57 protein-coding genes and 1 tRNA gene (1 of these 58 running past the window's edge) are annotated in these 57,671 nt (G+C 33.7%); 27 read left to right on the top strand and 31 right to left on the bottom strand.

What is annotated here, in order from left to right; genetic code table 11:
- The first annotated feature begins 189 nt into the window (after nt 1–189).
- The gene (gene pafA / locus FF52_RS18510; RefSeq protein ID WP_008467946.1) at nt 190–1,809 is read left to right on the top strand and encodes an alkaline phosphatase PafA; all 1,620 of its coding nucleotides are present in this window, start codon (nt 190–192) and stop codon (nt 1,807–1,809) included.
- A 124-nt stretch (nt 1,810–1,933) separates the two neighbouring features.
- On the opposite strand, the gene ald is transcribed toward pafA, so the two are convergent.
- Entirely contained in the window at nt 1,934–3,052 is a 1,119-nt protein-coding gene (gene ald / locus FF52_RS18515) for an alanine dehydrogenase (RefSeq protein WP_008467947.1), read from the bottom strand.
- 201 nt (nt 3,053–3,253) lie between these two features.
- Between ald and FF52_RS18520 the strand changes: the two genes are divergently transcribed.
- The gene (locus tag FF52_RS18520) at nt 3,254–3,712 is read left to right on the top strand and encodes an Lrp/AsnC family transcriptional regulator (protein WP_008467950.1); all 459 of its coding nucleotides are present in this window, start codon (nt 3,254–3,256) and stop codon (nt 3,710–3,712) included.
- A 57-nt stretch (nt 3,713–3,769) separates the two neighbouring features.
- Here the strand turns inward: FF52_RS18520 and FF52_RS18525 are convergent, their stop codons facing one another.
- Together FF52_RS18525 and FF52_RS18530 are read right to left on the bottom strand one after the other, a co-directional pair.
- On the bottom strand, nt 3,770–5,218 hold the full coding sequence (locus tag FF52_RS18525; RefSeq protein WP_008467951.1) for a glyceraldehyde-3-phosphate dehydrogenase: 1,449 nt from the start codon (nt 5,216–5,218) through the stop codon (nt 3,770–3,772).
- 200 nt (nt 5,219–5,418) lie between these two features.
- A complete protein-coding gene (locus tag FF52_RS18530; RefSeq protein ID WP_008467953.1) occupies nt 5,419–6,819 on the bottom strand; it encodes a trypsin-like peptidase domain-containing protein in 1,401 nt (466 codons plus the stop codon).
- 161 nt (nt 6,820–6,980) lie between these two features.
- On the opposite strand from FF52_RS18530, the gene dapF reads away from it, so the two are divergent.
- From dapF to FF52_RS18550, 4 genes are all read left to right on the top strand, one after another.
- Nucleotides 6,981–7,763, top strand: coding sequence for a diaminopimelate epimerase (gene dapF, locus FF52_RS18535; protein ID WP_008467954.1), 783 nt, complete (start codon nt 6,981–6,983; stop codon nt 7,761–7,763).
- 68 nt (nt 7,764–7,831) lie between these two features.
- Nucleotides 7,832–8,365: a GNAT family N-acetyltransferase gene (locus tag FF52_RS18540; protein ID WP_008467956.1), complete on the top strand. Its 534-nt coding sequence runs from the start codon at nt 7,832–7,834 to the stop codon at nt 8,363–8,365.
- A gap of 10 nt (nt 8,366–8,375) precedes the next feature.
- On the top strand, nt 8,376–9,416 hold the full coding sequence (gene mltG / locus FF52_RS18545) for an endolytic transglycosylase MltG (RefSeq protein ID WP_008467958.1): 1,041 nt from the start codon (nt 8,376–8,378) through the stop codon (nt 9,414–9,416).
- 482 nt (nt 9,417–9,898) lie between these two features.
- Nucleotides 9,899–10,540: a hypothetical protein gene (locus FF52_RS18550; protein WP_008467959.1), complete on the top strand. Its 642-nt coding sequence runs from the start codon at nt 9,899–9,901 to the stop codon at nt 10,538–10,540.
- Between the two features lie 96 nt (nt 10,541–10,636).
- On the opposite strand, the gene scpA is transcribed toward FF52_RS18550, so the two are convergent.
- The 10 genes from scpA to dnaA all read right to left on the bottom strand — a co-directional run bounded on the left by scpA (nt 10,637) and on the right by dnaA (nt 20,732).
- Complete coding sequence (scpA, locus tag FF52_RS18555) at nt 10,637–12,766, bottom strand: methylmalonyl-CoA mutase (RefSeq protein ID WP_008467961.1); 2,130 nt, start codon at nt 12,764–12,766, stop codon at nt 10,637–10,639.
- A 41-nt stretch (nt 12,767–12,807) separates the two neighbouring features.
- Complete coding sequence (locus FF52_RS18560; protein ID WP_008467962.1) at nt 12,808–14,172, bottom strand: methylmalonyl-CoA mutase subunit beta; 1,365 nt, start codon at nt 14,170–14,172, stop codon at nt 12,808–12,810.
- 14 nt (nt 14,173–14,186) lie between these two features.
- Nucleotides 14,187–14,519, bottom strand: a complete 333-nt coding sequence (locus tag FF52_RS18565; RefSeq protein WP_008467965.1) for an FtsB family cell division protein — start codon at nt 14,517–14,519, stop codon at nt 14,187–14,189.
- Nucleotides 14,520–14,622: 103 nt separating this feature from the next.
- The gene (gene udk / locus FF52_RS18570) at nt 14,623–15,231 is read right to left on the bottom strand and encodes a uridine kinase (RefSeq protein WP_008467967.1); all 609 of its coding nucleotides are present in this window, start codon (nt 15,229–15,231) and stop codon (nt 14,623–14,625) included.
- 250 nt (nt 15,232–15,481) lie between these two features.
- Nucleotides 15,482–16,363, bottom strand: a complete 882-nt coding sequence (locus FF52_RS18575; RefSeq protein WP_008467969.1) for an SDR family oxidoreductase — start codon at nt 16,361–16,363, stop codon at nt 15,482–15,484.
- Nucleotides 16,364–16,440: 77 nt separating this feature from the next.
- Nucleotides 16,441–17,568 (bottom strand): methionine aminotransferase, encoded by a 1,128-nt coding sequence (locus tag FF52_RS18580; RefSeq protein WP_008467971.1) that lies wholly within the window; start codon nt 17,566–17,568, stop codon nt 16,441–16,443.
- 34 nt (nt 17,569–17,602) lie between these two features.
- Entirely contained in the window at nt 17,603–18,034 is a 432-nt protein-coding gene (locus tag FF52_RS18585) for an energy transducer TonB (protein ID WP_008467972.1), read from the bottom strand.
- Nucleotides 18,035–18,054: 20 nt separating this feature from the next.
- Nucleotides 18,055–18,768: an SAM-dependent methyltransferase gene (locus FF52_RS18590; RefSeq protein WP_008467974.1), complete on the bottom strand. Its 714-nt coding sequence runs from the start codon at nt 18,766–18,768 to the stop codon at nt 18,055–18,057.
- A 60-nt stretch (nt 18,769–18,828) separates the two neighbouring features.
- A complete protein-coding gene (locus FF52_RS18595; RefSeq protein WP_008467976.1) occupies nt 18,829–19,296 on the bottom strand; it encodes a low molecular weight protein-tyrosine-phosphatase in 468 nt (155 codons plus the stop codon).
- A gap of 8 nt (nt 19,297–19,304) precedes the next feature.
- Complete coding sequence (gene dnaA, locus FF52_RS18600; RefSeq protein WP_008467978.1) at nt 19,305–20,732, bottom strand: chromosomal replication initiator protein DnaA; 1,428 nt, start codon at nt 20,730–20,732, stop codon at nt 19,305–19,307.
- A gap of 187 nt (nt 20,733–20,919) precedes the next feature.
- On the opposite strand from dnaA, the gene FF52_RS18605 reads away from it, so the two are divergent.
- The gene (locus tag FF52_RS18605) at nt 20,920–21,333 is read left to right on the top strand and encodes an acyl-CoA thioesterase (RefSeq protein WP_008467980.1); all 414 of its coding nucleotides are present in this window, start codon (nt 20,920–20,922) and stop codon (nt 21,331–21,333) included.
- A gap of 24 nt (nt 21,334–21,357) precedes the next feature.
- Here FF52_RS18605 and FF52_RS18610 read toward each other — a convergent pair whose 3' ends face one another.
- Genes FF52_RS18610 through ribD form a run of 3 tightly spaced genes read right to left on the bottom strand, consistent with a single transcriptional unit; the run spans nt 21,358 to nt 23,646 of the window.
- Complete coding sequence (locus FF52_RS18610) at nt 21,358–21,990, bottom strand: IMPACT family protein (protein WP_008467982.1); 633 nt, start codon at nt 21,988–21,990, stop codon at nt 21,358–21,360.
- An 11-nt stretch (nt 21,991–22,001) separates the two neighbouring features.
- Entirely contained in the window at nt 22,002–22,604 is a 603-nt protein-coding gene (locus FF52_RS18615) for an HAD family hydrolase (RefSeq protein ID WP_008467985.1), read from the bottom strand.
- Complete coding sequence (ribD, locus tag FF52_RS18620) at nt 22,597–23,646, bottom strand: bifunctional diaminohydroxyphosphoribosylaminopyrimidine deaminase/5-amino-6-(5-phosphoribosylamino)uracil reductase RibD (RefSeq protein ID WP_008467986.1); 1,050 nt, start codon at nt 23,644–23,646, stop codon at nt 22,597–22,599. The genes FF52_RS18615 and ribD overlap by 8 nt, the downstream gene beginning before the upstream one ends.
- Before the next feature lie 96 nt (nt 23,647–23,742).
- On the opposite strand from ribD, the gene FF52_RS18625 reads away from it, so the two are divergent.
- Together FF52_RS18625 and prmC are read left to right on the top strand one after the other, a co-directional pair.
- Nucleotides 23,743–24,228, top strand: a complete 486-nt coding sequence (locus FF52_RS18625) for a GNAT family N-acetyltransferase (protein WP_008467988.1) — start codon at nt 23,743–23,745, stop codon at nt 24,226–24,228.
- Nucleotides 24,229–24,314: 86 nt separating this feature from the next.
- The gene (gene prmC / locus FF52_RS18630; RefSeq protein ID WP_008467990.1) at nt 24,315–25,169 is read left to right on the top strand and encodes a peptide chain release factor N(5)-glutamine methyltransferase; all 855 of its coding nucleotides are present in this window, start codon (nt 24,315–24,317) and stop codon (nt 25,167–25,169) included.
- A gap of 69 nt (nt 25,170–25,238) precedes the next feature.
- Here prmC and FF52_RS18635 read toward each other — a convergent pair whose 3' ends face one another.
- Nucleotides 25,239–26,483, bottom strand: coding sequence for an ABC transporter permease (locus FF52_RS18635; RefSeq protein ID WP_035691969.1), 1,245 nt, complete (start codon nt 26,481–26,483; stop codon nt 25,239–25,241).
- A gap of 183 nt (nt 26,484–26,666) precedes the next feature.
- On the opposite strand from FF52_RS18635, the gene hisS reads away from it, so the two are divergent.
- The 11 genes from hisS (at nt 26,667) to FF52_RS18690 (ending at nt 36,783) form a co-directional block, all read left to right on the top strand.
- Complete coding sequence (gene hisS / locus FF52_RS18640) at nt 26,667–28,094, top strand: histidine--tRNA ligase (protein WP_008467994.1); 1,428 nt, start codon at nt 26,667–26,669, stop codon at nt 28,092–28,094.
- Between the two features lie 251 nt (nt 28,095–28,345).
- Nucleotides 28,346–28,416, top strand: a tRNA-Trp gene (locus FF52_RS18645).
- A 322-nt stretch (nt 28,417–28,738) separates the two neighbouring features.
- Nucleotides 28,739–29,317, top strand: coding sequence for a nucleotide exchange factor GrpE (locus FF52_RS18650; protein ID WP_008467996.1), 579 nt, complete (start codon nt 28,739–28,741; stop codon nt 29,315–29,317).
- Between the two features lie 71 nt (nt 29,318–29,388).
- Nucleotides 29,389–30,495, top strand: coding sequence for a molecular chaperone DnaJ (gene dnaJ / locus FF52_RS18655; RefSeq protein ID WP_008467998.1), 1,107 nt, complete (start codon nt 29,389–29,391; stop codon nt 30,493–30,495).
- Nucleotides 30,496–30,656: 161 nt separating this feature from the next.
- Nucleotides 30,657–31,586: an ABC transporter ATP-binding protein gene (locus tag FF52_RS18660; protein ID WP_008468000.1), complete on the top strand. Its 930-nt coding sequence runs from the start codon at nt 30,657–30,659 to the stop codon at nt 31,584–31,586.
- A 76-nt stretch (nt 31,587–31,662) separates the two neighbouring features.
- A complete protein-coding gene (locus FF52_RS18665) occupies nt 31,663–32,979 on the top strand; it encodes an ABC transporter permease (protein ID WP_008468002.1) in 1,317 nt (438 codons plus the stop codon).
- 199 nt (nt 32,980–33,178) lie between these two features.
- A complete protein-coding gene (locus FF52_RS18670) occupies nt 33,179–34,342 on the top strand; it encodes a sigma-54-dependent transcriptional regulator (RefSeq protein WP_008468003.1) in 1,164 nt (387 codons plus the stop codon).
- A gap of 51 nt (nt 34,343–34,393) precedes the next feature.
- Nucleotides 34,394–35,056 (top strand): DEAD/DEAH box helicase, encoded by a 663-nt coding sequence (locus tag FF52_RS18675; RefSeq protein ID WP_008468005.1) that lies wholly within the window; start codon nt 34,394–34,396, stop codon nt 35,054–35,056.
- A gap of 92 nt (nt 35,057–35,148) precedes the next feature.
- On the top strand, nt 35,149–35,367 hold the full coding sequence (locus FF52_RS18680; RefSeq protein ID WP_008468006.1) for a putative signal transducing protein: 219 nt from the start codon (nt 35,149–35,151) through the stop codon (nt 35,365–35,367).
- 75 nt (nt 35,368–35,442) lie between these two features.
- Entirely contained in the window at nt 35,443–36,246 is an 804-nt protein-coding gene (locus FF52_RS18685) for a Cof-type HAD-IIB family hydrolase (RefSeq protein ID WP_008468009.1), read from the top strand.
- A gap of 6 nt (nt 36,247–36,252) precedes the next feature.
- Nucleotides 36,253–36,783, top strand: coding sequence for a GNAT family N-acetyltransferase (locus FF52_RS18690; protein WP_008468011.1), 531 nt, complete (start codon nt 36,253–36,255; stop codon nt 36,781–36,783).
- Nucleotides 36,784–36,850: 67 nt separating this feature from the next.
- On the opposite strand, the gene FF52_RS18695 is transcribed toward FF52_RS18690, so the two are convergent.
- Nucleotides 36,851–37,375 (bottom strand): hypothetical protein, encoded by a 525-nt coding sequence (locus FF52_RS18695; RefSeq protein WP_008468013.1) that lies wholly within the window; start codon nt 37,373–37,375, stop codon nt 36,851–36,853.
- 487 nt (nt 37,376–37,862) lie between these two features.
- On the opposite strand from FF52_RS18695, the gene mtaB reads away from it, so the two are divergent.
- Complete coding sequence (gene mtaB / locus FF52_RS18700; RefSeq protein ID WP_008468015.1) at nt 37,863–39,197, top strand: tRNA (N(6)-L-threonylcarbamoyladenosine(37)-C(2))-methylthiotransferase MtaB; 1,335 nt, start codon at nt 37,863–37,865, stop codon at nt 39,195–39,197.
- Between the two features lie 149 nt (nt 39,198–39,346).
- On the opposite strand, the gene FF52_RS18705 is transcribed toward mtaB, so the two are convergent.
- The 8 genes from FF52_RS18705 to FF52_RS18740 all read right to left on the bottom strand — a co-directional run bounded on the left by FF52_RS18705 (nt 39,347) and on the right by FF52_RS18740 (nt 46,602).
- On the bottom strand, nt 39,347–39,853 hold the full coding sequence (locus tag FF52_RS18705; protein WP_008468016.1) for a hypothetical protein: 507 nt from the start codon (nt 39,851–39,853) through the stop codon (nt 39,347–39,349).
- 123 nt (nt 39,854–39,976) lie between these two features.
- The gene (locus FF52_RS18710) at nt 39,977–40,693 is read right to left on the bottom strand and encodes a 3-ketoacyl-ACP reductase (RefSeq protein ID WP_008468019.1); all 717 of its coding nucleotides are present in this window, start codon (nt 40,691–40,693) and stop codon (nt 39,977–39,979) included.
- Between the two features lie 113 nt (nt 40,694–40,806).
- Complete coding sequence (locus FF52_RS18715; RefSeq protein WP_008468021.1) at nt 40,807–41,394, bottom strand: phospholipid scramblase-related protein; 588 nt, start codon at nt 41,392–41,394, stop codon at nt 40,807–40,809.
- 53 nt (nt 41,395–41,447) lie between these two features.
- Nucleotides 41,448–43,613 (bottom strand): vWA domain-containing protein, encoded by a 2,166-nt coding sequence (locus FF52_RS18720; RefSeq protein ID WP_008468022.1) that lies wholly within the window; start codon nt 43,611–43,613, stop codon nt 41,448–41,450.
- 79 nt (nt 43,614–43,692) lie between these two features.
- Complete coding sequence (locus tag FF52_RS18725; RefSeq protein WP_008468023.1) at nt 43,693–44,658, bottom strand: hypothetical protein; 966 nt, start codon at nt 44,656–44,658, stop codon at nt 43,693–43,695.
- Between the two features lie 2 nt (nt 44,659–44,660).
- Nucleotides 44,661–45,161, bottom strand: a complete 501-nt coding sequence (locus FF52_RS18730) for an RNA polymerase sigma factor (protein ID WP_008468024.1) — start codon at nt 45,159–45,161, stop codon at nt 44,661–44,663.
- A 102-nt stretch (nt 45,162–45,263) separates the two neighbouring features.
- Nucleotides 45,264–45,758 (bottom strand): DUF4304 domain-containing protein, encoded by a 495-nt coding sequence (locus FF52_RS18735; RefSeq protein ID WP_008468025.1) that lies wholly within the window; start codon nt 45,756–45,758, stop codon nt 45,264–45,266.
- Between the two features lie 7 nt (nt 45,759–45,765).
- The gene (locus tag FF52_RS18740; protein WP_008468026.1) at nt 45,766–46,602 is read right to left on the bottom strand and encodes a DUF6929 family protein; all 837 of its coding nucleotides are present in this window, start codon (nt 46,600–46,602) and stop codon (nt 45,766–45,768) included.
- 92 nt (nt 46,603–46,694) lie between these two features.
- On the opposite strand from FF52_RS18740, the gene FF52_RS18745 reads away from it, so the two are divergent.
- The 3 genes from FF52_RS18745 to FF52_RS18755 all read left to right on the top strand — a co-directional run bounded on the left by FF52_RS18745 (nt 46,695) and on the right by FF52_RS18755 (nt 49,753).
- Nucleotides 46,695–47,573: a PPK2 family polyphosphate kinase gene (locus tag FF52_RS18745; RefSeq protein ID WP_008468027.1), complete on the top strand. Its 879-nt coding sequence runs from the start codon at nt 46,695–46,697 to the stop codon at nt 47,571–47,573.
- Nucleotides 47,574–47,785: 212 nt separating this feature from the next.
- On the top strand, nt 47,786–48,835 hold the full coding sequence (locus tag FF52_RS18750; protein WP_008468028.1) for a sensor histidine kinase: 1,050 nt from the start codon (nt 47,786–47,788) through the stop codon (nt 48,833–48,835).
- Between the two features lie 204 nt (nt 48,836–49,039).
- Nucleotides 49,040–49,753, top strand: a complete 714-nt coding sequence (locus FF52_RS18755) for a LytR/AlgR family response regulator transcription factor (protein ID WP_008468029.1) — start codon at nt 49,040–49,042, stop codon at nt 49,751–49,753.
- A 2-nt stretch (nt 49,754–49,755) separates the two neighbouring features.
- Here FF52_RS18755 and FF52_RS18760 read toward each other — a convergent pair whose 3' ends face one another.
- Together FF52_RS18760 and FF52_RS18765 are read right to left on the bottom strand one after the other, a co-directional pair.
- Nucleotides 49,756–50,691 (bottom strand): DUF6268 family outer membrane beta-barrel protein, encoded by a 936-nt coding sequence (locus FF52_RS18760; protein ID WP_008468030.1) that lies wholly within the window; start codon nt 50,689–50,691, stop codon nt 49,756–49,758.
- A gap of 166 nt (nt 50,692–50,857) precedes the next feature.
- Nucleotides 50,858–51,376: an outer membrane beta-barrel protein gene (locus FF52_RS18765; RefSeq protein ID WP_008468032.1), complete on the bottom strand. Its 519-nt coding sequence runs from the start codon at nt 51,374–51,376 to the stop codon at nt 50,858–50,860.
- A 189-nt stretch (nt 51,377–51,565) separates the two neighbouring features.
- Here FF52_RS18765 and FF52_RS18770 point away from each other — a divergent pair, with 189 nt between their 5' ends.
- From FF52_RS18770 to FF52_RS18780, 3 genes are all read left to right on the top strand, one after another.
- Nucleotides 51,566–52,948: an MATE family efflux transporter gene (locus tag FF52_RS18770; protein ID WP_008468033.1), complete on the top strand. Its 1,383-nt coding sequence runs from the start codon at nt 51,566–51,568 to the stop codon at nt 52,946–52,948.
- Between the two features lie 80 nt (nt 52,949–53,028).
- Nucleotides 53,029–53,256, top strand: a complete 228-nt coding sequence (locus FF52_RS18775) for a hypothetical protein (RefSeq protein WP_008468034.1) — start codon at nt 53,029–53,031, stop codon at nt 53,254–53,256.
- Nucleotides 53,257–53,292: 36 nt separating this feature from the next.
- A complete protein-coding gene (locus FF52_RS18780) occupies nt 53,293–55,230 on the top strand; it encodes an LTA synthase family protein (RefSeq protein WP_008468035.1) in 1,938 nt (645 codons plus the stop codon).
- A gap of 50 nt (nt 55,231–55,280) precedes the next feature.
- Here FF52_RS18780 and meaB read toward each other — a convergent pair whose 3' ends face one another.
- From meaB to FF52_RS18795, 3 genes are all read right to left on the bottom strand, one after another.
- Nucleotides 55,281–56,378, bottom strand: a complete 1,098-nt coding sequence (gene meaB, locus FF52_RS18785; RefSeq protein ID WP_008468036.1) for a methylmalonyl Co-A mutase-associated GTPase MeaB — start codon at nt 56,376–56,378, stop codon at nt 55,281–55,283.
- Between the two features lie 305 nt (nt 56,379–56,683).
- Complete coding sequence (locus FF52_RS18790; RefSeq protein WP_008468037.1) at nt 56,684–57,325, bottom strand: NAD(P)-dependent oxidoreductase; 642 nt, start codon at nt 57,323–57,325, stop codon at nt 56,684–56,686.
- A gap of 57 nt (nt 57,326–57,382) precedes the next feature.
- A protein-coding gene (locus tag FF52_RS18795) for an RrF2 family transcriptional regulator (protein WP_008468038.1) crosses the window boundary here: on the bottom strand, nt 57,383–57,671 show its 3' portion. The gene runs 119 nt beyond the window's last position; the window shows 289 of its 408 coding nt (coding positions 120–408); the start codon falls outside the window, past its right edge — the gene reads right to left on this strand; the stop codon is at nt 57,383–57,385.

Genomic DNA, 57,671 nt, shown 5'->3' on the forward strand with positions numbered 1-57,671 from the left:
TGCCCTAGAACTTTTTCCTGACCAAGCGTTAGGGATGACGTACATGCTTGCTTGTCACGAAGGAATGTGGCATTTTAAACTATAACCCTATAACTGTTAAATTATAGTCAATTGTTGACGGTTAAATATTGATACTTTAGACTTTTTGGATTTGAATGAGTATTTTTGTGTTTAAATTACTTTTTAAATATGAAGAAAAATATTTTATTGTTAGCACTTCTAGCTGTAACAGGTTTAAGTGCGCAACAACGTCCAAAGTTAGTTGTGGGTATAGTTGTCGATCAAATGAAAATGGAATATTTATATCGCTTTTCAGATGATTTTTCTCCTAACGGCTTTAAAAGATTAATGAATGATGGATTTACTTTCCAGAATATGCATTACAATTATATGCCAACTTATACTGCTCCTGGACACGCTTCAATCTACACAGGTACAACTCCAGCTACACACGGAATTGTAGGTAACGAATGGTTTAGCAGAACTCTTGGAAAAGAAATGTATTGTACGGATGATGCAGGAGTTAAAACTGTAGGTGATGGCACTGCCGAAGAAGGCGCGATGTCTCCAAAGAATCTTCAAAGTACTACAATTACTGATGAAGTAAGAATGGCTACTAACTTTACTGGAAAAGTTATTGGAATGAGTCTAAAAGATCGTGGAGCCATATTGCCAGCAGGACATTTTGCGAACTGGGCATTTTGGTACAGTAAAACAGGTTCTTTTATTTCTAGTACTTTTTACGGTGAGAAACTGCCAGAATGGGTTGCTGAATTCAATAATGAAAAAAACTACTTAAAATATATTAATAAAGGATGGGATTTGTATAGACCTGCTTCGGCTTACAATGAAAGTCTTCCAGATAATAATCCATATGAAGGAAAGCTATATGGAAGTGCTGCACCTGTTTTTCCATATGATTTAAAATCTATGTATGAAAAAAATGATGCAGGTGTTATCAGAGCTACTCCTTTTGGAAATGATCTTTTAGCTGAGTTTGCAAAAAGAGCTATTGAGAAAGAAGAATTAGGTAAAGATAATATTACTGATTTTTTAACAGTTAGTTTTTCTTCTACAGATTATGTAGGTCACTTACTTGGACCGAGATCGATGGAACTTCAAGATACTTATCTAAGATTAGATCAGACAATTGCTGATTTCTTGGCTTATTTGGATAAAACAGTTGGAAAAGGGAATTACTTACTTTTCTTAACTGCTGATCATGCCGGAGCTGAAAATGTAATCTATTTGAAAGATCGTAAATATAATGTTGACAATTATCCTTCAAAAGAGGTTAAGAAAAGCTTACAGGATTTTTCAACTAAGACTTTCGGTGTAGATTTGATTCAAAATTATTCGAATTTTAATGTTTTCTTTAATAAGCAAATTGTTAAGGACAAGAAATTAGATCTTGATAAAGTTAAAGATGCTTTTAAAAAGTTTTTAATAACCCAACCGCAAGTTAAAAAGGTTTATACAGAAGAAGAAGTTTTAGCGAATGCTGGAAATGACTATGCTCTTAATTTTGTGGCAAAAGGTTATGATGTTACACAAAATGGTGATTTAGTTATTGTAGATAAGCCTGGTATGATTGAATATACTCCAACAGGTACATCTCACGGCACCATTTATAGCTATGATACACATGTTCCAGCTATTTTCTATGGTTGGCATATCAAAAAAGGTGAGTCGTATGATAAAAAAGCAATTACGGAAATTGCTCCAACAATTGCTCAAAAAATTAAAGTTACTTTCCCAAATGGAACCGAGGCAAAAGTTATGACTGAAGTTCTTGACAATAAAAAATAAAAAGATTATTATTTAGAAAAACCTGTCTTCATGACAGGTTTTTTTATGCCATAAAAAAAAGGCTTTTCAATTAAGAAAAGCCTTTTGGAATAGTGACTTAGTAAGCACTTGTTAAGTATTAACACTATGCGTTTGCTAATACTATTTCTTCGTTAAAAGGAAGATTCCAAGCTTCTGCAACTCCTTTGTAAAGAATTTTTCCATTAGCTACGTTTAATCCTTTTTTCAATTCTTCATTTTCTGCGCAAGCTTTTTCCCATCCTTTGTTTGCTAATTGTACAGCATATGGTAAAGTTGCATTTGTTAAAGCTAAAGTAGAAGTGTAAGGAACAGCTCCTGGCATATTAGCTACACAGTAGTGAACGATATCATCAATAATGAAAGTTGGGTTTTCGTGAGTTGTAGGAGTACAAGTTTCTATACATCCTCCTTGATCTACCGCTACGTCAACAACAACAGTTCCCGGACGCATTAATTTAAGCATATCACGAGTAATTAAGTGAGGTGCTTTTGCTCCTGGAATTAAAACAGCACCAACGATTAAGTCAGCATCTTTAATTGCTCTCGTAATATTGTAGTGGTTAGACATCTCTGTGTTTACGTTTGCAGGCATGATATCATCCAATTGGCGTAAACGAGGTAGGCTTAAGTCCATAATAGTAACTTGAGCACCTAAACCAGCAGCCATTTTTGCAGCTTGAGTTCCTACAATTCCTCCACCTAAAACTAATACTTTTGCAGGTGGTACACCTGGAACTCCTCCTAAAAGAATTCCTCTTCCTTTTAATGGTTTTTCAAGATATTTCGCTCCTTGTTGGATAGCCATACGACCAGCAACTTCAGACATTGGAACTAATAATGGTAAACTTCTGTCTGTCTTTTCTACAGTTTCGTAAGCTAAACAAACAGCTCCTTTTTCTAACATTGCATGTGTTAATTCTTCTGACGAAGCGAAGTGGAAGTAAGTGAATAATAATTGATCTTTTTTAATCAATGGGTATTCAGAAGCAATTGGTTCTTTTACTTTGATGATCATTTCTGCAATAGCATAAACTTCTTCAATTGTTGGTAAAATAACTGCACCAGCTTGTGCATATTCTTCATCGGCGAAACCACTTCCTAAACCAGCAGTAGATTGAACATAAACTGTATGTCCGTGTTTTTTCATTTCTGATACACCTGCAGGAGTTAAAGCAACTCTGTTTTCGTTATTTTTTATTTCTTTAGGAACACCTATTATCATTTTGTTATATTTTTTTGTTTTTATTGAAATTGTTTTACAAATCTACAGATAGAGAATAAATTATGGTTTAATGCTTAATAAATAAGAAAATATTATTTTATTTTTTACTTTTACAGTAAAATATTCTGTTTTGGGTCTGAATTTATTCTTCAAAAAGAAAAAAAGACTAAATCTAGCTAATTTTAATAAAACGTTTTCGTTATGGCTTTAGATGAAATTGACAAAAAAATCCTACGTCTTTTGCAGGAAGACGCGCACTATACTTTAAAAGACATCGCAAACAAAATAAACTTGTCTTTAACACCAGTTCATGATCGGGTGAAACGTCTTGAAAAAGATGGCATTATAGAAAAATATGTGACGCTTCTAGACAAGAAAAAACTCGGAAATAATTTGACCGTTTACTGCCAAGTTACGCTTACAAAACAGACTTACGATACATCGGAAGGATTTAACCAATCGATTTTGAATTTGCCTGAAGTAGTAGAATGTAATTACGTTTCAGGAAACTTCGATTATATGCTGAAAATTATAATTCCAGACATGGAAAGCTATCATCATTTTCACCAGAAAAAATTATCGGTTTTGCCCGAAGTCTCTTTGATTAATACTGTTTTTGTTATTTCAGAAGTGAAAAGTACGACTGTTCTTCCGATTTAATAAAAAAACCATCAGGAAATCCCGATGGTTTTTAGCAAAAAAGTTAGTTTGGTTGAATTAATAATAAGTATAACGTCTTACTTTGGCAATATATTTTGCTAAACGAATAACTTGATGGCTGTAACCATATTCGTTATCGTACCAAATGTAAAGTACGATGTTTTTTCCGTCTTTAGAAACAATAGTAGCATTGCTGTCATAAATAGATGGAGCAGAAGTACCTACTATGTCAGATGAAACCAATTCGTTATTTAAAGAATATTTTATCTGCTCTACTAATTCTCCTTCAAGAGCATATTTTTTCATGATTTTATTAATTCCTGCAATTGATGTTGCTTTTTTAACTTCTAGATTTAAAACAACAAGAGATCCATTAGGGACAGGAACACGAATCGCATTTGAGGTTAATTTGCCTTCCAATGATGGCAAAGCTTTTGCAACAGCACTTCCTGCGCCAGTTTCGGTAATTACCATATTCAAAGCAGCTGCTCTACCGCGACGATATTTTCTATGCATATTATCTACCAAATTTTGGTCGTTCGTGTATGCATGAATGGTTTCTAAATGTCCTTTTACAATTCCAAGAGATTCTTCAATCACTTTTAAAATTGGAGTGATGGCATTTGTTGTACATGATGCCGCCGAAAAAATATTTACTTCATCAGGGTTAAATTCATTATGATTTACACCATGTACAATATTCGGAACACCCTTTCCAGGAGCAGTCAGTAAAACTTTACTAGCTCCGTTTGATGTTAAATGTCTCTTTAATGCTTCTTCGGTAGTAAACGCTCCAGTGTTATCAATTACTAAAGCATCATTGATTCCATAGACAGTATAATCGATTTCTTCTGGGGAATTTGCTGTAATGATATGAACAGTTGTTCCGTTTATAATTAAGGCATTATTTTTAGAATCGGCTATTACAGATCCTTGAAAATCTCCGTGAATTGAGTCATATCGCAATAGAGAAGCTCGTTTCTCTAGGCTTGTAGCGTCATTTTTATCACGTGTTACAATTGCTCTTAATCGCAATTGATCTCCTTTTCCAGTTTTAGACATTAGCTCTCTCGCCAATAGACGTCCAATTCTTCCAAAGCCATACAAAACAATATCTTTAGGCTTAATTTCTTTTGAAGATTTTGCTTTTTTCAATTTTTCAATAACAAAATATCTTGCATCAGGATATTTCTCATCTTCTAAGCGATACTCGTAAGTTAGTTTTCCCAAATCTATTTTTGCTGGTGGAAGATCTAATGATAATACCACTTTTGCGATTTCAACCGAATCAAAAATACTGATTGGTTTACCTACGAATTCACCAGCATATTGATGAAGATTGATAATATCGCTAACGTTCTTATCCAATAACTGATTTTTGAATAAAACCATCTCGATTGATTTGTCATACCATAAATCGCTTATGACTTTGATTAATTCGACACCCGCTTTTCTTCGGTCGACTTGTAAGGATACCTCTTTTTGGTACAATGATTTGTTACTCATAATTGAAAAAATAAAATGCTCACTATTTTAAAATTTTGCGCAAAAGTATCTATTTCAATCGATTTCGTAAACTATTTTAGCATTTATTTTTGAAAATAAAAAAGCCACCTTAGATTTCTAAGATGGCATTTTTTGAAGTTTTCAGTAGCAGTCCCAGTTTGCAGTTTTAGTAACTGAAAACTGGGACCGAAAACTGTGACTTAAATTATAATTCTGAAAATTTCCCCGTTTCTGTTGATCATTTCAATTCGAACGCTTTGTCCTTCGTCTTTTTTACTTAAAAGTTTTGAAACCGTTTCAACGTTTGTTGCTTTTACATTATCAATGCTAAGAATAATATTTCCTACTAATTCATTTTGATATTGCATTAAATTCTCATTGCTGATGTTTTTAATTTTAACGCCATAATCGATTCTGAATTTTTTCTTGTCAGCAGCATCAATATTTTCTAATTCAATTCCTTTAAATTCAGCGCTGTAAAACTCATTTTTGCTTAAAGTAACAGGGACAGTTTTAGTTTTTCCGTCTTTAATGTAAGTTACTTTTACAACATCATTTGGACGTTTTGTATTGATGTAGCCAGATAAATCTGCATAAGTTGCAATATTTTGATCATCCAATTTTACAATGATATCACCTTTAGTTAGACCAGCTTTTTCTGCGCCAGAATTTTTAGAAACTCTATTAATGTAGAATCCTTGCGTTTCTGTTACTCCCAATTCTTTAGAAGCTGTTGCATTCAATTCGCCACCTTCAACACCAAGAATACCTCTTTGAACATTTCCATATTCCATAATATCCTCAATAATTTTACGAGCTATATTAGAAGGAACAGCAAAAGAATATCCAACATAAGAACCTGTCATTGAAGAAATCATGGTATTAATTCCAATTAATTCACCTCTTGCATTTACTAACGCTCCACCGCTATTACCTGGGTTTACTGCAGCATCAGTCTGAATGAAAGATTGGATTCCGCTTTGGTCTAAATTTCTAGCTTTAGCCGAAACAATTCCAGCAGTTACAGTAGAAGTCAAGTTATAAGGATTTCCAACTGCCAATACCCATTCTCCGACTTTTACGTTATCAGAATTTGCAAAAGCAGTATAAGGAAGTTTTTCATCAGCATTGATTTTCAAAAGGGCAATATCCATTTTTGAATCGGTACCTATTAACTTCGCTTTGTATGATTTTTTATTATTTAAAGTAATTTCAATTTCTGTGGCATCTTTAATTACGTGATTATTCGTAACAATGTATCCGTCTTCAGAAATAATAACACCAGAACCAGTTCCTACTTGTTCTTGTTGTTGCTGTCCGCCATATCCGTAGAAAAATTCAAGCATTGGGTTGCTAATAGTTCTTCTCGAAACATTTTTTACGTGAACAACGGTATGTACAGTTTTATCTGCGGCTTCGGTAAAATCTAGTATTTCAGCACCTAAACCAACATTTTTTCCATAAGAGTTAGGGGCAAGAGTTACAACAGAATTTCCTTTTCCAAAAAAAGAATTGTTGCTTTCAAATAATAACTTGTAAGCACCAAGAGTAATAGCACCACTTAATAATGACACTAAAAATAAGGCTGAAAATCTTTTCATATTAGAATTTGTAATTAAGTTATTAGAATTTAAGTTTCATGTTTTATTTAACGTAAAATTACTTCAAAAAATTATTTGTAAAAACGGTTTAACGCTCTTTAACAATGATTAACATTTCATTAATTAATAGTTCGTACTTTTGCATTTCTAACAACTAAAAAATGCAAATAGAATTTTATAAATATCAAGGTACTGGAAACGATTTTGTAATGATTGATAATCGTACAAATTTCTTTCCAAAAGACGATGTGAAGCTTATTGAGCGTCTGTGCGACAGACGTTTCGGAATTGGAGCAGACGGATTAATTTTACTCGAAAATGATTCTGAAACTGACTTCAGAATGGTGTATTATAACTCAGATGGAAATCAAAGTTCGATGTGTGGAAACGGCGGACGTTGCCTTGTTGCTTTTGCCAATCAATTAGGTGTAATTGATGACAAAACCACTTTTATCGCAACCGACGGATTGCATCATGCTTCTGTAAGTGCTGATTCAATTGTGTCTTTACAAATGATTGATGTAAACGAAATTCAGAAAAAAGATTCTTATACTTTCCTAAATACAGGTTCTCCGCACCATGTTCAGATTGTAGATGATTTGGAACATTATAATGTAAAAGAAAACGGAGCCGCAATTCGTTATGGTGAATTGTACGGAGAAAAAGGAAGCAATGTCAATTTTGTTAAAAAAGTAGATAGCGATACTTTTTCTTTAAGAACTTACGAAAGAGGTGTTGAAGATGAAACTCTTGCCTGCGGAACTGGAGCAACTGCAGTTGCAATTGCTATGAACGCGATCGGCGAAACTGATAAAACCTCAATAAACTTAAATGTTGAAGGAGGAGAACTAGTGGTTTCTTTTGATAAAAATAATGACGGTTACACAAACGTATTCTTAACAGGACCTGCAAAATTCGTATTCAAAGGAACAATTGAGATTTAATTTTATAAATCTCAAATTTTAAATTCCAAATTCCAATCAATCTAAAATCTACAATCTAAAATATCAAGATGATTACATTAAAAGGCGATTCGATTTATTTGCGTCCACTTGAGCCTCAAGATTTAGAGTTCATTTACTCTATAGAAAATGACGAAAATATTTGGGAAGTTAGTAATACGCAAACTCCTTACAGTCGTTTTTTGATTAAACAATATTTGGAAAATGCACATCAAGATATTTATGAAGCAAAACAGCTTCGTTTGGCTATCTGCCAAGATGAAGATTTTCCTGCTATCGGATTGATTGATTTATTTGATTTTGATCCTAGAAATAATAGGGCAGGGATTGGTATTGTTATTCAGAAAGAAGAAAATCAAAGGAAAAATATTGGTTCTGAGGCTTTAGGGCTTTTAATAAAATATTCTTTTTATAATTTAAATCTTCATCAATTGTATGCAAATATTGGTGTACAAAATGTAGCAAGTCTTGCACTTTTTACTAAATTTGGTTTTAAGAAAATCGGAATCAAAAAAGACTGGATCTTGTATCATAACCGCTATCACGATGAAGCAATTTATCAGTTAATTAATAAACAAATTTAAATTTTAAGCTTTGAGTCTAAAAAAAATAATCACGATAAGTGCCGTAGCCATCATTTCAGTTTTATTGATTTATGGTTTTATATTAATCAGTAAAATATTTAGTTCTAATACTAAATTTGAAGAAAAGGAAGTGTATGTCTATGTGCCGACAGATGCCAATTATGCTGATGTAAAAAAGATATTAGCACCTTACATAAAGAATTTTGACAACTTTGAATTGGTTGCCGAAAAAAGAGATTATCCGCAAAATGTAAAATCTGGACGTTTTTTACTGAAAAAAGATATGAATAATATAGACTTAGTAAGAGCAATGCGTTCTAATATTCCTGTTAAGTTGGTTTTCAATAATCAAGAAAGATTAGAGAATTTTGCAGGAAGAATCGGAGCAGAAATTGAAGCAGATAGTTTGTCACTTCTAAAAGCGATAAAAGATTCTACATTTTTAGCAGCAAACGGATTTAATGAAGAAAATGTTTTTGCAATGTTTATTCCAAATACTTACGAAGTTTATTGGAATACTTCAGCTGAAAAGTTCCGTGATAAAATGATAAAAGAATATCATAATTTCTGGACACCTGAAAGAATCGAGAAGGCAAAGAAACAAGGTTTAACTCCAGTACAAGCAACAATTTTAGCTTCAATTGTGCATAAAGAATCCGTTAAAAAAGACGAAAGACCACGTATTGCAGGAGTTTATTTGAATCGTTTGCGTTTAGAAATGCCTTTGCAGGCTGATCCAACCGTTATTTATGCTTTAAAATTAAGAGACAACAATTTTGATCAAGTTATTAAAAGAGTGTTTTATAACGATTTGGTAATGAGATCGCCATACAATACGTATGTGAACAAGGGACTTCCTCCTGGACCAATTGCAATGCCTGATATTACAGCATTAGAAGCAGTTTTAAATCCAGAGAAGAACGATTATATTTATTTCTGTGCAAGTGTAGATCGTTTCGGATATCACGAGTTTGCGGCGACATTGGCAGAACATAATGTAAATGCAAAAAAATATTCTGACTGGATTGCTAGTCAAGGAGTAACGAGATAATTTTTATTATCTTTTTAAATATTAAAGACCGAAGTAAAATTCTACTTCGGTTTTTTTTTTTTCAAATGCAAAAATTGGATTGAAATCGAAAATTTATGAATTTATTATTTTGAGTATTTTTTGTAATGAATTAATAAAAAAATAAACATTTTTTGATGTTCAATTTTATAAAATTCAAAAACTGGTTTTCAAGATTTGAATAAAAAATCAAATATTTTATATAAGAAAATTCCTTCTTTTTAATGAAATTTGCTTAAAATTTATATAAAATGGGATTTTTTTTTGCTTCGATTTTTGGTTTTTAAAGCTAAAAAAAGAGAACTGAAATCTCTCGGAATCCATTACTATAACTGGGATGAAAGCAGTTTACGATTTTATGTGTAAAATGCTAAATTGTTGATTTTAAGCATATTTTCAAAATAACTTATCTTTGCACCGTAGAAATTTCAAGAGGGTGACAGCGTCTTGAAGAAAAACAATTTATGATAAAGAAATGGTATTTTTATGCGAGTTTAGTCGTTATTATTACATTTTTAAGTTTGGGATTTATTCCCTCTAACCACGAAACCAAACCTTGGTTTTTAATTGAAAAAACGGATGGATCAGAATACATTTTTCCATCTAAAGAAAAAGATGATTATCCAAAAATCGCAAACGTCCCATTCACAGGAAATCGTCTAATAGGATTTAAAGAAGCAGTCGCTTTTAAAGAATCACAAGGGCAGTACAGACTTGTAAATACCCTTGGTTATATGGGTAAATATCAATTTGGTTCTAAAGCTTTGAGAGCAATCGGAATTAATGATACTAAAGCCTTTTTAAAAGATCCTGCTCTACAAGAAAAAGCTTTTATGGCTTTACTAGCCAAAAACAAATGGATTTTACGTAACGAAATCGAAAAGTACGAAGGCAAAATCGTCAGCGGTATTGAAATTACCGAATCAGGAATTTTAGCTGCAGCGCATTTAGGCGGGGCAGGTTCTGTAAAGAATTTTTTCAAAAACAAAGGAAGCAGGCATTTTAGAGATGCTTTTGGGACTTCTTTGAAAAGCTACATGAGAGATTTTGCAGGTTACGATCTTTCTTTTATAGAAGCTGATAGTAACGCAACAGTAAACGACTAAATTAAAAGAGGTTGTTTCGCAATAGGTGAAACAACCTCTTTTTCTATTTATTTTCCATATCGGTAATACTGAGTACTGAGACTGAGACTGCAAAACTCAATCTATCAAAGCTTCTAAGATTTTTATGGCCGCTTCACTTATTTTAGTTCCAGGTCCAAAAACGGCCGATGCGCCGGCATCAAACAAGAATTGATAGTCCTGAGACGGAATTACACCACCCACAATTACCATAATATCTTCTCGTCCGTGTTTTTTTAATTCTTCTATAACTTGCGGCACTAATGTTTTGTGACCAGCAGCTAGAGATGAAACTCCTAAGATATGAACGTCATTCTCAACAGCTTGTTTTGCAGCTTCTGCTGGAGTTTGAAATAATGGGCCTATATCAACATCAAAACCAACATCGGCATAACCTGTTGCGACTACTTTTGCACCACGGTCGTGACCGTCTTGTCCCATTTTAGCAATCATAATTCTAGGACGTCTTCCTTCTTGTTTGGCAAAAACATCTGCTAGTTGTTTTGCTTTTTCAAAATTCTCGTCATTTTTTATTGCTGCACTATACACTCCGCTAAAAGATTTAATTTGTGCTTTAAAACGGCCAAAAACAGTTTCCAATGCATTACTGATTTCGCCTAATGTTGCTCGGTTTCTAGCGGCTTCAATTGCATTTTCTAATAAGTTCCCTTGTCCTGTCTGCGCACAATGGATTAATTTTTCTAGTGACTTATTTACTTTTTCAGAATCTCGCGTTCGTTTTATTTCTTCAAGACGTTCAACCTGTTGTTTGCGAACCAATTGATTGTCTACATCCAAAATATCCAACGGATCTTCCTTCTCTAAACGATATTTATTCACACCGACAATAATATCTTGCCCGCTGTCAATTCTTGCTTGTTTTCTAGCTGCAGCTTCTTCAATTCGAAGTTTCGGAATTCCAGCTTCGATTGCTTTTGTCATTCCGCCGAGTTCTTCTACTTCTTCAATTAATTTCCAAGTCTTTTCTACGATGTCATTGGTTAAACTTTCAACATAGTAACTTCCAGCCCAAGGATCGACTGTTTTAGTGATTTTAGTTTCTTCTTGAAGAAATATTTGAGTATTTCTAGCAATTCTGGCAGAGAAATCTGTTGGAAGCGCGATTGCTTCGTCTAAAGCATTGGTATGAAGTGATTGTGTTCCGCCAAAAGCCGCTGCTGCCGCTTCTATACAAGTTCTAGCAACATTGTTAAACGGATCTTGCTCTGTCAAACTCCATCCGCTGGTTTGGCAATGCGTTCTTAATGCCAAAGATTTATCACTTTTTGGATTGAATTGCTGTAATAATTTTGCCCAAATCATACGCCCAGCTCTCATCTTGGCAATTTCCATAAAATGATTCATTCCGATTGCCCAAAAGAAAGATAATCTTGGAGCAAATTCATCAATCGTCATTCCTGTTGATAATCCGGTTCTGATATATTCTAAACCATCTGCCAAAGTATATGCTAGTTCAATATCAGCTGTTGCTCCAGCTTCCTGCATATGATAACCAGAAATGGAAATAGAATTGAATTTTGGCATTTTTTTGCTCGTAAATTCAAAAATATCAGCAATGATTTTCATCGAAGGAGTTGGAGGGTAGATATAAGTATTTCTAACCATAAACTCCTTTAAAATATCATTTTGGATTGTTCCCGATAATTTTTCTGGACTAACACCTTGTTCTTCAGCAGCAACTATATAAAAAGCCATAATAGGTAAAACAGCTCCATTCATAGTCATGGAAACTGACATTTCATCTAGCGGAATCTGATCGAAAAGCACTTTCATGTCTTCAACAGAATCTATTGCGACACCAGCTTTTCCGACATCGCCAACTACTCTTTCGTGATCTGAATCGTAACCGCGATGTGTTGGTAAGTCAAAAGCAATAGAAAGTCCTTTCTGTCCAGCCGCTAAATTTTTTCTGTAAAAAGCATTGCTTTCTTCTGCTGTAGAAAATCCTGCGTATTGACGAATAGTCCACGGACGTCTCACATACATCGTGGCATATGGTCCGCGTAAATTTGGTGCAAAACCGGCTCCGAAATCAAGAAAATCTAAATCTTCGATATCTTTCTCAGAATAGTTTTTTTTAATTTCAATTCCTTCAGCTGTCGTAAAGTTGTCTGCCAAGTTTCCTTGACTTTCAGCTTTCGGCTTTTGACTTTGAAGAGTAATATGTTTAAGGTCTTTTCTAATCATTGAGACACTTTTTTTGAATTTTTAATTAATTACGTTTGAGATTATTCTAATTCCAATCTTTCTTGCTCCATTTTCTCAGCCAATCTCTTTTCGATAATTGGGGTAATTAATGTTTTTCTTGGTTTGATTTTTACAAAAGGAAACAATTCTAAATCATGTTTCATTCGGTCTTCTTTGTTTGGATATTTATTTGTGCCTAAAAGGATTTCCTTTTTAGAATCGAATAATTCCTGTTCTTTATTAGCACTTTCCTGAATTTTCTTTTTGATTGTGCCATCATTTAAAAGTTTTAAGAAACCACCATTGGCTTCAATATCTTTAAATAATGCCAAACTTTTTTCTGCCAATTGCATTGTTAAACTTTCGATGTAATAACTTCCGTCAGCTGGATTGTCTACTTTGTCAAAATAACTTTCGTGTTTTAAAATTAAAAGCTGATTTCTAGCAATTCGGTCTCCAAATTCATTGTCTTTATGATATAATGCGTCGTAAGGCAAATTGGCAATCGCATTTGCACCGCCTAAAATTGCTGACATACATTCGGTTGTCGTACGCAACATATTGACATTATAATCGTAAATGGTTTTATTGCGTTTTGTTGGCGTTACCAATAAATGGCATTTTATTTTTGAATTATATTCTGAAGCAATTAAATCAAAAAGCATTCGAAGTGCACGAAGCTTTGCAATTTCGAAGAAATAATTTGTTCCAACAGAAACTTGAAAAACAATAGACTTTGCGGTTCCAGCAAAACGATTTAAATATTCGTTTGCATGCGCTAAACTATAAGCGATTTGCTGAGTGATGTTAGCGCCAGAATTTTGGTACAATCCCAAATCTACACTGAGAAGATTTAAATTGGTTGTATTTTTTAAAAGCAAATCTAAAGTTTCAAAATTATTTTTTTCAGAAGTCGTAAACCAATTTCCTTCTCGTGCCAATTGTCCGATTGGATCAAAATTGCAATAAAAATTAGCTTTTTTCTGAATTGAAATCGTATCTAATTTTTTAACGAAATCGATTGAGATGTAACTGAAATTAAAGTAGACGTTTTTGTTTTCTAAAGGAAGATTCTCTAGTAATTTTTGAACATCAATTTTATCATTTTCGATTGTAAAACGAAGGCTTTCTGCACCTCTTTCTAAGGTGTTTAAAGCGCGCTCGATAGATTTTTCAACATCGAAAACAAAGATATTTTGGCAGATTTTAAAATCCGAGGCTTGAGTGTTTACATTTGCGGCTTTTGTGAACTCATCGCTATGATAAAAAGGTTTTACCTGAATATCTTCTGGAGAATTCCAAATAACAGTTTGATTGTAATCGGCTCCATCCAATTCAAACTGAATTTTTTGTTTCCATTGTTTGGATGAAATCGGATTAAAATCGTCGAATAGGTTAGTGGCCATTGTAGTTTTTTTGATTATTCTTTTTCTTGAATCGTGTCTCCTTCAAATTGTATGATATAAATATCTTCGCTGTCCTTTTTCATAAAATACTTTTCGCGAGCGTATTTCTCAATTTGTTCTGGATTTTTGAGCAGCTTAATTTGCTCCTGATCTTTTTTGATTTCTTCCTGATAATACTTTTTATTATCCTCGAGCTCATGTATTTGTTCATCTAAGAAACGATGATCAAAATAGGAGTAGTTGTCTAAAAATAACATCCAAACTATAAAAAATAGTAAAACCCAAACATATTTGTTTCCAAGGTATTTGAACCATTTTTTGTCTTTATATGGATTCTTGAATTTCATATAAGATAATTTCTTTTGAATTGTTTTTTTTAGACCTGTTAGAGAGCAAACCCGACCTTCGCTGGGCTGCAGATAATTTTATGGTTTAAATTTACGATAAAAATTATGAAATTCTCTGATTAATTACGGCACGAACGACATCAATTGCTACCGTATTGTATTTGTCATTCGGGATGATAATGTCTGCAAAAGCCTTAGAAGGTTCGATAAATTGCTCATGCATAGGCTTTAAAGTCGTTTGATAACGGTTTAAAACTTCATCAATATCGCGTCCGCGTTCTGAAATATCTCTTTTTAAACGACGAATTAATCTTTCGTCAGAATCTGCGTGAACAAAGATTTTAATGTCGAACATGTCACGCAATTCCGGATTTGTCAAAATCAAAATTCCTTCAACAATCATCACTTTTCTTGGATGAGTCGAAACGGTATCGTCTGTTCTGTTGTGTTGAATAAAAGAATAAACCGGCTGATCGATTGTTTCTCCTGCTTTTAAAGCTTTTAGATGTTTTACCAATAATTCAAAATCGATCGCACGTGGGTGGTCAAAATTAATTAATGCTCTTTCGTCAAAGGATAAATTATCGGTTTGTTTGTAGTACGAATCCTGAGAAATCACCCCAACTTCTGTGTCTGGTAATTCATTCATAATTTGGTGTACTACTGTAGTTTTTCCACTTCCTGTTCCTCCTGCAAGTCCGATAATGAGCATAAAATTTTTGTTTGATATTTGTTTGGCAAAAATAATAATTTAACTGAATCGTTAAACATTTAAAATAATTTAACCATATAAGTAACATAAGTAAATTTAAGTAAACAGATATTTAAACAAAATGCTTCTTAGCTGAACTTATATTACTTATATGGTGAAAAACATAAAAAAATCCCGAAAGTAAACCTTCGGGATTTCGTGCAATCAGTATAGTTTAAAAAAATATTCTGAATTTAGTAAGCACTTGTATTTATTTATTCTTTTTTGCTTTAATCATCATTTCAAGCTGATCCCAAAGTTCTTCTGGAATTGCCTCTAATAAGTTGAATTGTCCGGCACCTTTTAACCATTCGCCACCATCAATTGTGATTACGTCTCCATTTATGTATGAAGAGAAATCTGAAACTAGGTAAGCAGCTAAATTTGCTAATTCTTGGTGATCTCCAACTCTTTTTAATGGCACTTTTTTAGCCATGTCAAATTTCTCTGAAAGATCTCCAGGCAATAATCTGTCCCAAGCACCTTTTGTAGGGAATGGTCCAGGAGCAATTGCGTTAGAACGAATTCCGTATTTTGCCCACTCTACAGCAAGACTTCTTGTCATTGCTAAAACTCCCGCTTTTGCAGTAGCACTAGGAACCACATAAGCAGATCCTGTCCAAGCGTAAGTAGTTACTATATTTAAAATCGTTGCCGAAGTTTGTTTAGTGTCAATCCAGTGTTTTCCAAAAGCTAACGTACAGTTTTTAGAACCTTTTAGTACGATATCTATGACAGTATCAAAAGCATTTGCAGATAATCTTTCGGTTGGCGAAATGAAGTTTCCTGCCGCATTATTTAAAAGAACATCTACTTTTCCGAAAACCTTTAAAGTTTCCTGAAGCATGTTTTCGACTTCTTCGTAATGGCGAACATCACATTGAAGAGGAAGGCATTTGCCTCCAGTTTGGCTTTCCAGTTCGGCAGCTGTGGTTTTTAACTTCTCTAAATCTCTAGAAGTTATCGCTACTTGAGCTCCTAATTCGAGAAAATATTTGGTCATAGCTTTGCCTAAACCGCTTCCGCCGCCTGTAACGACAATGACTTTGCCTTTTAAAGCATCATCACGCAACATTTTATCTGTGTAGCTCATATTTTTTCTTTTTTTTACAATATTAGTTAAATAAAATAGGATGCACGCATAACAATGTTATAAAATTTTGAAAAATTTTATATATCGCATAATTTTTTTGCTGCAGATTCAAGTGTGAAGTCGTCTTTGGCAAAGCAAAAACGAATTAATTTTTGATCCTTATGATCTGAATAAAAGGTCGAAATAGGAATTGCAGCCACTCCATGATCGATAATTAGATTTTTACAGAAAGTAACATCATTTTCATCTGAAATGTTAGCATAGGAAGCAACCTGAAAATAAGTTCCTTCGCAAGGCTTTAGCTCGAAACGGCTATTTTGAAGCAGTTTTTGAAAATAATCTCGTTTTTCCTGATAGAATTTTCCAAGAAGATTGACATCAACAACATCTAAATATTCGCTAATGGCAAACTGAGAAATACTATTCACGCTGAAAACCAAAAACTGATGCACTTTTTTGATTTCTTTCATTAAATGTTCAGGAGCAATGGTGTAGCCAATTTTCCAACCCGTTATATGAAATGATTTTCCAAAAGAAGAAACCATGACGCAACGGTCTAAAAGAAAATCTTTTGTATGTGCCGAAATATGTTTTTCTTCGAAAGTTATGTATTCATAAACTTCATCTGATAAAACTATAATATCAGGATATTTTTCAAGAAGAGTTTTTAATTGAACAAAATCATTTTCGGTTAAAATTTTTCCAGTCGGATTATGCGGGTTATTGATAATCATCATTCTGGTTTTGGCAGAACAAGCTTTTTCAATTCTATCCCAATTTGGAGTATAATCGTCATTCAGTGCTACTCGAAGTGGTTTCGCTTTGCAAAGTAAAACAGGAGATTCATAAGAATCATAACTCGGATCGAGAATAATTACTTCATCATTTTCTTTTACTAAAGCTAAAATTGTGGTGAAAATTCCTTGTGTTGCTCCAGCTGTAACCAAAAGTTCTGTATCTGGATTTATTGTTCTTTTATAAGAATCCTGAGTTAATTTCGCAATTTTGTTCATCAACAGCGGATAACCTGCCATAGGTGTATATTGATGCACATTTTCTTTTGCTAATCTTGAAACAATATCGGTCAATCTCTGATCAACAGGAAAATTTGGAAATCCTTGAGAAAGATTGATTGCATTATATTCAGCTGCCATTTTTGACATTACCGTAAAAATGCTTGTGGTTACGTTTGGAAGTTTGCTCATAGTGAAGTTTGATTAGGGGAAAGAGAAGGTGAATTTAATCTACTACTATAGGCATGGCGTATAAAACTCTAACGACCTTCTCATTTTGTTTTCCAGGATTCCATTTAGGAGATAATTTTAAAACCCGAATAGCTTCTTCTTTAGTTCCAAATCCTAAATCTCGAATAGTTTTTATGTCACTTAGCGATCCATCTTTTTCAATTATAAAAGAGGCATATACTTTACCTTTTAAATCTTTTTTTGGATTTTTATAATTATCTTTTAAAAAACGGTCTAATGCTTCTTGACCTCCTGGAAATTCAGGTCTAACTTCTATGCCTGCAACATTATATATGTCTGTAGCCTCTTCAACTACGGTATGTACTGGTATATATGGTATAGATTCAGAGTTTTTGTTTTTTGTTTCTTTTTGAGAATAAACACTTTGAATAAAACATATTAAAATCAGAATTAGAAATTTTTTCATAAGGTGGTTTTAGAGTTAGTTTACATTTTATGAATAATAAAAATAGCAGGACGCTTATCAATGTCGATTTTTAATTTTTTCCAATCAGCAACTTTCAATGTTTTGATGAATTCTGTTGGCAAAGTAATATCCGCTGCAATACAAAGATGTGTCGCAGGACTTAAAATCTGTAAAAGATCTTCAATCAGTTTATTATTTCTGTATGGAGTTTCAATGAATAATTGCGATTGGTTTTTGTCATAAGACAATTTCTCAAAATGACGAATTGCTGATTTTTTCTCGTCTTTATCAATTGGCAGGTATCCGTTGAAAGTAAAGCTCTGGCCATTCATTCCAGAAGCCATCATTGCCAATAGGATAGAAGATGGTCCGACCAAAGGCACAACCTGAATCCCTTTTTCATGAGCCAGTTTTACAATTGCAGCACCTGGATCTGCAACGCCAGGACAGCCAGCTTCGCTCATTAATCCCATATTTGTTCCTTCCAGCAAAGGTTTGATGAAATCATTGTGTTCGCTAGTTTCTGTTCTTTTGTTCAAAGTAAAAAGAACCAATTCAGATTGTTTTTTTTCTGGATAAACGGCTTTTATAGATTTTCTAGCAGTTTTATCATTTTCAACAATATAGTGGTCGATAACTTCTATCGTTCTTCTAACAGTCTGAGGTAAAACATCCATCGGATCGCTTTCGCCCATTGTAGTTGGAATTAGATATAATTTTCCGAAAGATTTCATGTGCTTTTGTTTAAAATTAAAAAATTCAATTATCTCTTTTTTAGAAACAATTGAATTAGATTAGGAGTGTTTTTTAAGAAGTTGGTCTGCAATTAAATCAGTCACTTCGTCCAGCATTTTGTAAACGTTTTCAAAACCATTGGCAGAACCATAGTACGGATCAGGAACGTCTACATTTTCGTCTGGAAATAAATCGTTTAAAATCAAACGGACTTTGTTTTTGCGTTCTGGAGTTTTGGCTAAATGAATAACATCGCGAAAATTCGAATTGTCCATTACATAGATATAATCAAACTCATCAAAATCAGAGGCTTTTATTTGTCTTCCTTTTTGTGCGCTGATATTGATTCCGTATTTTTTGGCAACTTCAATAGAGCGTTTGTCAGGGCAATGTCCAACATGCCAAGAACCTATTCCGGCAGAATCAACTAAAAATTTATCTTGAGGTAATTTAGAGGCTAAAATTCCTTCTGCTAAAGGTGATCTGCAGATATTCCCTAAACAAACCATTAAGATTTTTACAGGCATGGCGCGTATTATAGCGTTAGTTTTTTATTGATGTCTTCAACAAACTTTTTGAATTGTTTGTCTGTAGAAACTAAGTTGTCGACTGTTTTACAAGCGTGAAGAACAGTTGCGTGATCGCGATCTCCAATTTGCGAACCAATATTAGCCAAAGAAGCTTTAGTGAATTTTTTAGCGAAGAACATGGCTAATTGTCTTGCTTGCACAACATGCCTCTTTCTAGTTTTAGATTGAAGTGTTTCAATGTCTAATTGGAAATAGTCTGAAACAATTTTTTGGATATAATCGATAGAGATTTCTCTCTTTACGTTTTTAACAAATTTCTCTACAACACTTTTCGCCAGTTCAATTGTAACTTCTTTTTTGTTGAAAGAAGATTGAGCGATCAATGAAATAATAGCTCCTTCAAGTTCTCTTACGTTTGTTTTGATGTTGCGGGCAACGTATTCTAAAATATCTTCTGGCATTTCTACACCATCGCGGTATAAAATGTTTTTTAAGATTGAAATACGCGTTTCGTAATCTGGCTGATGCAATTCTGCAGACAGTCCCCATTTAAAACGAGATAATAATCTTTGCTCGATATCCTGCATATCAACAGGAGCTTTATCAGAAGTTAAGATTACTTGTTTTCCGTTTTGGTGCAAATAGTTGAAAATATGGAAGAATACATCTTGTGTCCCAGATTTTCCAGATAAGAATTGAACATCGTCAATAATCAAAACATCAATTAATTGGTAAAAGTGAATGAAATCATTACGATTATTCTTTTTTACAGAATCAATGTATTGCTGTGTGAAAATCTCAGCAGAAATATATAAAACCGTTTTTTCTGGATATTTATCTTTTACTTCTACACCTATAGCATGCGCTAAGTGTGTTTTTCCTAAACCAACCCCTCCAAAAATCAATAATGGGTTAAATGAAGTTCCTCCTGGTTTGTTGGCAACTGCCATACCAGCAGAACGAGCCAATCTATTTGAATCTCCTTCTAAGAAATTGTCAAAACTGTAGTTCGGATTTAACTGAGACTCAATTTTTAAATTTCTGATTCCAGGAATTACAAAAGGATTTTTAAGCTCAGGATTTAAGTTTTTAAACGGAGCATCAACCTCTTGCGGTTTCATTGGCACTCTATTGGCACTTGGCAGCTGCTCGGTAAACGGCTGTTTATTGCCATAAGTGTTCTCCATTTTAATTTTATAGAGTAACTTTGCGTTTTTTCCCAGTTCTTTGGTAAGCGCAACTTTCAATAATTTTACGTAATGCTCTTCGAGCCATTCGTAGAAAAATTTACTTGGAACCTGAATGTATAATGCGTTATCGGTTAGCTCAACTGATTTGATTGGTTCGAACCAAGTTTTATATGCTTGGTCTTGAATATTATCCTTTATAAAGGACAAACAGTTTTCCCATACCGATTGAGCAGTTTTAGTCATAGATTCAGATAAATTTTTATTATTGTTATAAAGATTCTCCTAATAAAAATGGAGCAATTTTATTCCGTATTTCGGGATAACAAATATGTGAACAAATTTCTGTAAAAAAAAATATTTTGGTATCTAATTTTATAAAAAAAAGTTGTAAAGAGCCTTTTCAAATTCGAATTTTTTTAATATTTTATAAATGAAAAATCATCAGACTCAAGTACGAGTTCGTTACTCAGAAACTGACCAAATGGGAGTCGTTTATCACGGAAATTATGTGCCTTATTTTGAGATAGGACGCGTGGAATGGCTTAGAAATAAAGGGGTTTCGTATAAAAGCATGGAAGAAAGCGGAATTGGTCTTCCAATTGTCAACATGAATATCAACTATAAAAAATCGGCGCGATACGATGAACTTTTGACAATTCACACTACATTCAAAAGTCACTCCTCTGTGAAGATCGAATTTGACTGCGCAATCTATAATGAGGCAAATGAGTTATTAACAACTGCGACGTTTATTTTAGTATTTGTTGCGTTAAAAACAGGTCGTCCGACAGCTCCTCCAGAATACATTTTAGACATATTTAAATCACTTGATGAAAAGTGTTAAAACTGCCTTCATTTTGATGTTAAATTATATAATTTTGATATCAATTTCGAACATTAAATCAAAAATGCTGAATACTGTTTCGGCATTTTTTTTTCTCGTTTTTGTCACAATTTTGCCAATTGGCAGTCCAGAAACTTCATCCATTTCCATTTCCTGTGATACGATTTCTAATTTCTTTTCTTTGATCACTCTCATGACTTTGTTCATGTTTTTATAATCAAAAGAAATTAAAAATTCGACGTCTATTGTTTTTTCTACAATTTCACAAACTTCTAAGGTCTGCTGCGCTGTAGTTCTATAAGCTGCAATTAAACCGCCAACACCCAATTTTACGCCTCCAAAAATACGAACGACTACTACAAGAACGTTAGTTAATCCGAAAGATTGTATCTGGCCGTAAATTGGTGCTCCAGCTGTGTTGCTGGGTTCGCCATCATCATTGGCACGATACGAAACTTTATTTCCAACACCAATTTGGTAAGCATAACAATAGTGCACCGCATGCGGATGCTGCTTTTTTAGCTCTTCAATAATGGGCTTTACTTCATCTTCGTGATCTATTGGAAAAGCATAACCAAAGAATTTACTGCCTTTTTCCTTAAACAGTATTTCTTCAGATGCAACCGCAATAGTTTGATAAGTATCGTTAATTTCCAAAAGCAGTATTCTTAAAGTATATTTTTTTTATAAAGATCGACCACATCTTCTTTCCCAACTTGAAGATTCCAAACTTTGATTCCTAAAGCCGCGGCGCTATCGGTATTTTCTGTCTTGTCGTCAATAAATAAGGTGTTTTCGGCAACTAGATTGTTTTGTTCAAGAACAAACTGATAAATTTTCGGATCTGGTTTTCTCATTCCGATATCAAAAGAAAAATATACTTTTTCAAAACAGTCATAAAAATCCTTGTAAAAAGAAACGCCACTTTTTTCTTCAAATGTATTGATGTGAATAGAATCGGTATTGCTTAACAGAAACAATCGGTATTTTTTTGATAATTCCTGAAGAAATTCCAAACGATAAAATGGAAAATCTGCCAAAACAGCATTCCAAGCTTTTAGAATATCTTCCTTTGAAGCATTGGGCAATTGTTTTTGAAAACCGCCGATGAAATCTTCTGGAGAAATAGCGCCTACTTCAAAAGAAAGATTTAATTGTTCAAATTCATTATTCCACTCCTTCATTCCTAATTTTTGTAAACCAGAAATTGTGGCAGGTTTGTCTAAATTGATAAAAATGTCTCCGAAGTCAAAAATTATCGCATTAATCATGATTTTTAATCTGTATTAGTTCGTCGCTTAAAATGTTGGTTTTGATGCTGTTTTTTCTTGAAATATTTGGAGTTTTCGTTCCTTTTTCAAAACTTGTTTTTCCAATAAAAATTCGTGCCTCGTCCCAAAGATTTTCATCGATAAAAGATTGAAGCGTTTGTCTCCCGCCTTCAATAATTACAGATTGAATTTGATTTTGGTATAAAACATCTAAAATCTGAGGCACAATATTTTTGCTGAAATCAATTACTTCAAATTGTGTGTTTTTTGTTGGTGATTTTTCTTTTTCGCTAGAAAAAATAATAGTTTTCACAGTGTCATCAAAAATAAAACTGTCTTGATCAATTCTGTTATTTCGATCTATAACAATTCTTGTCGGATTATTTCCGTCCCAATCTCTGGCGTTTAATTTCGGATTGTCATCAACTACAGTTTGTGTTCCAACTAAAATTGCTTGTTCTTCAGTTCGCCATTTATGAACCAATTGTCTCGAATATTGATTGGTGATCCAAACCGGTTTTCGATCTTGATTGCTAACTTTTTCTGGCGCCAGAAAACCATCCTGACTTTCCGCCCATTTTAAAAGTACGTAAGGCCTCTTTTTTTGATGAAAAGTAAAAAAGCGTTTGTTCAGCTCGTTGCATTGATCTTCTAAAACACCAACGGTTACATTAGCGCCAGCTTCAATTAATTTCAAAATTCCTTTTCCAGCTACTTTTTCGTTAGGATCAACCGTGCCCACAACTACATTCGGAATTTCATTTGCAATTATTAAATCGCAGCAAGGAGGAGTTTTTCCAAAATGACTGCAAGGCTCCAAGCTTACATAAATTGTAGCCTTTTTCAACAGCGTTTTATCTTTTACAGAATTTACGGCATTTACCTCTGCATGTGGCTCACCAGCCTTTTTATGCCAGCCTTCACCAATAATCTGACCTTCATAAACAATCACACTGCCAACCATCGGATTCGGATACGTTGTTCCAAGTCCATTTTGTGCCAGTTCGATGCAGCGTTTTATATATTTTTCATGTATATTCACAGTGCAAAAGTAGTTATTTTTGAGTTTATGACTAAGTTAAGAAGCTACAGAAAAAGTATATTTGCTTTTGCTTATATAATGATTTAGAATAAAAAAATGGTAAATTGGTTAATACGTACAATTGAAAAGAAAGATAATCAGGCAGTTGCAAGTTTGATACGTTCTGTTTTTGATGAACTGGAAATTCCAAAAGTAGGTACAGCATACGAAGATCCTTATCTAGATTTGATGTTTGAACAATATAGCAAACCCAAATCGATCTATTTTGTTGTCGAAAATGAAGGAGAAATTGTTGGCTGCGCTGGTATTGCACCTTTGGAAAATGGTGACTCCGAAATTTGCGAATTACAGAAAATGTATTTCCTTCCAAAAACAAGAGGTTTAGGAATTGGCTCTCAAATGATGGAAAAATGTTTAGAGCAAGCTAAATCTTTTGGTTTTAAAAAATGCTATATCGAAACCATGCCATTTATGCATGCCGCACAAAAACTTTACAAAAAATCCGGTTTTGAGTATTTAGATGCTCCAATGGGATGTACTGGGCATAATTCTTGTCCTGTTTGGATGCTCAAAGTTTTGTAACTTTAAGGTAACAAATTTAAAACAAGCAAGACTTATTGAAAGATAAATGTCAGTTTCGGCTGATGTAAAATGCTCAAAAAATAAAAATGAAAATTAAACAATATCGTACTCAGTTTATTAAAGAATTATCTCCTTTTTACGATGCGTACGAAGCAGAAAGCTTTTTTTATTTGATACTTGAAGATAAATACCAACTTCGCCAGATTGATTTAGCCTTAAATCATGAATTAGTATTTGATGAAAAGGATTTCACGATCTGGAACGAGTTGCTAAATCAGCTGAAGAAAGAAGTTCCTATTCAGTACCTACTTGGAAAAACCAACTTTTATGGTTTGGATTTTGAAGTGAATGAGAATGTTTTAATTCCAAGGCCAGAAACAGAAGAATTAGTTGAATGGATTATTAATGAAAATGCAAGTCCAGATAAAAACAAAAAAATAAGAATTCTTGATATTGGAACTGGAACGGGCTGTATTGCGATTTCGCTGGCTAAAAATCTTCCGAATGCTGAAGTTTTTGGTGTTGATGTTTCTAAAAAAGCGATTGAAACCGCAAAAAGGAATGCCATTAGAAATGATGTAGAGGTGACTTTTATGCTGCTGAATATTTTAGAAACTGATGAATTTACCTGTCAGTTTGATATCATTGTTTCTAATCCGCCTTATGTGCGAAATCTAGAAAAAGTAGAAATAAAAAAGAATGTACTGGATTACGAACCGCATTTGGCGCTTTTTGTAGAAGATAGTGATCCGCTTATTTTTTATAGAAAAATTGCTTCCCTGGCTCAAAACGGACTTCTGAAAAACGGAAAACTGTATTTTGAAATCAACCAATATCTTGGAAAAGAAATGATTGATTTGCTGGAAAGTATGAGTTTTCAAAACGTTGAGCTTAGAAAAGATATTTACGACAACGATCGTATGATAAAAGGGAATATTTAAGTTTTCAGTCTCGGTCTCAGTTTTTAGACATATTGACTGAAAATTGAGACCGAAAACTGCGACTGGAAATTATTCATATCGCAAAGCCTCAATAGGATCTAGTTTTGATGCTTTAATAGCTGGATATAAACCAGAAACCAGTGCAACGCAAAAACTTGTTGCAAAAGCGGCAAAGATCGCCATCCACGGAATCACAAAAACAAAGCTCATTGCCGTTGCAATAGCAAAACCAAGCAGAATTCCCAAAACGATTCCGACCAAACCTCCAATTTGTCCAATTAATAAAGTCTCGATAAAAAACTGAAAAGCAACTGTTGATCTTTTGGCTCCCAAAGCTTTGCGAACGCCAATTTCGCGGGTACGTTCTGTAACCGAAACGATCATAATATTCATTAAAGCAATAGAAGATCCTAAAATGGTAATAACGGATATAATCCAAGCAGCCCAGCCTAAATATTTGGTAATACCTAAAATTCGGTTTATTAAGTCATCACTGCGCCCAATGCCGAAATTATTATCTCTTACAGGACTAAGTTTACGAACCCTTCTCATGGTACTTGTAGCATTGTCGACAGCTTCGTCTAAAAGTTCTTTTTTAGAAACCATCACACTGATTGTATAGTTGATGTTTGGTGCAGAAAATAAGGATCTCGCAACCTGAATCGGAATCAAAACGCGTAAATCTTGGCTGTTCCCAAAAGTAGAGCCTTTTTCTTTTAGAACGCCAATAACTTTAAATCGTGCACCGCGAATCGAAATGATTTTATCTATCGGATTTACATCTTTTAAAAGTCCTTTTTCAAAATCAGAGCCGACAATACATGAATAGGTGTTGTTGTCAATATCAAATTGATTAAAAGAACGACCTAAAGTAGTTTCTAAGCCAGAATTGGCAATGAAATGCTCGTCGACACCAACAACTGTAATTTCGGGGTCTGTTTTGGTATCTAAATATTTTACTTCAGCTTTTGAAGTTGCAGTAAAAGAAAGGGATGTCTCTGTAAAAGGATATTTGTATTTATTTTTAAAAGCAACAGCTTCAGGATAAGAAATAATTGGATTGATAACTTCACGCTCGTTTCCGCCACGATTTCGAACCGTATTTTCGTATTGATTGATGTTGAACGTATTAGCTCCCATTGATGCAAAATTGGTGGAAATTGTATTTTCTAATGCAGAAACTACCGTAAGGATACCCACCAAAGCAGTAATACCGATAGCAATAATTAAAACAGTAAGAACCGTACGCAGAATTTGGGTTTTGATAGAACCAAAAGCAATTCGGATATTTTCTTTAAATAATTTTAGCATCATGACCAATTTGTCACGAAAATACGGTTTTTGTTACAAGTTTGTTTTCGAAGTGTTATTATTTATTTTAAAAAGTAAGATATTTGCATTCGCTTAAAAATTAAAAGAAATAATGTCAAAGAATTTTAGGTTTTTAGTTTTCAAAAGAAATCTAATATCTAAAATCAACAATCTAAAATAGAGAAAATGGCTTCTAAACCAAGTATACCAAAAGGAACAAGAGATTTTTCACCAGCAGAGGTGTCAAAACGTCAATATATTATTCAGACTATAAAAGCTAATTTCGAGAAATTTGGTTTTCAGCCAATCGAAACGCCTTCGTTTGAAAATTCAGATACCTTAATGGGGAAATATGGCGAAGAAGGAGATCGTCTGATTTTTAAAATTTTAAATTCAGGTAATTTTTTCTACAATAAAAGTAAAATTGAATTACCAGAATCAATCGAGGAATTACAGCTGAATTCTGCTGAAAAAATAACTTTAGAGCAAAGAATCGAATTAAATAAATTCACAGGAAAAATTTCTGAGAAAGCATTGCGTTACGATTTGACAGTTCCGTTTGCAAGATATGTAGTGCAGCACCAAAGTGAAATTGAATTTCCGTTCAAAAGATATCAGATTCAGCCAGTTTGGAGAGCAGATAATCCGCAGAAAGGGCGTTTTAGGGAATTTTTTCAATGTGATGCTGATGTTGTCGGTTCAAAATCACTTTGGCAGGAAGTAGAATTGGTTCAATTATATGATACTGTTTTTACATCGTTAGGTTTAGAGGGTGTTACAATTAAAATCAATAACAGAAAAATTTTATCCGGAATTGCTGAGGTTATCGGTGCTTCAGATAAATTAATTGATTTTACAGTTGCGCTTGATAAATTGGATAAAATTGGAGAAGACGGCGTTAAAAAAGAAATGATAGAAAAAGGAATTTCTGAAGAAGCGTTGGTAAAAGTGCAACCGCTTTTTAGTTTCTCAGGAACTTTTGCAGACAAAATTGCACAACTTTCGGACTTGTTGTCATCTTCTGAAGAAGGAATGAAAGGTGTGGAAGAATTGAAATTTATTTGCGACAATGTGGCCGATTTAGGTTTATCGACTGCAATTTTAGATTTGGATGTGACATTGGCTCGTGGTTTAAATTATTACACCGGAGCTATTTTTGAAGTTGCGGCTCCAAAAACAGTAGCAATGGGATCTATCGGTGGTGGTGGAAGATACGACGATTTGACGGGTATTTTTGGATTAAAAAACATGAGTGGTGTCGGAATCTCTTTTGGATTGGATAGAATCTATCTAGTTCTGGAAGAATTGCAATTGTTTCCAGAAACGGTTGCGGCTACTTCTAAAGCATTATTCTTGAATTTTGGCAACAAAGAAGCTTTGTATGCTTCAAAAGCGATTCAGAAATTGAGACAGGAAAATATAAAAGTAGAATTATATCCAGACAACGTAAAGGTGGGGAAACAATTTCAATATGCAGATAAACGTTTGATTCCGTTTGCGGTATTGGTAGGAGATCAGGAGATTAATTCAAATTCGTACACGCTTAAAAATTTAGTGACAGGAGAGCAGGTATCTGTAGATTTCGACGGATTGAAAAAAGCTTTACAGTCCTAAATTAAGTTATGTTTTACGCAGATTCTGCAGATTGGAGCAGATTTAATTTGATTTAAAAACGAAATCTATTTTAATCTGCCTAAATCTTTTTAAATCTGCGTGAAATATTAAAAAATACTTTGAAAGGCTAACTGTCTGGAACAAAAGTTTTTGCTTCAGATTCCGCAGGTTCAAAGGATTTTCTTTTAAAATCTATGCCTGAAATAGTTGCTGGAGAAGAAAAAAAACTCTTAATTTGCCGACCTTAAGTTACGGGCGTAGTTCAAGGGTAGAATAGCGGTCTCCAAAACCGTTGATGGGGGTTCGAATCCCTCCGCCCGTGCAAAAGAAATAAAATGACAACCCGTCATTAAAAGCATAAAAAAAAGCTTCGTCTCTATAGGCGAAGCTTTTTTTAATATAAGGTAAACTTGAATTAATAATTATTTAGAGGCCGAAGCCAACCCTTAAATTCAATTTTTGGTGGTAATAATTGTTTTTTATTGGTCTCAAAGATAATATAAACTAAAACGTAATAGTCTTAAAATTATAATAAATTTTTTCTATGTGATTGCGTTTTTTAAATGTCTCATAATTAATAAAGTGACAATTTGACATTTTATAAGATTTGGCAGTACTTTTGCAATCCAACAAAGAAATAAAAAATGAAGTTTAAAAATATTTTTAAAAATAAAAGCAATATGACTACGGAAAATACAGAATTCGATCAGGAATTAGATGACGCAACGATAGAGACTAACGCCAATGGAGAGCAATTAATTGTTGAAGAATTAAGTGTTGAGGAGCAATTAGCTCAAGACTTAGCCAAAGAAAAAGATAAGTTTTTGAGATTATTCGCCGAATTTGAAAATTATAAAAAAAGAACTTCAAAAGAACGTCTTGAATTATTTAAAACAGCAAACCAAGAAGTTTTATTGGCAATGCTTCCAGTTTTAGATGATTTTGACAGAGCAACTGTAGAGATCAACAAATCTGAGGATGAAAATTTGAAAAAAGGAGTTGAGTTGATCCATGAAAAACTGAAAAGCACTTTAGTATCTAAAGGTTTAGAACAAGTTGAGATTCAGGCAGGAGATGCTTTCAATGCTGATATTGCTGAAGCAATTACCCAAATTCCAGCACCATCTGATAAATTAAAAGGGAAAGTTGTAGATGTTATTGAAAAAGGATACAAATTAGGCGACAAAATTATTCGTTACCCTAAAGTTGTTGTAGGAAACTAAAAAATGCAAATAAAAATTTCAATTGTGTTTTTTGGATTTTGGAATTTTAAGATTTGGAATTTAATCTGATTATGAAAAAAGATTTTTACGAAATACTAGGCATTTCAAAAAATGCTGATGCTGCCGAAATTAAAAAAGCGTATAGAAAAAGTGCTTTAAAATACCACCCTGATAAAAACCCAGGCGACAAAGAGGCAGAAGAAAACTTCAAATTGGCGGCAGAAGCTTATGAAGTTTTAAGTGATCCGCAGAAAAAAGCAAAATACGATCAGTATGGTCATCAAGCATTTGATGGTTCTGGCGGATTTGGTGGTCACGGAGGTATGAACATGGATGATATTTTCAGCCAGTTTGGTGATATTTTTGGTGGCGGATTTGGCGGTTTCGGAGGCGGAGGCGGAGGTCCTCGCCGTGCGAAAGGAAGCAATCTTCGAATTAAAGTAAAATTGACTTTAGAGGAAATTGCAAATGGAGTGGAGAAAAAAGTAAAAGTAAAACGTAAAGTTCAGGCTAAAGGCGTAACGTATAAAACTTGTACAACTTGTAATGGTCAAGGACAAGTAATGCGTGTAACCAATACCATTTTAGGAAGAATGCAATCTGCATCAACTTGCCCTACTTGTGGTGGTTCTGGTCAGATTTTAGATAAAAAACCTTCTGAGGCAGATGCTCAAGGAATGGTTCAAGAAGACGAAACAGTATCAATCAAAATTCCTGCAGGAGTTGTTGACGGAATGCAGTTGAAAGTTGCTAATAAAGGTAACGATGCACCAGGAAACAGTATTCCAGGAGATTTAATTGTAGCTATTGAAGAAATTGAGCATGAATTCTTGAAGCGTGAAGGTGAAAACGTTCACTACGATTTATATATCAGTTTCCCAGAAGCAGTTTTGGGAGCTTCTAAAGATATTGAAGCAATCAACGGAAAAGTTCGTATTAAACTGGAAGAAGGAATTCAATCTGGTAAAATCTTAAGATTGAAAGGAAAAGGAATTCCAAGTTTAAACGGTTACGGAAGCGGAGATTTATTGGTTCACGTAAATGTTTGGACTCCAAAAACATTAAATAAAGAACAAAAACAATTCTTTGAAAATGCTTTAACAGACGAGCACTTTGCTCCAAGTCCAGAAAAATCAGAGAAATCATTTTTTGAGAAAGTAAAAGATATGTTCTCATAATCTTAACTTTTTTAAAATACTATAAATAATCAAAAACCCATTCTAGCATAAAATAGAATGGGTTTTTTGCGTAATATGACACAGATTCGCTAGTAATTATTTACTTTTACAGTCGCTGAACCGTAATGGGAGAAGCAACGCAGTAAATCCTTAAAAATAACATGAGTAACTTACTAGAAGTACATAAAGTCATAAAAAAATATGGCGACTATGTAGCACTTAACGAAGTTTCATTAAATGTGCCAAAAGGCAGTATATATGGGCTATTAGGTCCGAATGGAGCAGGAAAAACTTCCCTTATCAGAATCATAAACCAGATTACAATGCCTGACAGTGGTGAAGTAATTTTGGATGGAGAAAAGTTACAGCCAAAACATGTGCAGACCATTGGCTATCTTCCAGAAGAACGAGGTTTGTACAGTTCAATGAAAGTAGGCGAGCAGTGTCTGTATCTGGCGCAAATGAAAGGACTTTCTAAAGCTGAAGCCAAAAAACAACTGGATTATTGGTTTGACCGTTTGGGAATTCAAGGTTGGTGGAATAAAAAAATTCAGGAGCTTTCTAAAGGAATGGCACAAAAAATTCAGTTTGTGGTTTGCGTTTTGCATAAACCAAAATTGCTGATTTTAGATGAGCCATTTTCTGGATTTGATCCGGTAAATGCCAATATTATTAAAGACGAAATTTTGGCTTTAAAAGAACAAGGTTCAACCATTATTTTTTCGACTCATAGAATGGAAAGCGTAGAAGAACTTTGTGAAAATATTGCTTTAATTCATAAATCTAATAAACTGATAGAAGGAAAAGTAGTCGATGTAAAACGCCAGTTTAGAACAAACAGTTTTGAAGTTGGAATTTTGACCAATAATGTTGAAGGATTAATGTATGACATTACACAAAAATTTACTGTTTCTCCAGCTAGTTTTAAATCTTTGAATGATGATTTAAAATTAAATATTCAGATCGGTAATGCTTCTCCAAACGAATTGTTGAATGTTTTAACGCAACGCGGACAAGTAACGCACTTCGTTGAAAAAATTCCAAGCATAAACGATATTTTTATCCAAACAGTTACTGAAAACAAAGTTTAAAAATTCCAATATAGAAATTCCAATTCCAAGCGTATAAATTGGGATTTGGAATTTAAAATTTGAAAATTAATTATTTATGAGTATTATCTCGTTGATTATAAAAAGAGAATTTATTGCTAAAGTCCGCAATAAATCTTTTGTTGTCATGACTTTCTTGAGTCCGCTTTTATTTGTGGCTATTGCTGTTTTTATTGGTTATTTAAGTACCATGAAAGCAGAAACAAAAAGAATTGCGATTCATGATGAAACTGGACTTTTTGCTTCAGATTTTTTAAAAGAAAATAAAAAAGGTGTAGAATTTAAATATCTCAATCTGTCTGAAATTGATGTAAAAGCCTTAAAGGATAGTATTACAAAAGAAAATTTCAGCGGATTAATTGTTATTCCGAAAACCGAAAATAAAAAAGATTTAGAAAGTAAAATTGAATTTATTTCTAATAACAGCCCTAGTATTTCTTTTATTGAAAACACTCAGGAAATCATTGGAAATAAAATCACAAAACTAAATCTAGAAGAAGCAAAACTAGATACTCTGGCTATTCAGAAAGCACAGTCAGATGTAAATATTCATTTAGTGAAAGCCTCTGGAGAAGAGAGTTTAAAAGGATTAAATGAAATTAAAATAGGAATTGGCGGTGCATTTGGCTATCTGATTATGATGTTTATTATTATTTATGGAAACATGGTAATGCGAAGTGTAATCGAAGAAAAAACAAACCGTATTATCGAAATCATTATTTCATCTGTAAAGCCATTCCAGTTAATGATTGGTAAAATTGTAGGGACTTCTTTAGCAGGAATTCTGCAATTTATAATTTGGGCAATTATCGGTTTAGGATTAATGTTTGCCGCTTCGGCATTCTTCGGCGTAAATGTTGGCTCAACAGCTAGAATTTCTCCAGAAATGATGCAAACGGCTCAGCATGAATTTTCGGGTTCAGCACAAATGTATATTGCCGAATTATGGAATCTGCCAATTGCAAGTATTATAATCGGATTTGTGATTTATTTTATTGGAGGATATTTTTTGTATAGCTCATTTTATGCGGCAATTGGAGCAGCCGTTGATAATCAAACCGATTCTCAGCAGTTTTTGCTTCCAATATTAATGCCTTTAATTTTAAGTGTATACATCGGATTTTTTACCGTTGTTAATGATCCGCACGGAACTGTGGCCGTTGTATTTTCAATGATTCCGCTTACTTCGCCAATTGTTATGTTAATGCGTATTCCATTTGGCGTGCCGTGGTGGCAAATAGCAATTTCGGTATCATTATTGTTTGCAACATTTTTCCTTGTGGTTTGGTTCGCCGCAAAAATCTACCGAATTGGTATTTTAATGTACGGCAAAAAACCAACCTGGAAGGAATTGTATAAGTGGCTGAAGTACTAGTTCTTTAGAGTTGCAAAGTTACAGAGTGGCAAAGGTTCAAAGTTTTTTTGAATTTTGTATAACTTACAAAAGCGACTTTAAGATTGTGTATTGAAGCATAAAAGAGATATTACTAATAACAGGTTAATAGGTAGCATAGCGACAAAGATTTTAAACTTTGTCACTCTGTAACTTTGCAACTTTGAACCTTAGAAAAAGAATGAGTAAAATACTAATTGTAGAAGACGAAGCAGCAATCAGAAGAGTTTTGGTAAAAATTTTATCAGAAGAAAATGATTCGTATCAGGTTGATGAAGCAGAAGACGGTGTTGCGGGACTTGAAAAAATAAAAAACAACGATTACGATTTGGTTTTGTGCGATATCAAAATGCCAAAAATGGACGGTGTTGAGGTTTTAGAAGAAGTAAAAAAGATAAAACCAGAAATCCCAATGGTTATGATTTCGGGGCACGGCGACATGGAAACGGCTATTCAAACCATGCGTCTAGGAGCTTTTGATTATATTTCGAAACCGCCAGATTTGAATCGTTTGCTGAATACAGTTCGTAATGCTTTAGACAAAAAGCAATTAGTAGTTGAAAATAAAATTCTAAAGAAAAAAGTCAGTAAAAACTACGAAATGATTGGTGACAGCGAATCGATTAATCATATAAAATTGATGATTGATAAAGTGGCTCCAACCGAAGCCAGAGTTTTAATTACAGGTCCAAACGGAACTGGAAAAGAATTAGTGGCGCATCAATTGCACGAAAAAAGCGAGCGTTCTAGTTTTCCTTTAATTGAAGTAAACTGTGCGGCGATTCCAAGCGAATTAATAGAAAGCGAATTGTTCGGACACGTAAAAGGTGCTTTTACATCTGCTGTGAAAGATCGTGCTGGAAAGTTTGAAGCTGCTGACAAAGGAACTATTTTCTTAGATGAAATTGGAGATATGAGCCTTTCTGCTCAAGCAAAAGTTTTGCGTGCGCTTCAAGAAAATATGATTACTAGAGTAGGTGCCGATAAAGACATAAAAGTGGATGTTCGTGTCGTTGCCGCAACCAATAAAGATTTAAAAACAGAAATTGCCGAAGGCCGTTTCCGTGAAGATTTATATCATCGTTTGGCTGTAATTTTAATAAAAGTTCCGCCATTGAATGAAAGACGTGATGATATTCCAGCTTTGATTTCTCATTTTACAGAGAAAATAGCTTCGGAACAAGGAAATGCGGTTAAGTCATTTTCGGCGCAAGCCATAAAATTATTACAGGAATATGACTGGACAGGAAACATTCGTGAACTTCGAAATGTGGTAGAAAGATTAATCATTTTGGGAGGAAACGAAATTTCTGAAACAGATGTAAAAATGTTCGCTAGCAAATAAATGATTTAGTTTTCTATTTGAAATCTAAAAGCATAAATCTAATATTTAGAAATGAAATTAAAAAAGATAAACGAGAAATTACAAGACGGTTTAATTGAAAATGGTCTGACGGAAGCCAATGCTTTGCAGATGGAAACTTTTTCGACCATAAAAAGTGGCGCAGACTGTGTAATTGTTTCGCCAAAAGGAAGCGGAAAAACGACTACAATTGTATTGAATGTAATTCAGCAATTGGCGGGAAAAACAGAAGAATCGCCTCGTGCTTTGATCATTGTTGAGGATAAAGAGAAAATGACCGCTATGGTTGACCTTTTTGAGAAATTAGGAAAATATGCTAATCTAGAGGTTTACGGCGTGCACGACAAAGGAGATATGGATTATGATAAAAATTACGTTTCTACCGGAATTGATGTTTTAATTGGTACGCCAACGAAATTGAACGATATGTTCAGTACGGCGGGTTACAACGTAAATCGTCTTAAAATGTTTATTATAGACGATGCCGATCCGATTCTGAAATTGCGTCATGATGCTAAAATCACTCGTATTTCAAACAGTATTGCCAAAGTGCAGCGAATTATTTTTACAGAAACTCTAACAGAACGAATTGAAATTTTGGCAGACAAAATCATGATCGAACCTTATTTGTTTGATATGGATGAAGAGGGTGAAGAGGAGCTTGATGAAGAAGAAGACGATATTGAAGAGGAATAATTATTATAAAGTTTGCAGTCCCAGTTTGTAGTCTCAGTAACTAGAAAGTGGGACTTTTTGATTTAAAAATTATTAATAAAAAATAAAGTAGAATGGGATTAATGAAAGTGTTTTCGGGAAGTGAAGTATTAGCAATTGCTTTGCAAGAAAGATTAGAAGAAGCTGGAGTCGAAACAGTTAAAAAAGATAATATTCAATCGGCTCGTTTGGGAGGTTTTGGACAGACAGATTTGGCAGTTGAGGTTTTTATTCAGGAAACTGATTTTGCAAAAGCAAATTCCGTTATTGAAGAATTTAGAATGAGTCTTTAAAAAAGTCGCAGTTTGCAGTCACAGTTTTCAGTATTCTAACTGTAAACTGTCACTGCGACTGAAAACTAAAATAATATGCAATACAAAATGTTAGTGCTCGACATGGATGATACCTTGTTGACAGATGATCATAGAATTTCAGATTTAAATAAAAAAGTAATATTAGAAGCACAAGCAAAAGGCGTTTATGTGGTTCTGGCTTCGGGAAGACCAACTACAGCTATGACGGCTTATGCTAAAGAGCTGGAACTCGATGTAAACGATTCGTATATGATTTCGTTTAATGGAGCAATAATTAGTCGTGTTAAAGACGATTTGATTTTGTTTGAACAGAAATTGACTGTAGAACAAATTCATGCGTTATATGATTATAGCGTAAAGAAAAATGCGCACATAATTACCTATTTGGATGACGAAATTATCAGCGAAACCGATTCTGAATTTATAGAAGTAGAAAAAGAAATTACTGGAATGGCGCATCATAAAGTGTCAAGCTTTAAAGATTATGTAGACAGACCAGCGGTTAAATGTATTTTGTTGCAAGATCCAGCGTATTTAAAAACGCTAGAAAATGATTTAAAAGAAGCTATGCCTCATTTAAGCGTTTCGATGTCAAAACCATTTTTCTTAGAAGCGGCGCAACAAGGCATTGATAAAGCGGCAAGTCTGAAGTTTTTGGCTGATAAATTAGGAATTCACCAAAGCGAAATTATCGCCGTAGGGAATGCCGGAAATGACTTAACTATGATCGAATATGCCGGTTTAGGAGTTTGGGTTGATAATGTAACGCCAGAATTGCGGGACAAAGCAGATTTAATCGTAGCTTCAAATAATGACGATGGTGTTGCTGAAGTAGTAACACGTTATATTTTAAACTAAACTAAGATGAAAAAGCCTATTGAAACGGAACGCCTGATTTTACGGGAACTTGAACTTTCTGATGCAGAAGGAATGTACGAATTGGATTCTAATCCAAACGTGCATTTATTTGTAGGGAATAGACCCGTAAAACATATTGAAGAAAGCATTGAATATATCAAGTTTGTTCAAAAACAATATAAAGATCATGGAACAGGCCGATGGGCAGTTGTTTTGAAAGAAACGAACGAATTTATTGGCTGGTCTGGAATTAAGTTTATTACAGACGAAATCAATAACCACAAAAACTTTTATGAGTTAGGATATCGTTTTACCGAAAAACATTGGGGAAAAGGGTATGCAACAGAAGCAGGAAAAGCTTTTGTTGATCGTGCTTTTAACGAAATGAAAGTAGAAGTGCTTTATGCTTATGCAGATGCTGGAAACGAAAATTCTAGAAAGATTTTAGAAAAACTAGGTTTCCATTTTGTGAATTCTTTCGAATATCAAGAAGAATTAGAAGTTTGGTACGAACTTAAGAATCCAAACTCCAACTAAGAAATGTGTTCCAAATCTTTACATACTTAAAAGTCAGTAAAGATTTGGAAACAAATCAGAGTTATAATTATTTTTTAGCTACAGAAACAAAATATTTATTTCCGTCACCCATAGTTAATTTTACACGCTCGTCGCAAAGATCGATTGCAAAATTTGCACTTTCGTAACAGCTGCACGTTGTATTTTTGTCTTTAGACATTTCAGTTTTACAGTTGTTGTTTTTAAAACTTGCTAATTGTGGAGTGTATAAACTAACCAAGTCAGTAGAAGCGGTTACTAAAGAAATAATACTTGCAGAATTATTATTGGTAATTCTATATACAATTCTATCCGTATAGTTTACATCGTTAACAGTTACTTTACGAATGTAGGTATAAGCTGTAGATCCTTCACCTGGTTCTTTAACTTCAAACTTAAACCCAACTGCACGAATAGCAACGTCAAATTGCTGTTGTGAGTTAAAGCTTGCCCAAGTCGTCAATGTACTAATAGTAGGAAATGGATTTGCATTTGCAGCAGGGGCATTAGTTTGCGCTTGCGAACTAAATAAGGTTAAGAACATCAAGCAGATTGTGGGTAAAAATGCTTTCATAAAGCGTGGTATTTGTTATTATAATTTTGCCTACTCTCTTTGGTTTTCGGCTTTCCCATTTCATTTTGTAACACAAAACAACAACATAACGAGTAAAATTCAAAATTGTTATGCCCGAATTATTATTAAATTAATTAAAGGGTACTAAAATTCTTTAATATGAATTTATTGGCAACATGATGCATAACAATGGTAAATGTAAGAAATTTTGAATTTAAAATAGAAAAAAATGTATTTAATCGGTAAAACTTGCATTTAGTCGATTATTTTGTCATTTTATTCTTATCTGAATACTAAAATCTAAAAAACGAAAGTCTTGTATTTTGTAAAATAAAGGTAAAAAAGATTAACTTTTGAATGTTTCTAAATTAATATTAGTGCAAATTATTGATTGGAAGTGCATTAATCGCTTTCTTTTGATGAATATTGTTTGTAAATTTGCAGCCTTAAATTTTTTGACAACGATTTCATTAATTTAAGACAAATTATGGAAAATAGAAAAAAAGTTGCCTTTTACACGCTGGGTTGTAAACTGAATTTTTCAGAAACCTCTACAATCGCCAGAAGTTTTAATGACGAAGGTTTTGACCGCGTCGATTTTGAAGATGTTGCAGATATCTATGTGATTAATACCTGCTCTGTAACAGAAAATGCCGATAAACAATTTAAACAGGTTGTCAAAAAAGCCATGAAGCTGAATGAAAAAGCTTTTGTTGCCGCTGTTGGCTGTTATGCGCAATTAAAACCAGAAGAATTGGCTGCAGTTGACGGAGTTGATTTAGTTTTGGGCGCTACAGAAAAATTCAAAATCACAGACTATATCCATGATTTGAGCAAAAATGATATGGGTGAAGTGCACTCATGCGAAATTGCCGAAGCTGATTTCTACGTAGGAAGTTATTCTATTGGAGATCGTACAAGAGCATTTTTGAAAGTTCAAGATGGTTGCGATTATAAATGTACCTATTGTACAATTCCGTTGGCAAGAGGAATTTCAAGAAGTGATGCTTTAGAAAATGTATTGAAAAATGCCAAAGAAATTTCTGCACAGAATATTCGTGAAATTGTTTTAACTGGTGTAAATATTGGTGATTATGGAAAAGGGGAGTTCGGAAACAAAAAACACGAACATACTTTTCTAGATTTAGTTCAGGCTTTAGACAAAGTAGAAGGAATCGAACGTTTAAGAATTTCGTCTATCGAACCAAATTTATTGAAAAACGAAACAATTGAATTTGTTTCTAAAAGCCGAACTTTTGTACCGCATTTTCATATTCCGCTGCAATCAGGAAGCAATGATATTTTGAAATTAATGAAACGCCGTTATTTACGTGAAGTTTATACAGATCGTGTTGCTAAAATTCGTGAAGTAATGCCTCACGCTTGCATTGGTGTAGATGTAATTGTTGGTTTTCCTGGAGAAACAGACGAGCATTTCTTAGAAACGTATCATTTCTTAAATGATTTAGATATTTCATATTTACACGTTTTTACGTACTCTGAAAGAGATAATACGGAAGCAGCAGAAATGGAAGGCGTAGTTCCTTCAAATGTTCGCGCTAAACGCAGTAAAATGCTTCGCGGTTTATCAGTTAAAAAACGCAGAGCTTTTTACGAAAGCCAATTAGGAACCAACAGAACTGTACTTTTTGAAAGTGAAAATAAAGAAGGATACATTCACGGATTTACTGAAAACTATGTGAAAGTAAAAACACCATGGAATCCAGAATTGGTGAATACACTTCAAGAAATTAACTTAACAAAAATTGACGAAGACGGAAGTGTTCGCATTGAGTTTTTGAATAAACTGGCAGAAGCTTAAAGATAAAGTTTGTCATTCCGAGGAACGAGGAATCACACTCGAAACTCGACAAAGATTGGCAATTATAGCATATGGAATTACTAGTGTGATTCCTCGTTCCTCGGAATGACAAAAAAAGCCTCTAATTAGAGGCTTTTCTGTTTTATATATTATTCATTATCCTGAACAACCAATTTCAAAGAATTAATATAATCAGTGTCAAACTCAATAACTCGAATTTTTTCGGGATTAAATCCTAATTCTCCACCAAATTGACCTCTTGTGTCTAAGAAATTAATAGTCAATTCTTCGTCATTCAATTCTATTAATTTTCCTAAATAGGCAGATTTAGATGATTTTTTGGCAATTTGAAAAATACCGTATTTCTCTGAAACGTACTTAATAATTGAAGCTAAATCTTTGATTGGGATAATATCATCAGAATTTGTTTTTAATCCCTTCAAACGAATTACTTTTTCTGTAAAAGCCAGATCATGATCTCGGTTTACGGCTTCAATATTTTTATTTCTCAGGATAACAAAACCATCCAAAACAAAATCTACAGGGTTATTTCGAAGCAAAATCCAATCATCAGAATAATCAATTAAAAACCCGCTGAAGATTTCTTTTTTATCCTGAAATTCTATTTCGACCAATTGTCTTAAATATTGTTCCATCATGTTTTTTTTAAATTCCAATAATTAAAATCCAAACACTAAACTCCAAAATCAAATTCCAAATGCTATGAGATTGGAATTTGGAATTTTATCCCGATAGCTATCGGGATGGAATTTGATTTTTTAAGGATTAGTAGACCAAATACTGCTGTTTTTGATAAACACTCTTCGGTTTAATTTTAACTGTGCAATAATTAAATCTGCCATATCTTCAGACTGCATTACTTTTTCCGGGTTTCCGTCAGTTAAGTTTAAATCTTTTGCCATGTCAGTTGCCACAGTACTTGGCGTTAGAGCTGTAACACGGATATTGTGTTTTCTCATTTCTTGCATTAAAGAATCGGTTAAACCTAAAACAGCAAACTTAGATGCGCTGTAAGCACTTGTCAATGCGTTTCCGTTTAATCCTGCAGTTGACGAAATATTGATGATATCTCCAGTTTGTCTTTCGATCATGTTTGGGATAATCGCACGAGTTGTGTAATACGTTCCCATTAAATTCACCTGAATAATTCTTTCCCAAGCTTCTGGCTCCAACTCTAAGAATTTTCCAAAAGAAGCAATTCCAGCACTATTGATTAAAATATCGATGTGTTTAAATTCAGCAATAGCTTTTTCAACGGCAGAATTGATAGAATTAATGTCAGAAACATCGGCAGACAGCGCCAACGTTTTTACGCCAAGTTTTGCGGTTTCGGCAGCAAGCTGATCAATATCATTTTGAGTTCTTGAAACCAAAATCAGGTTTACACCTTCTTTTGCCAAAGCAATGGCAACAGCTTTTCCAATTCCTTTTCCTGCGCCTGTAATAAAGGCGTTTCTATTTTTTAAGTCGGTCATGATTGTGTTTTTAGAAATGCAGAAAGCATCATTTTAAGTCTTACAAAAATAAGCTTTTGAAAACTAAAATGATGCTTTAAAAGGTATTCTTAATCTAAGTTTAACAACTTTTTTTATTCTTTTAGAACCATGTCGATACACATGACAGCTCCTAAAATTAACTGTCTCAGCGGACTGTCAGAAGCAACTGTTTCATCAATTTCAAGAACATAATTGTCGGCACTTGTAAAAAATTCTTTTCCTAATCCTGCCCATTTTTTACTTACCTGTGCCAATTGCTTGTTTTCATGTGAGAATTTGAAATCCCAACCAGTCCATTTTCCTTGAAGCGTTGCAACAGGTTTTTCATTTTTATCTAAAATTTCAAATCTTCCGCCGATTGAGAAAAATTTTTGTTTGAAAGTTCCAACTAAGCGATCTTTCTCGTCTAATACTTCAACGGTCGATCTAAAAATGGCAACGCCTCTTCTTACTGTAATTAATTTTTCTCCAGAAGCAGTTGTAATTTCAACATTAAATGGAGTTGCTCTTTTATAATCTGTAAAACGAAATACTTTTGTGAAGAATCCAAGATTGTTTTCTCGGCAGTTCATGATGATTTGATTCGTTTCTGGATGATATATATCGTAATTGTTTGCGGCTTTGAACATTCCAATATGTTCTTTAACTAAAAATAGATTTTGGCTTAAAATAGGATTCATACGTGTGTAAAATAAGTTTTGAAAATAAAGCTGCAAATGTAATACAATATTTATTAATTATACTGCTTAGAAGTTTCAACCAAACGAATAAATTCTGCTTTGTAACCTTCGCCATCGTTTGAATTTCCTTGTTTCGCTAGTTTTACAATTTCTTCAGAAGACTTGTCGGCAATTAATTTTGAATCTCTCAATTTCAAACCAAACCAAGCTACGGCAGAACTAAATTTCATATCATCGCTCGCTTTATCCAAAGCAACCGATTTGTTCTCGATTACCTGAACCATTTCGATACTTTTATCGCCGTCAGGTTTTTTGTAACGGAATTTTATCGTCGCCAATTCGTTGCTGTAATTATTTGAATTGGTTTCGGTTTTAGTGTATTTTAAAGGATCTGGCTGTTCAGCTAAATAATCACTTTTTACACCAGCAGGAACAATTTCATACAAAGCCGTTACCGTATGATTGCTTCCCAATTCACCCGCATCAATTGCATCATTTTTAAAATCTTCTGGACGCAATTTTCTGTTTTCATAGCCAATCAAACGATACGCTTGAACTTGCTTCGGATTGAACTCGATCTGAATTTTTACATCTTTCGCGATAGCAAACATCGAACCCTTGAATTCTTTTCCTAAAAAACGATTCGCTTCCTGAATGTTGTCGATGTAAGCATAATTTCCGTTTCCTTTATCTGCCAAGATTTCCATTTTACTGTCTTTGTAATTTCCCATTCCGTAACCCAGACAAGTCAAGAAAACACCTGTTTTTCTTTTCTCTTCAATCAATTTTTCCATATCAGAATTAGAAGAACTTCCCACATTAAAATCTCCGTCAGTTGCAAGAATCACACGATTGTTTCCGCCTTTAATAAAATTTTCTGCTGCAGTTTTATAAGCCAATTCAATTCCTGCGCCTCCGGCTGTACTTCCGCCAGATTGTAATTTGTTCAAAGCGTCGATAATCGTTTTTTTCTCATCTCCAGAAGTTGGAGGCAAAACCATTCCTGCAGCGCCCGCATAAACCACAATCGCTACTTTATCTTTTGCACGTAATTCGTTTACCAAAATTTTCATTGATTGTTTTAATAAAGGCAGTTTATTCATGTCGCTCATCGAACCCGAAACATCAATTAAGAAAACAAGATTAGAAGCAGGTAAATCGTTTGTTGGAATATTCTTTCCTTGTAAACCAATTTTAAGGATTTTATTATTCTTATTCCAAGGAGAATCGCTTACTTCTGTATTGATAGAAAACGGATGCTCATTTTTTGGCTGTGGATAAGTATATTTAAAGAAATTAACCATTTCTTCTACACGAACCGCGTCTTTTGGAACTTGCTGGCCATTGTTTATAAAACGTCTGATATTGGTATACGAAGCATTATCAACATCTATAGAAAATGTAGAAAGAGGCGCTGTTTTTGGACTTTCAAAAGCATTTTCTATAAAAGCATCATAATCTTCCTGAGTTGGTTCTGTCGGAATTGGCATAATATTTAATTTTTTATCCAGTTCTTTTTCAGAAAGATTTTTATAAATTTCATTTTTGGTTGAAATTACCACAACACCATTCGAAGCTTTACTGCCATAAATTGAAGTCGCGGCTTGATCTTTTAAAACCGAAACATTATCAATATCATTCGGATTTATTTTTGCCATTTGATTGGCTTTTGCCGGAACTCCGTCAATAATATACATCGGTTCATTTTTTGGAGAAACTGATTCATTTGCGCGAATAGAAACAGTCGGGCTTGGCATAGCAGAATATCCCATAGAATTTTGAACTTGAATTCCTGCAACTTTTCCTTTAAGTGCCTGTGCTGCATCTTTTTTCTCTCTTCTTCTTTCAGCACGAGCATAGCTTCGGTCTTCATATTCTGAACTGCTTACGCCATAACCCAAAACTACAACTTCGCTTAAGGTCTGATTATCTGGAAGTAGTTTTATATTAATCGTATTTGAGTTTTGAACCTTTTGATTTTGGTTTTTGTATCCAATATAAGAGAAAACTAGCATGTCTCCAGTTTTAGCTTGAATGCTATATTTTCCATCAAAATCAGTTGCAACATTTTTTTTTGATGTCTGATTGAAAACGGTTACACCTGGAAGTGGCTGTTTTGTTTCATCTGAAACGATTCCAGAAATAGTTCTTTCTTGTGCTATGGTTACGAAACATATAAGCATAGCAATGGCTGATGAAATAAGTTTTAGACTTTTCATGATAATAAGTTTTAGAATTAATGTTGAGATTTAACTTTGTCAAAGTTTGAAACTTTGACAAAGTTTTATTGTGGACCGATTATTTTTTCGGAGCCGGTTTTCCGTTTTTTGTAGTGATTATAACAACTCCTTTTTTACCTCTTTCGCCATATTTTTCGGTAGCTTCAAGGTCTTGCAAAATAGTTATGGTTTTAATGTCTTGTTTGTCTAAAGGTGCATACGGACTAGTCGGGTTTTTGCCAAATAAATCATTTTCTGAATAGTAAATTCCATCAATAATGTACAAAGGTTCATCAAGAACAACAAGTGAATCTAAATTTTCTGGTTTTAAATTAGGAAGTTCGTTCTGAATCATTTTATCTTTTTTGACATCGTCACTGTGAGCCAATGCATTTCCGTTAAGAACAACTAACGGACTGCTTTTTTTTGCTTTTTGCACTGTCGCTGCCGAATAGGCAACTTTTGCAGATTCTCTTTGAGGATAACTTGAATAACCCATTTCTGGAGTTACTTCTTTTTTTGAGACGAAGTTATTTTCTTCCTCATAAGATTCACTTTTAAGAGGCGCATTTGCAGAAACGACAGTTTCTGCCGCAATACTCGGAGCAGGTGCAGATAAAACAGGTTCTGATTTTGGAATCGTTTCTTCTTGAACCGCAACTCGTTCTTTATTTTTAGTTTGATTGTCTAATATTTTAACCGCTTCTTCACTTGAAACTATTCCTAAAGAGGTTGCATCATTTTGTTTTACAATTGGTTCTTCAGTTTGAGGCTGTTTTGCTTCTTTTTCTTCCAAAACTACTTTTGGAGTTTCTGTTACAGTTTCTTTATTAGAATGTAAAAACTGAAAGCCTAGAGAAAGCAATAATAGAAGAGAAGCGGCAACCGCAATTTTTTTCCATAATGCAATTGTTTTTTTATCTTCTTTTTTGTCCAGTTTTTCTTCTACGCGCGCCCAGACTTTTTCCATTCCTGGAAAGTCTTGAAACTCGGCTTTTTGCGAAGCTTCTTTTATTTTATCGAATAATTTATCTTGATTGTCCATGACTATTTTGCTTTTTGATAATACAGTTTATTAACCAGTTCTTTCAGTTTGGTCTTAGCGGCATTCAATTGTGATTTTGAGGTACCTTCAGAAATCTTCAGCATTTCGGCTATTTCTTTGTGTGAGAAACCTTCAATGACAAAAAGGTTAAACACAGTTTTACAGCCGTCAGGAATATGGTTTAATAAATTAAGTAAATCTTCTTCTTCCAATGTATTCAGTTCGTCGACAGAAGGCTGCGAAAGCAGTTTCACATCATCTAAATACATATTAAAGTTGGTTTCTTTTCTAATCGTCGCCAAACAATGATTTACAGTTATGCGTCTTGCCCAAGCTTCAAAAGCATAAGCTTCTTTTAACTGTTCTAGTTTGGTGAAAATAGTAAAGAAAGAATCGGCCAAAGCTTCTTCGATTTCCTCTTCCTTTTTTAAATATCTTTTGCAAAGGCGGTACAACTTTGGCGCCATGTATTCGTACACCTGACGCTGGGCATCGCGGTGCATTTTTTTACAGTTTGCTATTTGAGTCTCGTTTATCACAATTGTTGTCTTTCTTGTATAGAGAGTAGAAAAGATAAAAAGGTTGGGACGGGGGTGAAAAAAAGTCTATTTTTTTATTTTAATTGCATTAATTAATCTTTCGCCAAAAAAAGGAATCTTTCCAAAGGTATCGATGCAATCCTGAAGAGAGTTCAATTTTTCAAGTTTGGGTAATACAAAATTTTCAAAATCTGATTTTAATTCTTTGTAGAAATCAGTCATATCTGTATGGTTTTCTAAAAGATAACCGGTTTTGTTTCTAAATGAATGCTTATCGTTCTTATCGCTCAAATATGAATTTTCTCTTAGATGTACTATAACGTCATATATTTTAGGCTTTTTTGTAACATCTTTGATTTCTGATTTTAGAACAATTCCTATATTGAAGCAAAAATTAACTTCGTCTTTAGTATTCCAAGAAAAATTTTGCAAGTTGATTAAAGTATAAAATTCTCCTTTATCTTTCCACCAGGTTTGCCCACTAGTTTTATAGCCAAAATCCTTTAGAGTTGGCTTTAAATATATTTTGATAAACTCAAGTTGCTTCTCTTTTGCATCCATTTCAGATCTATTTTGCAGGCAAAGTCAATTTATAAATCTTCGTTTCTAAAACTTCTGTATCATTATCTTCGCAAAGCAAAAATTCGATTTTGTTGTTTTCTTTTTTATAGAAAGTCAGACCTTCAAATTTATTGGTTGAGGTAATTTTTTGAGTAAAATCTATTTTCATGGTTTTTACATCAATTCTTCCGATGAAACTTCCTAGAATTTCTCCGTCATCATAAGTCGATTTGGTGTCTTCGGCAGTTGAAAGGAAATAGATTTTGCCATCAACCAAAACAGCATCGGTAAAACTGGAACGAACGCCTTTTATTTTTGGCAGTTTGTAATTAACAGAAATCAGAGCAAATTCTTCTCCTAGATTTTTGGCGTGAATGGTAAAAATGGTGTTTTTGTTGGAAACGCCATTTCCGCGATTGAATAAATACCAGTTTTCGCCATCAAAAATAGCGCCTTCTAGATTAAAATCTTCTGGTTTAATTTCTCCGAAATTCTGCATTACAGCATATAGATCGACTAAATTGTTTTTTTGTAAAACGGTTTTCGATTTCAAATCAAATTCAATCATTTTGTTTCGGTTTTCGGTTGAACCAGAACCAAAAACATAAAGCGTATCATTATGATGTGTAAGTGACTCAAAATCGGGTTTTAAGTTTTTTGGAATATTCTGCGTTGGATTGTCAATTAAAGCGTGTTGCTTCAATTGCTGATTCTGCATATTGTATTCGTATAAGAATCCGCTGTTGTCGCCAATTACATAAAGCGCGTCATTATTGTAAAATAATCCCGATGCCGAGCCGATTCCGATGATTTGAAATAATATTTCTAATGTGAATTTTTCCATGAAATGTTGTTTTTATTGCAATGAATAGCAGTTCCGATAGCTATGGGAATTCGTAAAATTACTATATTTATAAGACAAAAAATTAAAAAGATATGAAATCAATAGACCCGAAAGATTTTAAAGTTGTAGATAAAATAAAGCTCAAAGAAATTCCAACTTTATTAGATGTCAAAGCCGATGATGACGAAAAAGAAGAAAAACTAGATAAAGTTCAAGCCAAATTGAGCGATTTGCAAGATGTAATGTATGCGCATAACAAATACAGCGTTTTGATTTGTCTTCAGGGAATGGATACTTCGGGAAAAGACAGTTTGATTCGAGAAGTTTTTAAGGAATTTAATCCGCGTGGGGTTGTGGTGCATAGTTTTAAGACACCGACTTCGACAGAACTAGAACATGATTATTTATGGCGTCATTATATTGCGCTTCCAGAAAAAGGAAAATTTGCCATTTTTAATAGAACACATTATGAAAATATTCTCGTAACGCGTGTGCATCCCGAATATGTGTTGGCTGAAAACTTGCCGGGAATTGATTCTGTTGATGATATTACGCCAGACTTTTGGAAAAATAGAATCGAACAGATTAATAATTTTGAAAAACACATTTGCCAAAACGGAACAATCGTAATGAAATTCTATCTGCATTTGAGCAAAGAAGAACAACGCCAGCGTCTGTTGCGACGTTTGGAAGAGGAAAAACACAATTGGAAATTTTCGCCTGGAGATTTGAAAGAACGCGGGTATTGGGATGAATATATGAAGTATTACGAAGAAGCCATCAATAAAACATCGACACCACATGCTCCATGGTATATTGTTCCTGCTGATGATAAAGAAATGTCACGATATATTGTAGCGAAAATTATCTGGGAAGAAATGAAGAAACACACCGATATTAAAGAGCCTGAATTGGACGAGAGAACAGCAATTAATATTGAGTTGTATAAGAAAGAATTAGGAGAGAAATAATTAGAGAATTAAGATAATTTGTCAATTAGATAATTTTGAACCCCGATAATTTTTTTAAACTGTCGGGGTTATTTTATATACCATTAGTCAACACAAAAACGCAGTTTGTCAAATTAATTTCAATAGCGCTTTACAATTATGGTCCTTTGTTGTTTGTTTAAAAAATATAGGGCTACTTTTGAAGTTAAATTTTCTCAAGAAATTATTTATAGATGATTGCAATCAATAAAAATAGGCATTGGATATTTTTAGTCTTTTTCTGGTGTCTGTTAGGTTTTACAATTTGGGGACAGCTAATAGAAGATTACAGTTTTTGGTCTGCTTTTTCCCAGTCCGTTTTAATTTTATTTTGTTCAACCGCTTTAGCGCATTTTTTAAGTGATGTGTTATTGCCTAGCGCTTTGCGAAAAAATAAAATGGCTTTGTTTGCCTTGCAAGGTATTGTAGTGGTTCTTATTCTGTCATTTTGCCTCGCAACCATTTATGCCGTTTTTTCAAATCCAGAATCAAGAAGCAGGTTATATCCCGATCAAGCTGATTTGAGTACACTTCAGTTTTTATGGACACAATTTTATGGCAGCATTCCAGCGGCAATTTTAATAAGTAGCACAGCCTGCGGACTTCGGTTTTATCAGGAACATAATGCTATCGAAAGAAGTCATGCAGAATTGAAACAAGTGCATTTAGAAGCGCAAATCAAGATTTTGCAAGATCAGATCAATCCGCATTTGATGTTTAATGTGTTAAATCATATCCATATTCTAATGCAAAGCGATGTAAAGTTAGCTTCAGATTTATTGGTTCAGTTTTCGGATATTTTGAGGTATCAATTGTATGAATGCAATAAGGAATATGTGCCTTTGCATCTTGAAATCAAATATTTAAAGGATTTAATTGCTGTTGAAGAAACTCGTTGGGGAAATGAATTGGAAGTGAAAAGCAAATGGAATATTGAAAATGGACAGCTTCAGATTGTGCCGTTGCTTTTGGTTCCGTTAATCGAAAATGCTTTTAAACATGTTTCCCGACTTCCAAATCAAAAAGGATATGTGCATTTGTCTTGCGAGCAAATAAATCATCAGCTGAATTTTAAAATTGAAAACTCGTATACAGAGCAATACAAAATACCTTCAAAAAATCAAGGATTAGGTTTAGAGAATGTAAAGAAAAGACTGGAAATACAATATCCAGAGAAACACAGATTAGATATTCATAAAACTGATTCTGATTTTACTGTTGAAGTGGTTTTAGATTTGAAATAATTTTTTTGCCACGAATTGCACAAATTAGCACGAATTTTAAATCTGCAATGCTTTGTGTTCTAAGCATTCTTTACAAAAATTAAAACTTTGCGAACTTTGCGATCCCGATAGCTATCGGGATTGTGTACTTTGCGGTTAAAGAAAAAATCTGCTAAATCTGTCAAATCTGCGGGAAACAAAAAACAAACCAGAAACAAAAAAACTATGAAAATGAAATGTCTCATAATCGACGATGAACCTATAGCAAGAAACGGAATAGCAGATTTTGTTTCTAAAATTGATTTTCTCGAAACCGTCGGCACTTGTGCTTCGGCTCTAGAAGCCACTTCCTATCTTCAGGAAAAAGCGATAGATTTATTATTTCTGGATATAAATATGCCTTATTTGTCTGGATTGGAATTTTTAGAATCTTTAGAAAACCCGCCATTGGTGATTTTTACAACTGCTTATTCAGAACATGCTTTAGACGGATACCGCCTTCAGGTTGTGGATTATTTATTAAAGCCAATTACTTTTCAGCGTTTTTATCAGGCTTCGTTAAAAGCAAAGCAATGGCATCAAATGCTGAGTTCGCCAAAACAAAACCAATTGGATCCTTTTTTATATGTGCGTCAGGAAGAAGGATTTCAGAAAATTTCTTGGATCGATATTTTGTATATTGAAGGGATGCAAAATTATGCTAAACTTCATTTTAAAGATAAAGTGCTGATTATTCATCAAACCATGATTTCATTAGAAGAAACACTTCCCAAAGAAATTTTTTTTCGAATCCATAAATCATTTCTCGTAAACGTTACGCATATAGATTCTATTTCTGGCGGACGTTTATTTATAAAAGGACAAGAACTACCTATTTCAAGAACACGCCGTGAGGAATTATTGAAAGAGGTAGTGTATAAAAACTTATTAAGCAGATAGCTCTAGAATTTCCATTTTAGAGCTATTGCTCCATAAAAAGTAGTCGTGAATCTTGGATCAGCAATATCTTTTTCCTTAAAGATTTCTTTAATTTTTCGGTTTGTTGTCGAAAAACTTCGAACAAGAGTAGTTCCGCCAGTTGGTTCTAAAATCCAATGTTTTCCAAATTTCATCTGAGGTCGTAAGCCTGCAATTATCTGCTGATATCCAAGCAGGGTCGATTTATTCCCAATTTTGGTTTCAGCTGTCATTCCGCTTATTTCGGCTACTGCTTTTAAGTCAAAACTATCAGACATTCGATAGCCTATTTCTACACCTTCGGGAAAAGCAACTTTAAAATGTAAAGCGCCAGTAGATTCCCAGTTAAAATAAATTCCAGGAAGAACCATCGGAACACCAAAACTATTAGTTAAAACTGGACCAGCACCCAAAGCCAGTTTAGGATTAAATTGTTTGATAAAAAGAATGCCGCCTTGAAGCAAGACATCATCTTTATTAATTTCAACCATATCTGTATAAACACCTACAGAAGCCATAATTAATAAAGACCAAGAAGAAGAAATAGAGCGCAAATGTTTGACTCCAATTTGCGTATTGAGCAATTCATTCGGGAATCCGCTTTGAAATTCTACTGGAAGATCTTGTATGTTGTAATTCCTGTTTTCCATTTTGGCATAACTGGCATTAAAAAATACAGACCAGAGTTTTGGATGATCGTATTTATCCATTTTTAAAGATAGTGGCACTTCAAAAGCCAGCTGCGCTCTTTTAAAATTGCTTTCGGCATTTGTCTTAGTGCTGTCTATTGGCCGTACATATTTAGAAAAAGGCACATAATCGATTTTAAATTCACCTGAAATTCCTGATTGTGAACGTGCAGCTAGGGTAGCCAATAAAAAAAGAAAAAGCTGCGATAGATAAAAGATTGTTTTGCTCATAATTTGATTAATTTTTCTGCGAATTACCACGTTCTAAATCAATCCAAAAAAATCATTTGACTACCAGCACTTTTCTTTTGACCAACGGTATAAAATAAAAAATCCGACAACTATTACAAGCTGTCGGATTTTTACCAAAAACAAAATAATAAATTAAACCTATTTTTTAAAGTTTAAAACCATAAGCAACACGCAATGCTACTTGATTGGTTCTAAAGTCATGATAATCTTCGTAACGAACACTTAAATCGATGTACTTGTTGGCATAACCAATTCCTGGAGCCCATAAAAAGGTAGTTTTATCGTAACCGTTTGTTACAGCAAAACCAGCACCCAGTTCTCCTAAAACATAAAATTGATCTTTTAATACAAAAGCTTTAAAACCTGCTTTGGCTGGAATGAATCCAAGATCTTTTATGTTATTTCCAAGTTCATCTTTCCCCATAAATAAATTTGTAAATCCCGTTGTTAAGGTTAATGATGTTTTTTTAGAAAGATCGTACTGTAAACGTACATCTCCACCCAGAGACCAGTCATAATCGTTATCGGTTGGAAGACCTCCATTTAAACCGACTCCTAATCTAAAACCCTGATCGTAATTTTCGACTTCGCTGTCTTGAGCAAAAGTTGTGTTGGCAAATAAAAACGTGAACGCAGCTAGGCATAACATCTGTAATTTTTTCATGGCTTATATTTTTGAAATTTCTATGATGTAAAATTATATGGAAGCCATTTGGAGTTTGTTATACAATTTTTAAAAATCGTTACATAATATTGAGTTCGTCTTATTTTTGTCTTAAAATTGGGATATATTTTTATTGATAGGATAGAATTCGAAGCTTCTGACTATCTTTGCGCACAAAATAGATTAGAAGTGAATTTAAAGCAGTACACCAAAGAGTTTTCATATAATTTAAGGCTGGCATATCCTGTTATTTTAGGAATGGTCGGACATACTTTAATTGGTATCGTCGATAATATAATGGTTGGTAAAATTGGAAGCACGGAATTGGCAGCAGTTTCACTTGGAAATAGCATGATTTTTATTGCAATGTCTTTAGGAATTGGATTTTCTACAGCTATTACGCCAATTGTTGCCGAAGGTGATGCGGAGAAAAATGATACTAAAATTCGTTCGGCTTTTCATCATGGATTATTTCTTTGTACCATTCTAGGATTGGTACTTTTTACAGTAATTATGTTTGCTAAACCCATTATGGAATTGCTAAAACAGCCTGCAGATGTAATCGTGCTGGCAAAACCCTATTTAGGATGGGTGGCTTTTTCTCTAATTCCATTAGTAATGTATCAGGGTTATAAACAGTTTGCAGACGGAATGTCGTTAACCAAATATTCTATGTATGCTATGGTAATGGCAAACGTTCTTCACGTTGGAATTAATTATGTTTTAATATACGGTATTTGGTTTTTTCCAAAAATGGGAATTATCGGAGCGGCTTTAGGAACTGTAATTTCTAGAATATTTTTAGTAATGTTCATGCACATTATGCTTTCGCGAAGAGACGATTTAAAACGCTTTTTTAAAGGTTTTAGTTTTAATGAGATAAAAAAGGCAACCATAAAAAAGATTATCAGTATCGGATTTCCTTCTGCGATGCAAATGCTTTTTGAAGTAGTTTTATTTACTGCCTCGATTTGGCTTTGCGGGAATATCGGAAAAACAAGTCAGGCAGCAAATCAGATTGCACTGAGTTTGGCGTCGATGACTTTTATGTTTGCAATGGGATTAAGCGTGACTTCTATGGTTCGTGTAAGTAATCAAAGAGGGTTGATGGATTATAAAAAACTGATTGTTGTAGCACGTTCTATATTTTTGCTAGCCATTATTTTAGAAACTGTTTTTGCTATTTTCTTTATTGTTTTCCACGATTATCTTCCAAATATTTTCTTGAATATGGAGAATACTGGACAGATTTTGGATAATGAGGAAGTAATTGCCATTGCCTCAAAACTGCTTTTAATTGCAGCTGTTTTCCAAATTTCTGACGGAATCCAAGTTGTAGTTTTAGGAGCATTACGCGGATTGCAAGATGTAAAAGTGCCTATGTACATTACTTTTGTAGCGTATTGGGTTATCGGTTTTCCTATTTCGTATTATTTAGGAGAACACACCGAATTGAAAGCGCAAGGTGTTTGGGTCGGACTTTTGGCAGGTTTAACAGCCGCAGCGATCTGTTTATATGTCCGTTTTCATTACTTAACCAAAAGATTGGTTAAGAATTCAGATACAGAATAATTAAATTTGAAAAAATAAAAGGCTGATTTTTATATATGAAATCAGTGGCAAAACAATAAATTAATAAAAAAAATAAACATATGGAATTACCTAAATTTTTACTTGGAGACAACACTGATTTTCCAGATGATATTTTTATCATCCACCTAGATTATCCAAGATTTATTATCAATTTAAAAGACGATGAGGTTGAGTTTTTAGAAGAACCTGAAGATCTGGATGAAGCAGAATTAAACGCTGAAATGGAAAGTTTAATTGAAAAAGCAAATGAGTTTTATGATAGAGAAATTAACCGTTACGAAGAGTAATTGTTTTTCTGATCTTACGTTCCTATACTATTTTTAATGAAAAATTTACGTTTCCTAAAGCCGATTTTTAGTTTTATTGCAATTGGATTATTGATAACCACTCTAAGCCGAATCTTTTTATTTTTTCTTTTTAAAGAAAGAGTAGTGCAAACGCCAGATTTCTGGTATATTTTTCCAATCGGTCTTCGAATGGATTTAATATTGCTTTGCTATTTGTCGTTTCTACCCGCATTGCTAATTACTTTTCTGCCGAATACAGCGATAAAGTTTACCAATAAGTTTCTGGTAATTTATAGTTTTCTGTTTCTGTTTTTAATTCTTTTTGTAGAATTAGCTTCGCCAGATTTTGTAAAACAATACGATACACGTCCAAATAAGATTTTCTTAGATTATCTTATCTATCCAAAAGAAGTGGTTGGAATGCTTTTAAAAAGTTATCTGACTTCTATCATTGTAACATTCCTAATTTTGGGAGTTGTAATTTATTTTGCTTTCAAAAAAGGAAAACAATTATTCTATACCACAAGTACTGATTATAAATTCAAATTAATGGTATTTCCATTAGTGGCTTTTTTATTGTTTTTCGGAGCACGTTCAAGTCTTACTTCAAAACGTCCAATTAATGCTAGTAATGCTGTTTTCTCGACAGATCAATTGACAAATACTTTAGGACTAAATTCATTTTATACAGTAGCTTTTGCAGCTTATTCGATCAAGAATGAAGGAAATACCAAAATGTATGGTAAAATGGATGAAGCCGAAGCGATTGCTCGTGTAAAAAAATACATGATTGCTGGTCCAAGTGATTTTACCGATAAGGAGATCCCGTTTTTACACGTACAGCAGCCAGATTCTGTTATGAAAAAGCCATATAATTTAGTGATATTTCTACAAGAAAGTTTAGGTGCAGAATACGTTGGAATTTTAGGAGGAAAACCATTAACCCCAGAATTTGATAAATTATCTAAAGAAGGAACATTATTTACCAATTTGTATTGCACTGGAACCAGAAGTGTCCGCGGAATTGAAGCGGTTGTAACTGGATTTTTACCTTCGCCATCAGAAAGTGTTGTAAAGCTTGGAAACTCACAGCAAGGATTTTTTACATTGGCCGAGGCTTTAAAACAAAAAGGTTACGACACAAGTTTCATTTATGGCGGAATGGCCAATTTTGATAACATGGCTTCGTTTTTCAACGGAAATGGTTTTACAAACATTGTAGACCAAACTGATTTTGATTCTGATGGAAATAAATATGCTTTCAAAGGAACTTGGGGCTATTCTGATGAAGATTTGGTTACCAAAGCCAATCAGTATTTTAAATCAAAAGGCGATAAACCATTTTTCTCTTTAATGTTCTCGACTTCAAATCACGAACCTTTTGAATATCCGGCAGGAAGAATTAAACCTTATGATAAAAAGCCTAATACGGTAAACAATGCTATGAAATATGCCGATTTCTCTATTGGAAAATTCTTTGAAATGGCTAAAAAAGAACCGTATTTTAAAAATACAATTTTCATTGTAATTGCAGATCACAATACCAGAACGTATGGTAAAAATTTAGTTCCAATCAATAAATTCCATATTCCAGCATTTATCATGGGGCCAGGAGTTCCAAAAGGAGCTATTTATGATAGATTGGCAAGTCAGATTGATATTCCGCCAACATTATTAGGATATTTAGGAATGCCTTTCGAAACGCCTATGGTAGGCCGAAATCTAACTAAACTAGATCCAAAAGTACAAGGAAGATCTATTATGCAGTTTAATGATATCAATGCATTTAGAGTAGAAAACCAAGTGGTGATTATGCAACCCAATTTGAAACCACTTCAATTTGAAATAAAAAATGATACCACTTTAGTTCCTGTAAAACTAAACGAAGATTTAGCAAAAGATGCTTTAGCACACGTGATTACAGCAGGGAATTTATATAAAGAAAGCAAGTATAAGCTTAGAGCTAAAAAATAGTAACAAAGTAACAGAGATACAAAGTGACAGAGTAAAAGCTTGTTTCTTTGTTACTTTATCTCTTTATTGAAATATATTTTCAACAAACTAGAAGCAGCTGCAAACGATGAAATTTCATTGTTTTGCACTGCTTTTTTACTTTCTTCTAATAATGATATGATTTCTGGCTGATTATAGAAATTTTGTTTTAGCTGTTCGTTAATGGTTTCCATCATCCAGAAATGGTTTTGTTCATTTCTTTTTTCTTGGAAAAACCCGGTTTCTTTCGTCATTTCAAAATAATCAGAAATAGTGTTCCAAACTTCAGAAATTCCATCTTTTGTCAACGAACTGCAAGTAGTTACTTTCGGCTGCCAATTTGATTTTTTTGGAGGAAATAAATGCAAAGCGCGATTAAATTCTACTTTCGCCTGATTGGCTTTTTTTACATTATCGCCATCAGCTTTATTAATGACAATAGCATCTGCCATTTCCATAATGCCACGTTTAATACCTTGAAGTTCGTCGCCAGCACCAGAAATCTTTAAAAGTAAAAAGAAATCGACCATACTGTGAACAGCAGTTTCACTTTGGCCTACACCAACAGTTTCAATAATAATGGTGTCAAAACCTGCGGCTTCACAAAGTATGATAGTTTCTCTGGTTTTTCTTGCTACACCGCCTAAAGTTTCTCCAGAAGCACTTGGACGAATAAAAGCATTTTCATCTTTAACCAATTCTTCCATTCGGGTTTTATCTCCGAGAATACTTCCGTGCGAAAGCGAACTGCTTGGATCAACTGCCAAAACTGCTACTTTTTTTTCTAATTGGGTAAGATGTTTTCCAAAAGCCTCAATAAAAGTACTTTTTCCGACACCAGGAACACCAGTAATTCCAATGCGAATTGATTTATTGGCATGAGACAAACAGCCTTGAATGACTTCGCCAGCTTTCTCAAAATGATCTAGATTAGTGCTTTCAATTAAAGTAATCGCGCGACTGAGAGAAGTTCTGTTTCCTTCTAAAATGCCATCAATTAGTTCTTGAGAAGTGGGCTGTTGCCTGCGTTTGCTTTTAATTTGATTGATAGCCGAAATATTGGTGATTTCGGGAGGTGAAATTCCAGCTTTTTCAGATATGTTGCCAGTTTGTTTATTAGAATTTGACAAAACGCACTTTTTAGAAATGTAAAAGTACAGAAAACAAAAACAGTTTCAAAAAGTTAGTTCGCCACGAATTACACGAATTTCCACTAATTTGTTATTGTCAAAAGGAGCAAAAATAAGTTTGCCACGAATTCACGAATTTTCATTTGAAAAACTATGTCTGATATTATTATTCGAATTAATTCGAAAAAAAAATCTCAAAGATTTTAAAAATAAAATTCGTGAATTGCTTCGCCTTTTCGCTATCGCTCGAGTCGTGGCAAAAAACTTAGAATCTTAGTGCCTTAGCATCTTAGCATCTTTAAAAATTAATATCCAGCTGTAAAGCGTACTTGATGATGTTTTGGAGTTTCTACTTCGTCAGCAATTACAACCGCTAAATCTTCTACAGATAAAATACTTCTTTGTTCGTCATTAAAAACAGGATTTTCTAAACCTAAACGGTATTTTCCGGTTCTTCCAGTTTTAGTTCCAGCATGCATTTCGAAAGCAGGGCTAAAGAATGCCCAATCCAAATCTTTTTCTTCTTTGATGATATTTAAATAATGTCTCGCGGCGTTGGCTCCAGGGTAAATCTCCTTTGGAAAATCTGGAGTGTCAACTGCTTGTAAATCTGGGGCAACATATAGACTTCCAGCTCCACCAATTGTAATAAAACGTTTAACACCCGATTTTTTAACCGCTTCCTGAATAGCTTGTGAACCTGCTAAAAAATCATCGTAAATATTAGGGTTAGTCCAACCGGGATTGTAAGCATTGACAACAGCATCGTGACCTTTCAAGATTTCTGCCAAAGCGTCAACATTAAAAATATCTGCAGCAACCCATTTAGCATTTGCTGTATCTTTTGGAGTTCTTGCAATAGCAGTGATTTCGTGTTTTCTGTCTGCTAATTCGTTTAAAATTGCTGAGCCAACAAATCCTGTAGCTCCAATAAGTGCGATTTTCATAATATATAAATTTATTTAGTAATAAAAAATGTTACAGTTTCGGGTAAAAAAATAGTTTTAAAATTGATTCGAAAAATCTTCCAATGAAATTCCCTCCAGCTGTCTGCTGACGTTTTGATTCATTTCGCTATATAAAGCTTCCAAATGCTGATTGATGTTTTTTCCAACAGGACAATCAGGATTCGGTTGATTTTTAGCAAAACCTAAACCAATCGTTTCAAAGGTCATTTCGAATATTTGTTTTAAAGTTAGATCAGCAGCATTGACCGCTAATTTTGTACCGCCATTTTTTCCTTCTTTACTTTCTACAATATGATGAGCTTTTAAATTGGCAATTTCTTTTCGA

The sequence above is a fragment of the Flavobacterium sp. F52 genome, from assembly GCF_000278705.1.
Classification (GTDB): Bacteria; Bacteroidota; Bacteroidia; order Flavobacteriales; family Flavobacteriaceae; genus Flavobacterium; species Flavobacterium anhuiense.

What these genes read in the sequence shown, in the direction of transcription:
- FF52_RS18565 (WP_008467965.1), bottom strand. Translation starts at nt 14,519, where the DNA reads ATGAAATTCAAGAATCCATATAAAGACAAAAAATGGTTCAAATACCTT.
- ald (WP_008467947.1), bottom strand. Translation starts at nt 3,052, where the DNA reads ATGATAATAGGTGTTCCTAAAGAAATAAAAAATAACGAAAACAGAGTT.
- FF52_RS18560 (WP_008467962.1), bottom strand. Translation starts at nt 14,172, where the DNA reads ATGGCCACTAACCTATTCGACGATTTTAATCCGATTTCATCCAAACAA.
- FF52_RS18520 (WP_008467950.1), top strand. Translation starts at nt 3,254, where the DNA reads ATGGCTTTAGATGAAATTGACAAAAAAATCCTACGTCTTTTGCAGGAA.
- FF52_RS18530 (WP_008467953.1), bottom strand. Translation starts at nt 6,819, where the DNA reads ATGAAAAGATTTTCAGCCTTATTTTTAGTGTCATTATTAAGTGGTGCT.
- FF52_RS18635 (WP_035691969.1), bottom strand. Translation starts at nt 26,483, where the DNA reads ATGATGCTAAAATTATTTAAAGAAAATATCCGAATTGCTTTTGGTTCT.
- FF52_RS18690 (WP_008468011.1), top strand. Translation starts at nt 36,253, where the DNA reads ATGAAAAAGCCTATTGAAACGGAACGCCTGATTTTACGGGAACTTGAA.
- FF52_RS18765 (WP_008468032.1), bottom strand. Translation starts at nt 51,376, where the DNA reads ATGAAAAAATTACAGATGTTATGCCTAGCTGCGTTCACGTTTTTATTT.
- FF52_RS18540 (WP_008467956.1), top strand. Translation starts at nt 7,832, where the DNA reads ATGATTACATTAAAAGGCGATTCGATTTATTTGCGTCCACTTGAGCCT.
- pafA (WP_008467946.1), top strand. Translation starts at nt 190, where the DNA reads ATGAAGAAAAATATTTTATTGTTAGCACTTCTAGCTGTAACAGGTTTA.
- FF52_RS18575 (WP_008467969.1), bottom strand. Translation starts at nt 16,363, where the DNA reads ATGAGCTACACAGATAAAATGTTGCGTGATGATGCTTTAAAAGGCAAA.
- FF52_RS18585 (WP_008467972.1), bottom strand. Translation starts at nt 18,034, where the DNA reads ATGAAAAAATTTCTAATTCTGATTTTAATATGTTTTATTCAAAGTGTT.
- FF52_RS18550 (WP_008467959.1), top strand. Translation starts at nt 9,899, where the DNA reads ATGATAAAGAAATGGTATTTTTATGCGAGTTTAGTCGTTATTATTACA.
- FF52_RS18730 (WP_008468024.1), bottom strand. Translation starts at nt 45,161, where the DNA reads ATGCACCGCGATGCCCAGCGTCAGGTGTACGAATACATGGCGCCAAAG.
- FF52_RS18750 (WP_008468028.1), top strand. Translation starts at nt 47,786, where the DNA reads ATGATTGCAATCAATAAAAATAGGCATTGGATATTTTTAGTCTTTTTC.
- FF52_RS18755 (WP_008468029.1), top strand. Translation starts at nt 49,040, where the DNA reads ATGAAAATGAAATGTCTCATAATCGACGATGAACCTATAGCAAGAAAC.
- FF52_RS18775 (WP_008468034.1), top strand. Translation starts at nt 53,029, where the DNA reads ATGGAATTACCTAAATTTTTACTTGGAGACAACACTGATTTTCCAGAT.
- FF52_RS18725 (WP_008468023.1), bottom strand. Translation starts at nt 44,658, where the DNA reads ATGGACAATCAAGATAAATTATTCGATAAAATAAAAGAAGCTTCGCAA.
- FF52_RS18740 (WP_008468026.1), bottom strand. Translation starts at nt 46,602, where the DNA reads ATGGAAAAATTCACATTAGAAATATTATTTCAAATCATCGGAATCGGC.
- FF52_RS18735 (WP_008468025.1), bottom strand. Translation starts at nt 45,758, where the DNA reads ATGGATGCAAAAGAGAAGCAACTTGAGTTTATCAAAATATATTTAAAG.
- FF52_RS18745 (WP_008468027.1), top strand. Translation starts at nt 46,695, where the DNA reads ATGAAATCAATAGACCCGAAAGATTTTAAAGTTGTAGATAAAATAAAG.
- FF52_RS18695 (WP_008468013.1), bottom strand. Translation starts at nt 37,375, where the DNA reads ATGAAAGCATTTTTACCCACAATCTGCTTGATGTTCTTAACCTTATTT.
- FF52_RS18715 (WP_008468021.1), bottom strand. Translation starts at nt 41,394, where the DNA reads ATGAATCCTATTTTAAGCCAAAATCTATTTTTAGTTAAAGAACATATT.
- FF52_RS18625 (WP_008467988.1), top strand. Translation starts at nt 23,743, where the DNA reads ATGGTAAATTGGTTAATACGTACAATTGAAAAGAAAGATAATCAGGCA.
- FF52_RS18525 (WP_008467951.1), bottom strand. Translation starts at nt 5,218, where the DNA reads ATGAGTAACAAATCATTGTACCAAAAAGAGGTATCCTTACAAGTCGAC.
- FF52_RS18670 (WP_008468003.1), top strand. Translation starts at nt 33,179, where the DNA reads ATGAGTAAAATACTAATTGTAGAAGACGAAGCAGCAATCAGAAGAGTT.
- FF52_RS18720 (WP_008468022.1), bottom strand. Translation starts at nt 43,613, where the DNA reads ATGAAAAGTCTAAAACTTATTTCATCAGCCATTGCTATGCTTATATGT.
- FF52_RS18675 (WP_008468005.1), top strand. Translation starts at nt 34,394, where the DNA reads ATGAAATTAAAAAAGATAAACGAGAAATTACAAGACGGTTTAATTGAA.
- FF52_RS18660 (WP_008468000.1), top strand. Translation starts at nt 30,657, where the DNA reads ATGAGTAACTTACTAGAAGTACATAAAGTCATAAAAAAATATGGCGAC.
- udk (WP_008467967.1), bottom strand. Translation starts at nt 15,231, where the DNA reads ATGCTCATTATCGGACTTGCAGGAGGAACAGGAAGTGGAAAAACTACA.
- dnaA (WP_008467978.1), bottom strand. Translation starts at nt 20,732, where the DNA reads ATGACTAAAACTGCTCAATCGGTATGGGAAAACTGTTTGTCCTTTATA.
- FF52_RS18595 (WP_008467976.1), bottom strand. Translation starts at nt 19,296, where the DNA reads ATGCCTGTAAAAATCTTAATGGTTTGTTTAGGGAATATCTGCAGATCA.
- FF52_RS18780 (WP_008468035.1), top strand. Translation starts at nt 53,293, where the DNA reads ATGAAAAATTTACGTTTCCTAAAGCCGATTTTTAGTTTTATTGCAATT.
- FF52_RS18710 (WP_008468019.1), bottom strand. Translation starts at nt 40,693, where the DNA reads ATGACCGACTTAAAAAATAGAAACGCCTTTATTACAGGCGCAGGAAAA.
- FF52_RS18790 (WP_008468037.1), bottom strand. Translation starts at nt 57,325, where the DNA reads ATGAAAATCGCACTTATTGGAGCTACAGGATTTGTTGGCTCAGCAATT.
- mtaB (WP_008468015.1), top strand. Translation starts at nt 37,863, where the DNA reads ATGGAAAATAGAAAAAAAGTTGCCTTTTACACGCTGGGTTGTAAACTG.
- FF52_RS18580 (WP_008467971.1), bottom strand. Translation starts at nt 17,568, where the DNA reads ATGAGCAAACTTCCAAACGTAACCACAAGCATTTTTACGGTAATGTCA.
- FF52_RS18665 (WP_008468002.1), top strand. Translation starts at nt 31,663, where the DNA reads ATGAGTATTATCTCGTTGATTATAAAAAGAGAATTTATTGCTAAAGTC.
- scpA (WP_008467961.1), bottom strand. Translation starts at nt 12,766, where the DNA reads ATGATTAGAAAAGACCTTAAACATATTACTCTTCAAAGTCAAAAGCCG.
- FF52_RS18650 (WP_008467996.1), top strand. Translation starts at nt 28,739, where the DNA reads ATGAAGTTTAAAAATATTTTTAAAAATAAAAGCAATATGACTACGGAA.
- FF52_RS18680 (WP_008468006.1), top strand. Translation starts at nt 35,149, where the DNA reads ATGGGATTAATGAAAGTGTTTTCGGGAAGTGAAGTATTAGCAATTGCT.
- FF52_RS18605 (WP_008467980.1), top strand. Translation starts at nt 20,920, where the DNA reads ATGAAAAATCATCAGACTCAAGTACGAGTTCGTTACTCAGAAACTGAC.
- FF52_RS18615 (WP_008467985.1), bottom strand. Translation starts at nt 22,604, where the DNA reads ATGATTAATGCGATAATTTTTGACTTCGGAGACATTTTTATCAATTTA.
- FF52_RS18760 (WP_008468030.1), bottom strand. Translation starts at nt 50,691, where the DNA reads ATGAGCAAAACAATCTTTTATCTATCGCAGCTTTTTCTTTTTTTATTG.
- FF52_RS18590 (WP_008467974.1), bottom strand. Translation starts at nt 18,768, where the DNA reads ATGAAATCTTTCGGAAAATTATATCTAATTCCAACTACAATGGGCGAA.
- dnaJ (WP_008467998.1), top strand. Translation starts at nt 29,389, where the DNA reads ATGAAAAAAGATTTTTACGAAATACTAGGCATTTCAAAAAATGCTGAT.
- FF52_RS18685 (WP_008468009.1), top strand. Translation starts at nt 35,443, where the DNA reads ATGCAATACAAAATGTTAGTGCTCGACATGGATGATACCTTGTTGACA.
- prmC (WP_008467990.1), top strand. Translation starts at nt 24,315, where the DNA reads ATGAAAATTAAACAATATCGTACTCAGTTTATTAAAGAATTATCTCCT.
- hisS (WP_008467994.1), top strand. Translation starts at nt 26,667, where the DNA reads ATGGCTTCTAAACCAAGTATACCAAAAGGAACAAGAGATTTTTCACCA.
- dapF (WP_008467954.1), top strand. Translation starts at nt 6,981, where the DNA reads ATGCAAATAGAATTTTATAAATATCAAGGTACTGGAAACGATTTTGTA.
- FF52_RS18705 (WP_008468016.1), bottom strand. Translation starts at nt 39,853, where the DNA reads ATGGAACAATATTTAAGACAATTGGTCGAAATAGAATTTCAGGATAAA.